The organism is Microbacterium flavescens, assembly GCF_018588945.1.
GTDB classification, from domain to species: Bacteria; Actinomycetota; Actinomycetes; order Actinomycetales; family Microbacteriaceae; genus Microbacterium; species Microbacterium flavescens.
Map to the genome: position 1 here is coordinate 1 of NZ_JAFIWA010000011.1, position 46,963 is coordinate 46,963.

28 protein-coding genes are annotated in these 46,963 nt (G+C 71.3%); 23 read left to right on the plus strand and 5 right to left on the minus strand.

What is annotated here, in order from left to right; genetic code table 11:
* Positions 1–80 precede the first annotated feature (80 nt).
* Positions 81–944, minus strand: a complete 864-nt coding sequence (locus JX005_RS15375) for a spermidine synthase (protein ID WP_214468473.1) — start codon at positions 942–944, stop codon at positions 81–83.
* 43 nt (positions 945–987) lie between these two features.
* Between JX005_RS15375 and JX005_RS15380 the strand changes: the two genes are divergently transcribed.
* Complete coding sequence (locus JX005_RS15380; RefSeq protein ID WP_214468474.1) at positions 988–1,743, plus strand: 5-oxoprolinase subunit PxpA; 756 nt, start codon at positions 988–990, stop codon at positions 1,741–1,743.
* On the plus strand, positions 1,737–3,293 hold the full coding sequence (locus JX005_RS15385; protein WP_214468475.1) for a 5-oxoprolinase subunit B/C family protein: 1,557 nt from the start codon (positions 1,737–1,739) through the stop codon (positions 3,291–3,293). The genes JX005_RS15380 and JX005_RS15385 overlap by 7 nt, the downstream gene beginning before the upstream one ends.
* A gap of 15 nt (positions 3,294–3,308) precedes the next feature.
* Here JX005_RS15385 and JX005_RS15390 read toward each other — a convergent pair whose 3' ends face one another.
* Genes JX005_RS15390 through JX005_RS15400 form a run of 3 tightly spaced genes read right to left on the minus strand, consistent with a single transcriptional unit; the run spans position 3,309 to position 11,226 of the window.
* Positions 3,309–5,948: a DUF4062 domain-containing protein gene (locus tag JX005_RS15390; protein WP_214468476.1), complete on the minus strand. Its 2,640-nt coding sequence runs from the start codon at positions 5,946–5,948 to the stop codon at positions 3,309–3,311.
* Entirely contained in the window at positions 5,942–8,566 is a 2,625-nt protein-coding gene (locus tag JX005_RS15395; protein WP_214468477.1) for a DUF4062 domain-containing protein, read from the minus strand. The genes JX005_RS15390 and JX005_RS15395 overlap by 7 nt, the downstream gene beginning before the upstream one ends.
* Positions 8,563–11,226: an ATP-binding protein gene (locus JX005_RS15400; protein WP_214468478.1), complete on the minus strand. Its 2,664-nt coding sequence runs from the start codon at positions 11,224–11,226 to the stop codon at positions 8,563–8,565. Before JX005_RS15400 ends, JX005_RS15395 begins: the two co-directional genes overlap by 4 nt.
* A gap of 284 nt (positions 11,227–11,510) precedes the next feature.
* Between JX005_RS15400 and rpoB the strand changes: the two genes are divergently transcribed.
* From rpoB to JX005_RS15415, 3 genes are all read left to right on the plus strand, one after another.
* Positions 11,511–15,008, plus strand: a complete 3,498-nt coding sequence (gene rpoB, locus JX005_RS15405; RefSeq protein WP_214468479.1) for a DNA-directed RNA polymerase subunit beta — start codon at positions 11,511–11,513, stop codon at positions 15,006–15,008.
* Between the two features lie 38 nt (positions 15,009–15,046).
* Entirely contained in the window at positions 15,047–18,937 is a 3,891-nt protein-coding gene (locus tag JX005_RS15410; RefSeq protein ID WP_214468480.1) for a DNA-directed RNA polymerase subunit beta', read from the plus strand.
* Positions 18,938–19,053: 116 nt separating this feature from the next.
* Positions 19,054–19,671, plus strand: coding sequence for a hypothetical protein (locus JX005_RS15415; RefSeq protein WP_214468481.1), 618 nt, complete (start codon positions 19,054–19,056; stop codon positions 19,669–19,671).
* A 2-nt stretch (positions 19,672–19,673) separates the two neighbouring features.
* On the opposite strand, the gene JX005_RS15420 is transcribed toward JX005_RS15415, so the two are convergent.
* Positions 19,674–20,267, minus strand: coding sequence for a DUF3558 domain-containing protein (locus tag JX005_RS15420; protein ID WP_246534071.1), 594 nt, complete (start codon positions 20,265–20,267; stop codon positions 19,674–19,676).
* A 152-nt stretch (positions 20,268–20,419) separates the two neighbouring features.
* Between JX005_RS15420 and JX005_RS15425 the strand changes: the two genes are divergently transcribed.
* The 18 genes from JX005_RS15425 to JX005_RS15510 all read left to right on the plus strand — a co-directional run bounded on the left by JX005_RS15425 (position 20,420) and on the right by JX005_RS15510 (position 46,743).
* Positions 20,420–21,379, plus strand: a complete 960-nt coding sequence (locus tag JX005_RS15425; RefSeq protein WP_214468482.1) for an ABC transporter — start codon at positions 20,420–20,422, stop codon at positions 21,377–21,379.
* A complete protein-coding gene (locus tag JX005_RS15430; protein ID WP_214468483.1) occupies positions 21,380–21,865 on the plus strand; it encodes a DUF6121 family protein in 486 nt (161 codons plus the stop codon).
* 84 nt (positions 21,866–21,949) lie between these two features.
* Positions 21,950–22,606 (plus strand): spermidine/putrescine ABC transporter substrate-binding protein, encoded by a 657-nt coding sequence (locus tag JX005_RS15435; protein ID WP_214468484.1) that lies wholly within the window; start codon positions 21,950–21,952, stop codon positions 22,604–22,606.
* A gap of 136 nt (positions 22,607–22,742) precedes the next feature.
* On the plus strand, positions 22,743–23,879 hold the full coding sequence (locus JX005_RS15440; RefSeq protein WP_214468485.1) for a serine/threonine-protein kinase: 1,137 nt from the start codon (positions 22,743–22,745) through the stop codon (positions 23,877–23,879).
* Entirely contained in the window at positions 23,879–29,827 is a 5,949-nt protein-coding gene (locus JX005_RS15445) for an Ig-like domain-containing protein (protein ID WP_214468486.1), read from the plus strand. Before JX005_RS15440 ends, JX005_RS15445 begins: the two co-directional genes overlap by 1 nt.
* Positions 29,828–29,862: 35 nt before the next feature.
* The gene (locus JX005_RS15450; protein WP_214468487.1) at positions 29,863–30,828 is read left to right on the plus strand and encodes an AAA family ATPase; all 966 of its coding nucleotides are present in this window, start codon (positions 29,863–29,865) and stop codon (positions 30,826–30,828) included.
* Complete coding sequence (locus JX005_RS15455) at positions 30,825–32,198, plus strand: DUF58 domain-containing protein (RefSeq protein ID WP_214468488.1); 1,374 nt, start codon at positions 30,825–30,827, stop codon at positions 32,196–32,198. Before JX005_RS15450 ends, JX005_RS15455 begins: the two co-directional genes overlap by 4 nt.
* Positions 32,195–34,711: a transglutaminase TgpA family protein gene (locus JX005_RS15460; RefSeq protein WP_214468489.1), complete on the plus strand. Its 2,517-nt coding sequence runs from the start codon at positions 32,195–32,197 to the stop codon at positions 34,709–34,711. The genes JX005_RS15455 and JX005_RS15460 overlap by 4 nt, the downstream gene beginning before the upstream one ends.
* Positions 34,708–36,198: a DUF5684 domain-containing protein gene (locus tag JX005_RS15465; RefSeq protein WP_214468490.1), complete on the plus strand. Its 1,491-nt coding sequence runs from the start codon at positions 34,708–34,710 to the stop codon at positions 36,196–36,198. Before JX005_RS15460 ends, JX005_RS15465 begins: the two co-directional genes overlap by 4 nt.
* A complete protein-coding gene (locus JX005_RS15470; RefSeq protein ID WP_214468491.1) occupies positions 36,195–36,884 on the plus strand; it encodes a hypothetical protein in 690 nt (229 codons plus the stop codon). The genes JX005_RS15465 and JX005_RS15470 overlap by 4 nt, the downstream gene beginning before the upstream one ends.
* A gap of 26 nt (positions 36,885–36,910) precedes the next feature.
* Complete coding sequence (locus tag JX005_RS15475; protein ID WP_214468492.1) at positions 36,911–38,227, plus strand: RDD family protein; 1,317 nt, start codon at positions 36,911–36,913, stop codon at positions 38,225–38,227.
* Complete coding sequence (locus JX005_RS15480) at positions 38,224–42,711, plus strand: type VII secretion EssC family protein (protein ID WP_214468493.1); 4,488 nt, start codon at positions 38,224–38,226, stop codon at positions 42,709–42,711. Before JX005_RS15475 ends, JX005_RS15480 begins: the two co-directional genes overlap by 4 nt.
* A gap of 106 nt (positions 42,712–42,817) precedes the next feature.
* Positions 42,818–43,105, plus strand: a complete 288-nt coding sequence (locus tag JX005_RS15485) for a WXG100 family type VII secretion target (protein ID WP_191766954.1) — start codon at positions 42,818–42,820, stop codon at positions 43,103–43,105.
* 61 nt (positions 43,106–43,166) lie between these two features.
* Positions 43,167–43,481 carry a hypothetical protein gene (locus tag JX005_RS15490; protein ID WP_214468494.1) on the plus strand — a complete coding sequence of 105 codons (315 nt, stop codon included), beginning with the start codon at positions 43,167–43,169 and terminating at the stop codon, positions 43,479–43,481.
* A gap of 7 nt (positions 43,482–43,488) precedes the next feature.
* A complete protein-coding gene (locus JX005_RS15495) occupies positions 43,489–44,841 on the plus strand; it encodes a hypothetical protein (protein ID WP_214468495.1) in 1,353 nt (450 codons plus the stop codon).
* The gene (locus JX005_RS15500; protein ID WP_214468496.1) at positions 44,838–45,545 is read left to right on the plus strand and encodes a hypothetical protein; all 708 of its coding nucleotides are present in this window, start codon (positions 44,838–44,840) and stop codon (positions 45,543–45,545) included. Before JX005_RS15495 ends, JX005_RS15500 begins: the two co-directional genes overlap by 4 nt.
* Complete coding sequence (locus JX005_RS15505) at positions 45,542–46,132, plus strand: hypothetical protein (protein WP_214468497.1); 591 nt, start codon at positions 45,542–45,544, stop codon at positions 46,130–46,132. The genes JX005_RS15500 and JX005_RS15505 overlap by 4 nt, the downstream gene beginning before the upstream one ends.
* Complete coding sequence (locus tag JX005_RS15510; protein ID WP_214468498.1) at positions 46,129–46,743, plus strand: hypothetical protein; 615 nt, start codon at positions 46,129–46,131, stop codon at positions 46,741–46,743. The genes JX005_RS15505 and JX005_RS15510 overlap by 4 nt, the downstream gene beginning before the upstream one ends.
* Positions 46,744–46,963: the final 220 nt, after the last annotated feature.

The following is a 46,963-nucleotide window of genomic DNA, read 5'->3' on the forward strand; positions in this document are numbered from 1 at the left end:
GCCGGCGCGCGCGGCGCGCGCGGCGCGGGGCCGCAGCGGCGCGCGCAGCGCGGGGCCCAGCGCCGCGCGTGGGCCGCGGGTCAGCGGTCGAAGAGGGAGGACGACGGCTTGGGCGAGGCCGTCGCGTCGGCGTCGGTCGCGACGCGGGCACCGCGGGCGAATTCGGCGAGCTCGGCGCCCTGCGCGACCTTGGCCGGGTGCGGGCCCGCCGCCATGAGACGCGGGAGCCATTCGGTCGGCAGCGGCGCGCGGGATGCGGCGATCACGAGGTTGCCGAAGCGGCGGCCCTTGAGCGTCTGCACCTCCGCCAGCACGATGACGTGCTCCAGCACGGCCGCGACCGTGGCGACCTGGCGGCGGGCGAAGGCGAGTCCGGCGCCGTCGGACACGTTGACGAGCAGAACGCCGTCGGGCGCGAGGAACCGCGCGGCCTTGGTGTAGAACTCGACGGTCGTGAGATGGGCGGGGGTCTGCGCGCCGGAGTACACGTCCGAGACGACGAGGTCGGCAGCACCGACGAGCCCCGCCGGCAGGCGGCCCAGCACCTCGCGGGCGTCGCCGATCCGCACCCGGATCGACGCCCCGCGCGGCAGGGGCAGGTTCTCGCGCACGAGGTCCCACAGCGCCGGCTCGAGTTCGGCGACCTGCTGCCGCGAGCCCGGCCGCGTCGCCTCGACGTACCGCGGGATGGTGAGGGCGCCGGCGCCCAGGTGGATCGCGGTGAGCGGCTGTCCCGGCATCCGCAGCCTGTCGATCACGGCGCCCATGCGAGCGACGTATTCGAAGTGCAGGTGGGTCGGGTCGTCGAGGTCGACGTGGGACTGGGGCGTGCCGTCGACGTCGAGCTCCCATCCGCCGCCGAACGGCGAGCGGATCACGGAGGCGATCGTCCCGTCGAGGAGGCGCGTCGACGGAGCGGGTGCCTCGTCCCCTCCGCGCGCCATGCTTCTCACGTTAGTCCGCGGGCCCGCGCAGTACCGTGGAGACATGGCGGCCATCGACCTCAACGCCGATCTCGGCGAGACCGTCGACGGCGTTCCCACGGCCGACGACGAGGCGATGTTCGCGGTGATCTCGAGCGCGAGCGTCGCCTGCGGCGGGCATGCGGGGGATGCCGCGTCCATGCGCGACGCGGTCGAACGCGCGGCCCGGTTCGGGGTCGCCGTCGGCGCGCATCCGTCCTACCCCGATCGCGCGGACTTCGGCCGCACCGCGATGGCGATGGCGCCCGACGCGCTCGCCGCGGAGGTCGCGATGCAGCTCGGCGCGCTCGTCGCCGCCGGCGCCGACCTGCGCTACGTCAAGCCGCACGGCGCGCTGTACCACGCCGTCACCGCCGACCGGGGGCAGGCCGATGCCGTGGTCCGGGCGGTCGCCGACCAGTCCGAGCTGCTCGGCCGCGCTCTTCCCGTGCTCGGCCTGGGCGGCGAGATCGCGACGGCTGCGGCATCCGCGGGTCTTCCGTTCGTGCGCGAGGCGTTCCTCGACCGCGGCTACCTGCCGGACGGCGGTCTGGTGGCGCGCACGGCGCCCGGCGCGCTGCTCGACGACGCCCGCGCGGTCGCCGATCGCGCCGTGCGCCTCGTGCGCGAGGGCGTCGTCGAGGCCGTGGACGGCTCGCTCGTCGAGGCGGACGCCGCGTCACTGTGCCTGCACGGCGACTCGCCGTCGGCCGTCGCCATGGCCCGCGCGGTGCGCGCGGCGCTCGACGACTCCGGCATCGAGGTGCGCGCGCCGTGGTGAACGTGCGGGTGCTGCCGGTCGGAGAACGCGCCTTCCTGCTCGAGGCCGAGACGCTCGGCGACGTGCTCGCCGTGCACGCGGGGCTCGAGGCGTCCCGCCCCGACGGTGTGATCGATCTCGTACCCGCCGCCCGCACCGTGCTGATCCGAGTCGACCCGCGCGTCTTCGCGGTGTCCGCGGCGCGCACCTGGGCCGAGCGCACCGCCGCAGCCGCCGAGCAGCGTGCGGCGGACGCGGGCCCGACGGTCGAGGTCGACGTCGTCTACGACGGAGCCGACCTCGCCGAGACCGCAATCCTGCTGGGCATCGCGCCGCGCGAGCTCGTCGAGCGCCACACCGGCGCCGCCTGGACCGTCGCCTTCACCGGGTTCGCGCCGGGCTTCGGCTACCTCGTGAGCGACGACTGGACGTTCGACGTCCCGCGGCTCGCGAGCCCGCGCACCCGCGTGCCCGCCGGCGCCGTCGGGCTCGCCGCCGGCTTCACGGGCGCCTACCCGCGCGAGACCCCGGGCGGCTGGCGGCTGATCGGGCGCACGGCGGCGACATTGTTCGACCCGGATGCCGCGTCCCCGGCCCTGCTCGCGCCGGGAATGCGCGTGCGGTTCCGCGCCGTCCGGGAGCTCGTCGCGGCCGAAAACCTCGAGGCATCCGAAGAAACCGAGGCAGCCGAGCCGGCGGCACCCGGGTTCGAGGTGGTCGAGCCGGGCCTCTTCGCCACCCTGCAGGACGCGGGACGCCCGGGCGCCGCGGCGCTGGGCGTCGCCGGCTCCGGCGCGCTGGACCGTGCGGCGCTGCGCACGGCGCACCGGCTGGTCGGCAATCCCGAGGACGCGACGGGGGTCGAGATCACGATGGGCGGCTTCCGCGCCGTCGCGCGGCGAGACCTGTGGTTCGCCGTCACCGGGGCATGGGGGCCGCTGCGACTCGACGGCCGCGAGGTGGATCCGTACGAGGCTCACCCTTGGCCGGCGGGCGCGGAGCTGCACGTGGACTGGTTCGCCCACGGGGCGCGCGCGTACCTCGCCGTTCGCGGCGGGCTCGAGGGGCGCATCGCGCTCGGCTCCCGGTCGACCGACGTGATGGCGGGGCTCGGCCCCGAGCCGCTGCGTGCCGGGGCGGAGGTGGGCGTCGGGGATGAGGCATCCGCTCCCATCCCGGCGAGCGTGCTGGCACCCTGGGGTGCCCCGCACGACGACGAGGTGGAGATCGAGCTCGCGCCCGGGCCGCGCGCGGACTGGTTCGCTCCGGAAGCGATGACGGCGCTGTACGAGTCGGTGTGGACCGTGTCGAACGACGCCGACCGCGTCGGAGCGCGACTCGACGGACCGGAGCTCGTGCGCTCGCGCACCGGTGAGCTGCCGAGCGAAGGCATGGTTCCCGGGGCGCTGCAGGTGCCGCCGAGCGGGCGGCCGACGATCCTCCTCGCCGACGGCCCCGTCACCGGCGGGTACCCGGTCATCGCGGTGGTGACGGATGCCTCGCTCGACCTCGTCGCGCAGGCCCGGCCGGGCACGCGCCTGCGGTTCCGCCACGCGCGCAGGACCGAGTAGCCGGCGAGCGCGCGGTCACCAGTGGCGCAGCGCCTCCGCCACGCCTTCGTGCTCGTCCGGAGGGAGAGCGAGGCGCACCGCCTCGGGCACGCTCAGCTCGCCGCCCGCCGCCTCGCCGGCGTCGACGCTGTCGGGATCGCGGCCGCGCAGGATGTCGAGGTAGGGCGTGTGCACCGTGAAGGCCCCGACATCGAAGATGCCGATCCGCCGCCGGATCACGCCGGCGGCGACCGCGAGCGCCGACGCGCGATAGGCCTCGCCGTGGGCGGCCGAGACGGCGCAGATGCCCTCGAGGCTGTATGCGACGCCCTCCTCGTAGTGCAGGCGCACCGACAGCAGGAGCGTATGGATGAACTCCCGCTCGGCCTCGTCGATGTTGCCCAGCTGGAAGTTCAGGCGGGAACGGAGGTTGCCGGCGACGGAGGTCGTGAAGATGTCGCCGCCCGCGGAGGCGAGCTCGGTCGCGCGATCGAAGTGGGCGAGCGCAGCGTCCGTCTCGCCTCTCACCCAGGCGAGGCGTCCGAGCGACACCTCGGTGATCGCCTCCGCCCAGTCGTTGCCGAACTCCCGGAGCTTCGCGACCGCCTTCCGCAGCTCCTTGTCGGCCTTGGCGATGTTGGGGTCGCGCAGCTGCACGCGCGCCGTCGCCCGCGCCGCGAGCGCCATGGCCGAGGCGCCCTCGTCGCCGCTCTCGGTGAACAGCCGCACGCATTCTCCGAGCCCCGCGACCACCTGTTCGCTCGGTCGCTGCCACATCTCGCCCCACAGTGCGAGGAACCACGCCACCGCGCGCGTGTGCTGAGTGATGGGCCGGTCGTGCTGCTTGTCCAGCAGTTCGAGCATCCACAGCCGCACCTCGGCGAAGAACCCGGAGATCCACCAGTAGATGAGCAGGCTCCACGCGAAGTCGCCCGCGTCGTCGAGGCGGTCGGTGTAGATGAGGTGCCGCACGGCTGCGCGCAGGTTGGGCAGCTCGAGCCCGAGCTGCACGACCGCCTCCGCCTGCGCCTGGCCGCCGAGGCCCGGGGCGACACGGCGCACGAGATCGAAGTAGTAGTCGGCGTGTGCGGCGCGCACCCGGTCCGCTTCGCCGCGGGCTTTCAGACGCCCCAGCGAGTACTCGCGCACGATCGCGAGCAGCGAGAACACCGACCGGCCGCCGATCTCGGTCTGCTTCACCAGCGACGCGTCGACGAGCGCCGCGAGCGCATCGATCTCGAGCCCCTCCCACGACCGGCCGACGCCCAGGGCTTCGACGGCATCGAGCGTGAAGCGCGTCGCGAAGACGCCGAGGTCTTCGAGCAGCTCGCGCTGCTCGTCGGGAAGGAGGCTCACGCTCCAGTCGATGGTCGCCCGCATCGTCCGATGTCGTTCGGGAAGATCGCGCACGGCGGCGGTGAGAAGGGGGAGGCTCTGCCCGAGCCGTTGGGAGATGCCCGCGGGGGTGAGGATCCGCACCTTCGCGGCGGCCAGCTCGATCGCCAGCGGAAGCCCGTCGAGCTGACGGCAGATGTCGGCGAGGTCGGCGGCGTTCTCCTCCGTGACGTCGAACCCCGGCTTCACGGCCTGTGCCCGATCCAGGAAGAGCGCGACTGCGGCGGATCGGGTGGCGCGGTCGACGCTCGCGGGGTTGCTGCCCGGCGGCGTCGAGAGCGGCGGCACCTCGTACACGCGCTCGCCGCGGATGCGGAGCACGACGCGGCTCGTCACCAGGAACGTCGCCGTCGGCGCCACCGTGTACAGCCGGACGAGCACCGGCGCGGCCTCGACGACTTGCTCGAAGTTGTCGAGCACAACGAGGACCTTGCGCTCGGCGAGTGCGTGCGAGATGCGCTCCTCGAGCGCTGCCTCGCCGTTGTCGCGAATGCCGAGGTGGTACGCGATCGTGGGGAGCAGCAGCCCCGGCTCGAGCACGCCCTCCAGCAGAACGAAGTAGGTGCCGTCGGGGAACAGGTCCTCGGTGGAGAGCGCCGTCTCGATCGCCAGGCGACTCTTGCCGATGCCCCCGGGGCCGATGAGGCTCACCACACGGTCGGAGCCGCGCGCGAGCAGGTCGCGCACGGCCGCGATGTCGGCGTCGCGCCCGATGGTCTTCGTGTACGGCACTGGCACGCGCGCGACGAGCGAGGCCGCGGCCGCCGCTGGATCGGGCTCCTCGGCGAGCTGCGACTCGTCGAACCGCTCGGCGAGCAGCATGGCGAGGTCATCGGCCACCTGATCCTCCAGATCCTCCGGCGAGTGGAAGTGGAGGTAGGCGGCGGTGTCGTCGGCTTGGATGCGGGCGATGAGGTCGGTGAGGCGGGGGTCGCGGGTGTCGGAGGCTTTGATGTAGATGAGTTTGGGCATGGTCTTGGGGGCGAGGTTGTACTCGTCCTCGAGGCCGGAGATCTCTTCGTCGGGGGCGACCCAACCGTAGCTGGAGCCGTAGATGCCGACGAACACGTCGCTCTGGGAGAGGTAGGAGCGGTAGAGCTCCCGGGGCGGGTGGGGGCGGGCGCCGAGTTCGAACATGACCGGTGCCAGGCGCATACGCTCGATCGCGGCGCGCACGGCGCGGCGTTCGTCGGCCAGTTCGCGCAGGGTCGAACTGACGAACACCCGGATCCGCTGATCGGGAGTGCGGATGACGGGATGCTGCGACTGGACGTTCACCATCGCAGGAGGGCCTCTCTCGCCGGCGTGTCCACCCGGGGGAGCGCGAGGCGGATCGCGTCCGCGGCGCTCATCTCGGCGCCGTCGCGCTCACCCGCCTCGACGCCGGCCGGGTCGCGCTCGCGCAGGGCCGCCAGGGGAGCGATGTGCACGGCGAACCCCTCCACGTCGAACATCCCCGTCGTCTGGCGGAGCGACCGGGTGACCGCCGAGAAGACGCCGGCGCGCCAGGGATCACCGCGCAGTGCGGCGATCGCGCACATGCCCTCGAGGCCGTAGGCGGCGCCCTCGGCGAATCGCAGGCGGGCCGACAGATCGAGCGTCAGGAAGTACTCCTGCTCGGCGGCCTCGATCTCGCCCAGCATGACGAAGATGCGCGCGCGGTTGTTGCCCGCCACCGCCCGCGTGAAGATGTCCTGCTCGGCGTCGGCGATCTCCGCCGAGCGGTCGAAGTGCGTCCGCGCGTCGGCGACCGAGCCGCGGACGATGCTGAGGAATCCGAGGCCGACTTCGGCCAGCGCTTCGCCCCAGCCGTCGCCCAGTTCGCTGAGTGTGGCGACCGCCTGTGTGAGCTCGGCCTCGGCGGCGACCGGGTCGAGGCCCGGGAAGTTGAGGCGTGTGGTCGCCCGTGCGGCGAGGGCCATGGCCGAGGCATCCCGATCACCGCTCTCGGAGAACAGCCGGACGCACTCGCCCAGTCCGTCGACCACCTGGTCGCTCGGCCGCTGCCACATCTCGCCCCAGAGCGAGAAGAAGGTCGCGATGGCCCGCGTGCGGTCGGCGAGCGCGCGATCGCCGGCGAGCAGCTCGAGCATCCACAGTCGCACCTCGGCCCAGAGGCTCGAGATCCACCAGTACGGCAGCAGGCACCACGCGAAGTCGGCCGCCTCGTCGACGAGCTCGGCGTGCACGAGGTGCCGTGCCGCAGCCCGGAGATTGGGTACCTCGAGGCTCAGCTCCGCGACGGCTTCGGCCTGGCCGGGCCCGCGCAGGTCGGGCGCGATGCGGCGCACCAGGTCGAGGTAGTACGAGCCGTGGGCGATCCGCATCGCGGCGGCCTCCCCGCGTTCGACGAGGCGCTCCACGGCGTACTCCCGCACGATCGACAGCAGCGAGAACGCGGAGCGCCCGGCGGTGTCGACCTGCTTCACCAGGGACGCGTCGATGAGTGCGGCGAGCGTCTCGATCGCGCCCTCTCCCCACGAGCGGCCCGCGCCGAGCGCCTCCACCGCCTCGAGCGAGAACCGCGCGGCGAAGACGCCGAGACCGTCGAGCATGTCGCGCTGCTCGGGGGAGAGCAGGCTCACGCTCCAGTCGATCGTCGCGCGCATCGTGCGATGGCGCTCGGGCAGATCCCGCGAGGACGACGACAGCAGCGGGAGGCTCTGCTCGAGGCGCTGCGCGACGTCGTGCGCCGTCAGGATGCGCAGCTTCGCGGCGGCCAGCTCGATCGCGAGCGGAAGGCCGTCGAGGCGCCGGCAGATGAGGATGATGTCGTGGGCGTTCTCCGCGGTGAGGGCGAAGCCCGGCTTCGCGGCCTGCGCGCGCTCGGCGAACAGGAGGCACGCGGCGGACGAGCGCGCATGGTCGAGCGTGGCCGGGGTGCCCTCCTCCGGCGCCGGGAGCGCATCCACCTCGAAGACCTGCTCGCCGCGGATGCGCAGCACGCTGCGGCTGGTGACGAGGAACGTCGCGCGGGGCGCGAGGGTGTAGAGCCGGACGAGCACCGGCGCCTCGTCGACGAGCTGCTCGAAGTTGTCGAGGACGAGCAGCACCCGCCGCTCGCCGAGGGCGCCCGCGATGCGCTCCTCGAGCGTGCCGCCGCCGGTGTCGCGCACGCCCAGGATGTAGGCGATGGTCGGCAGCAGCAGGTCGGGTTCGAGCACGCCCTCGAGGGGGACGAAGTACACGCCGTCGGGGAAGAGGTCGGAGTTCGCCCGCGCGGCTTCGATCGCGAGCCTGCTCTTGCCGATCCCGCCCGGGCCGATGAGGCTCACGACGCGGTGGTCGCGCGAGCCGAGGAGTGCGCGCAGCTCGGCCAGCTCGCCGTCGCGACCGATGGTCTGCGTATACGGGACGGGCACTCGGGCTCGCAGCGACTGCGATGCCTCGGCCGCCGCACCGCCGGAGGAGCCCTTCGACTGATCGAATCGCTCGGCGAGCAGCATGGCCAGGTCGGCCGCGACCTGCTCCTCGAGACCGGCGGAGTCCTCGAAGTGGAGGTAGGCGGCGGTGTCGTCGGCTTGGATGCGGGCGATGAGGTCGGTGAGGCGGGGGTCGCGGGTGTCGGAGGCTTTGATGTAGATGAGTTTGGGCATGGTCTTGGGGGCGAGGTTGTACTCGTCCTCGAGGCCGGAGATCTCTTCGTCGGGGGCGACCCAGCCGTAGCTGGAGCCGTAGATGCCGACGAACACGTCGCTCTGGGAGAGGTAGGAGCGGTAGAGCTCGCGGGGTGGGTGGGGGCGGGCGCCGAGTTCGAACATGACCGGTGCCAGGCGCATGCGCTCGATCGCGGCGCGCACGGCGCGGCGTTCGTCGGCCAGTTCGCGCAGGGTCGAACTGACGAACACCCGGATCCGCTGATCGGGAGTGCGGATCGCGGGGAACGACTCCCCAGTCATGACGACATCATGGACCCGGAAGCGCCGGTCGCGCCATCCTTCTCTCGCGCGCGACCCGGCGGCACCGCGGGCACGCGGCGCAGCGCGAAGGCCGCCGCCTCCCGGGCCGACCACAGGCGTCCGCGGGCGATCGCGTCCTCGACCTCCGGCCCGTCGCCGCCGGCTGCGGAGAGGTAGCGCCGGTGGAAGACGAACTGAGGGGCGTCGAACATCGTCAGCCGCTCCCGCGTGCTGTCCGCCGCGCCCGCGAGGAGCGCCGCGGTCTCGACGTCTCCGCGCAGCGAAGCGACCGCCGAGAGGCCCTCGATCGCGTACGCGATGCCCTCGTCGTGGTCGAGCTCCATCGACATGCGCATCGCCTCCGTGAAGCCGAAGGCCGCGGCATCCGTCTCCCCCGCCAGCAGTCGCGCCCGGGCCAGGTGATGCGTCGCGACCGAGAGCCCGAAGATGCCCCCGCCGTCGCGGGCCGCCGTCGAGGCCTCGGCGAACCGCCGCGCCGCCTCCGCCGGCTGGTCGAGCGCCCACTCCAGCCGGCCGAGCGCGATGAGCGCGAGCACTTCAGCCCACCGCTGACCGCCCTGGCGGAACCGCTCCGCGCAGCCCTCGAGGTCGGCGGCCATCGCGTGGATGTCGGGGTCGCCCATCGTGATCCGCGCCAGTCCCGCCGTCGCCTCGGCCATCGTCGCCCCGAAGTCGTCGCCGGCCTCCGCGAAGAGCGCGCTCGACTCGAGCAGTCCGCTCACGACGCCGTCGCGCTCGTCGGTGCGCCACATCTCCGACCACAGGAAGTAGAAGCGCGCGATCGCCCGGGCGCGAGGAGAGAGAGCGGATGCCTCGGCCAGCAGCTCCTCCATCCACACCCGCACCTCGTAGAAGTAGCCCCGCAGCCACCAGTAGATGTAGAGCCGCCAGGCGATGTCGGTCGCGGCGTCCGCGTCGCCGACGCCGATGAGGTGCCGCACCGCGGTGCGCAGGTTGCCGCGCTCGAGGTCGAGTCGGCGCGTGGCGCTGCGCTGGTCGGCGCCGCCCAGGGAGGGCGCGATGCGGCCCGTCAGCTCGAGGTAGTAGGAGGCGTGCGCGTCGCGCAGGCGCCGTTCGTCGCCCGCCTCGCGCAGGTGGTCGACGGCGTACTCGCGCACGGTGACGAGCATCGTGAAGACCGCCTGCCCGTCGACCTCGGACTGCGCGACGAGCGAGTTGTCGATGAGCACCTCGAGCGCCTCGATCGCGCGCGGCTCCCACGGGCGCCCCGCCGAGAGGAACTCGACCGCGTCGAGGGTGAAGCCCGCGGAGAAGACGCCGAGATCGCAGAGCATCGCCCGCTCGTCGTCAGCCAGCAGGCCGGCCGACCAGTCGATCGTCGCGCGCAGCGTGCGCTGGCGCGGGGGAAGGTCGCGCGCGGAATCTCCGAGCACCGACGCGCGGCCGTGCAGACGCGCGAGCACGGCGTCGGGGGTGAGCAGCCGCATGCGCGCGGCGGCCAGCTCGATCGCCAGCGGCAGGCCGTCGAGCGCCTGGCACAGCGACACGACGGCGGGCGTGTTCTCGGCGGTGAGGGCGAAGTCCGGCTTCACCGCGCGAGCGCGCTCCACGAACAGCTCGACGGCGGGGGAGCCGGCGGCGCGCGACACCGAGTGCGGCGCGGCCGCGTCGGCGGTCTGCAGGGGCGGCACGTCGTACACCCGCTCGCCGCGCACGCGCAGCACGGCCCGGCTGGTCACCAGGAGCGAGGTGTGCGGGGCGATCGAGTAGAGCCGGACGAGCTCGGCCGCGGCATCCACCAGCTGCTCGAAATTGTCGAGCACGAGGAGCATGCGCTTCGCGGACAGGGCCAGCGCGAGCCGCTCCTCGACCGGGATGTCGCCGCTGTCGCGGATGCCGAGCGCGTAGGCGATCGTCGGCAGCACGAGCCGCTCCTCGAAGACGTTCTCGAGCCCGACGAAGACGGCGCCGTCGGGGAAGTGCGGGCGGGCGGCCTCCGCCACCTCGAGCGACAGGCGGCTCTTGCCGATGCCGCCCGGACCCAGGAGGGTCACGAGGCGGTGCCCGCCCGATGTCAGCAGGTCCACGACCTCGGCGACCTCGCGCTCTCGGCCGATGATGCGGGTGTAGGCGGCCGGCATCGGCGTCGCCGGCGTGGGGGACGGGGCGCGATCGCCCTGCCGGGACGCGTCGAACCGCTCGGCGAGGAGCACGGCGAGATCGGCCTCCACCAGCCGTGCGAGCTCGTCCGGAGAAGAGAATCCCTTGTACGAGACGGTGTCGTCCTCCTGGATGCGGCGGACCAGCGCGTCGAGGCGGTCGTCGCGGCCCGCCGACTCGCGCAGGTAGATCAGCTTCGGCATGCCGCGCGGAGCGAGCCGGTACTCGTCCTCGAGGCCGGAGAGCTCCTCGCCCGGCGCGACCCAGCCGTAGCTGTCGCCGTAGATGCCGACGAACACGTCGCTCTGCGCCAGGTACGACCGGTAGAGGTCCCGAGGCGGGTGCGGTCGCGCGCCCAGCTCGAACATCACCGGCGCGAGATGGAGCGCCTCGACGGACGCGCGCACGGCGCGCCGCTCCGCCTCCAGCTCCTTCAGCGTCGAGCTCACGAACACGCGCAGCCGCTGATCGGGCGTGCGGATCGGCGCGCCCGAGCCCCCCTGGCTCCCCAGCCTCATCCGCTCATTGTGGGGGTGGGATGCCGCGTCCGTCCACTGTTCCGGCGCGGTTATACCGCAGCATCCGAGGCTCGTCAAGGATCCCGCTGGACATGGCGCGTCATTCCACGTATAGTGGGTCCTTGCGCTCTTGGATTCCCCCTGCCCTCATATGGTGGTCGGCTGTGCCTGCGCGCCCTCGCTTCACGGCGAGGCGTGACGCGCGGGCAATCGGGGACGAATGAGCACTCCACACCTGACGACAAGGAAACGAGCCCTACCCGGGCCCACCGGAGGTAATCCCCTTGGCTGCTGCGCGCAACGCATCCACCACCACCACCCCCAAGAACGGCCGCGGAGCATCCCGCCTCTCGTTCGCCAAGATCTCCGACACGCTGACGGTCCCTGACCTGCTGGCGCTTCAGACCGAGTCCTTCGACTGGCTGGTCGGCAACGACGCGTGGAAGACGCGCGTCGCCGACGCCCAGAAGGCCGGTCGCACCGATGTCCCCGAGATCAGCGGTCTCGAGGAGATCTTCGAGGAGATCAGCCCCATCGAAGACCTGAGCGAGACGATGCAGCTCTCGTTCACGAACCCGTACCTCGAGCCCGAGAAGTACTCCATCGAGGAGTGCAAGGAGCGCGGCAAGACGTACGCGGCCCCGCTCTACGTCGAGGCCGAGTTCATGAACCACCAGACCGGTGAGATCAAGACCCAGACGGTCTTCATGGGCGACTTCCCGCTCCAGACCGGCAAGGGCACGTTCATCATCAACGGCACCGAGCGCGTCGTCGTGTCGCAGCTCGTCCGTTCGCCCGGCGTCTACTTCGACCGCACCCCCGACAAGACGTCCGACAAGGACATCGTCTCGGCGCGCGTCATCCCCAGCCGCGGTGCGTGGCTCGAGTTCGAGATCGACAAGCGCGACCAGGTCGGCGTCCGCATCGACCGCAAGCGCAAGCAGTCGGTCACCGTCTTCCTCAAGGCGCTCGGCCTGACCAGCGAGGACATCCTCGCCGAGTTCGCCGGCTTCGAGTCGATCGAGGAGACGCTGTCGAAGGACACGATCCTCTCGAAGGAGGACGCCCTCCGCGACATCTACCGCAAGCTCCGTCCGGGCGAGCAGGTCGCCGCCGAGGCCGCCCGCGCGCTGCTGGACAACTTCTACTTCAACCCGAAGCGCTACGACCTGGCCAAGGTGGGTCGCTACAAGATCAACCAGAAGCTCGGCCTCGACAAGCCGCTGACGGACTCGGTCCTCACCGTCGACGACATCGTCGCGACGATCAAGTACCTGGTGCGCCTCCACCGCGGCGACGTCACGTTCGACGGCATCCGCGGGGGCAAGCCCGCCGAGATCCGCCTCGACATCGACGACATCGACAACTTCGGCAACCGTCGCATCCGTGCGGTCGGCGAGCTCATCCAGAACCAGGTCCGCACCGGTCTGTCGCGCATGGAGCGCGTCGTCCGCGAGCGCATGACCACGCAGGACATCGAGGCGATCACGCCGCAGACCCTGATCAACGTCCGCCCCGTCGTGGCCGCGATCAAGGAGTTCTTCGGAACCTCGCAGCTCTCGCAGTTCATGGACCAGAACAACCCGCTCGCGGGCCTGACCCACAAGCGCCGCCTCTCGGCGCTCGGTCCCGGCGGTCTGTCGCGTGAGCGTGCAGGCGTCGAGGTCCGTGACGTCCACCCCTCGCACTACGGCCGCATGTGCCCGATCGAGACGCCGGAAGGCCCGAACATCGGTCTGATCGGCTCGCTCGCATCGTTCGCGCGCATCAACGCGTTCGGCTTCATCGAGACGCCGTACCGCAAGGTCGTGAACGGCAAGGTCACCGACCAGATCGACTACCTCACCGCGAGCGAGGAGAGCGACTACATCGTCGCGCAGGCCGGCGTCGAGCTGAAGGCCGACGGCCACTTCGCGCAGGACCGCATCCTGGCCCGCCGCGGTCAGGGTGGCGAGGTCGACCTGTTCCACGCCGAGGAGATCGGCTACATGGATGTCTCGCCGCGCCAGATGGTGTCGGTCGCGACGTCGCTCATCCCCTTCCTCGAGCACGACGACGCCAACCGCGCCCTCATGGGTGCGAACATGCAGCGTCAGGCTGTTCCGCTGCTCCGCTCGGAGTCGCCCGTGGTCGGCACCGGCATGGAGGGCTTCGCGGCCATCGACGCCGGTGACGTGGTCACGGCCGACAAGGCCGGCGTGGTCCTCGAGGTCTCGGCCGACGTGGTCACCGTGCAGCTCGACGAGGGCGGCACCCAGGACTACTTCCTGCGCAAGTTCGACCGCTCCAACCAGGGCACGAGCTACAACCAGCGCGTCGTGGTCTCGGCGGGCGACCGCGTCGAGGTCGGCGAGGTCATCGCCGACGGCCCGGCGACGGAGAACGGCGAGCTCGCGCTCGGCAAGAACCTCCTCGTCGCGTTCATGACGTGGGAGGGCCACAACTTCGAGGACGCCATCATCCTCAGCCAGGACCTCGTGAAGGACGACACCCTCTCCTCGATCCACATCGAGGAGTACGAGGTCGACGCCCGTGACACGAAGCTCGGCAAGGAGGAGATCACGCGTGACCTCCCCAACGTGAGCCCCGACCTGCTGAAGGACCTCGACGAGCGCGGCATCATCCGCATCGGCGCCGAGGTGCGTCCCGGCGACATCCTCGTCGGCAAGGTCACGCCCAAGGGCGAGACCGAGCTGTCGGCCGAGGAGCGCCTGCTCCGCGCGATCTTCAACGAGAAGAGCCGCGAGGTGCGCGACACGTCGCTGAAGGTGCCCCACGGTGAGCAGGGCACGATCATCGCGGTCAAGGAGTTCAACGCCGAGGACGGCGACGACGAGCTCGGCTCCGGCGTCAACCGCCGCGTCGTGGTCTACATCGCCCAGAAGCGCAAGATCACCGAGGGTGACAAGCTCGCCGGCCGTCACGGCAACAAGGGCGTCATCGCGAAGATCCTCCCCGTCGAGGACATGCCGTTCCTGGCGGACGGCACGCCGGTCCAGGTCATCCTGAACCCGCTCGGCATCCCGGGTCGAATGAACTTCGGTCAGGTTCTCGAGCTGCATCTCGGCTGGATCGCCCAGCAGGGCTGGAAGGTCGAGGGAACCCCGGAGTGGGCCGCGCGCCTGCCCGAGCAGGCTCTCGAGGCTCCGGCCGGCACGAAGGTCGCGACCCCGGTGTTCGACGGCGCGTTCGAGGAGGAGATCGCAGGTCTTCTCGACTCGACCAATGTCACCCGCGACGGCGAGCGTCTCATCGGCTCCAGCGGAAAGACGCTGCTGTTCGACGGCCGTTCCGGCGAGCCGTTCCCGGCTCCCGTCTCGGTGGGCTACATGTACATCCTGAAGCTGCACCACCTCGTGGACGACAAGATCCACGCGCGGTCGACGGGCCCCTACTCGATGATCACCCAGCAGCCGCTCGGTGGTAAGGCCCAGTTCGGCGGTCAGCGCTTCGGTGAGATGGAGGTGTGGGCCCTCGAGGCCTACGGCGCCGCGTACGCGCTCCAGGAGCTCCTCACGATCAAGTCCGACGACATCCTCGGCCGCGTCAAGGTCTACGAGGCGATCGTCAAGGGCGAGAACATCCAGGAGCCCGGCATCCCCGAGTCGTTCAAGGTGCTCATGAAGGAGATGCAGTCGCTCTGCCTGAACGTCGAGGTCCTCTCGGCCGACGGCACGGCGGTCAACCTCCGCGACACCGACGACGACGCCTTCCGCGCCGCAGAAGAGCTCGGCATCAACATCTCCAGCCGCTTCGAGTCCTCGTCGATCGACGAGATCTGATTCCGGCCCTTTAGAAGAATTCCGACACAGGAGAACCAGTGCTCGAATCAACCACTTTCGATCAGCTTCGCATCGGCCTGGCCACTGCCGACGACATCCGTCGTTGGTCGTTCGGCGAGGTCAAGAAGCCCGAAACCATCAACTACCGCACGCTGAAGCCCGAGAAGGACGGTCTCTTCGGAGAGCAGATCTTCGGGCCGTCGCGTGACTGGGAGTGCGCGTGCGGCAAGTACAAGCGCGTGCGCTTCAAGGGCATCGTCTGCGAGCGCTGCGGCGTCGAGGTCACCAAGTCCTCGGTCCGTCGCGAGCGCATGGGCCACATCGAGCTCGCCGCGCCCGTCACCCACATCTGGTACTTCAAGGGCGTCCCGTCGCGTCTGGGCTACCTGCTCGACATGGCGCCGAAGGACCTCGAGAAGGTCATCTACTTCGCCGCGTACATGGTGATCTCCGTCGACGAGGAGGCGCGTCACCGCGACCTCGCGACGCAGGAGAACAACATCCGTCTCGAGCTGAAGACGATGGCCGACCGCCGCGACTCGCGCATCGCGACCCGCCTCCAGAAGCTGGAGGAGGAGCTCGCCGCGCTCGAGGAGGAAGGCGCCAAGGCCGACCAGAAGAAGAAGGTCAAGGACGCCGCCGAGAAGGAGATGGCCTCGATCCGCAAGAACGCGGACGACCAGATCGCCCGTCTCGAGCGCGTGTGGGAGGACTTCCGCACGCTCGAGGTCGGCGCGCTCAAGGGCGAGGACGAGATCTTCCACGAGCTGCAGGACCGCTTCGGTCAGTACTTCGAGGCCCACATGGGCGCGGAGTCGATCAAGCGCCGTCTCGAGGCGTTCGACCTGCAGGCAGAGGCCGACAGCCTCCACCTGCAGATCTCGGAGGGCAAGGGCCAGCGCAAGATCCGTGCGATCAAGCGCCTGAAGGTCGTCAACTCGTTCCTGTCGACCGGCATGTCGCCGGCCTCGATGGTTCTCGACGTCGTCCCGGTGATCCCGCCGGAGCTGCGCCCGATGGTGCAGCTCGACGGTGGCCGCTTCGCGACCTCCGACCTCAACGACCTCTACCGTCGTGTGATCAACCGCAACAACCGCCTCCGTCGCCTGATCGACCTCGGTGCCCCCGAGATCATCGTCAACAACGAGAAGCGGATGCTGCAGGAGGCCGTCGACGCGCTGTTCGACAACGGCCGCCGCGGTCGTCCCGTCACGGGCACCGGCAACCGCGCCCTCAAGTCCCTGAGCGACATGCTCAAGGGCAAGCAGGGCCGGTTCCGCCAGAACCTGCTCGGCAAGCGCGTGGACTACTCGGGTCGTTCGGTCATCATCGTCGGACCCCAGCTGAAGCTGCACCAGTGCGGTCTGCCCAAGCAGATGGCCCTCGAGCTCTTCAAGCCGTTCGTGATCAAGCGCCTGATCGACCTCGGTCACTCGCAGAACATCAAGGCGGCCAAGCGCGCCGTCGAGCGCACGCGTCCCGAGGTCTGGGACGTGCTCGAGGAGATCATCCGCGAGCGCCCCGTGCTGCTCAACCGCGCGCCCACGCTGCACCGTCTCGGCATCCAGGCCTTCGAGCCTCAGCTGGTCGAGGGCAAGGCCATCCAGCTGCACCCGCTCGTCTGCGCCGCGTTCAACGCGGACTTCGACGGCGACCAGATGGCCGTGCACCTGCCGCTGTCGGTCGAGGCTCAGGCCGAGGCCCGCATCCTGATGCTCGCGTCGAACAACATCCTGAAGCCGTCGGACGGCCGCCCGGTGACCCTGCCCTCGCAGGACATGATCATCGGTCTGCACCACCTGACGACCGTCAAGGAGGGCGCCGCCGGTGAGGGTCGTGTGTTCGGCTCCGTCGGCGAGGCGATCCTGGCGAAGGACGAGGGCACCCTCGACCTGCAGGCCAAGGTGCGCATCCGCATCCCCGGCATGACCTTCCTCGAGTCCGAGGGCGAGACCGCCGAGAGCATCGCCGCGTACGAGCGCAACGGCCTCGTCGAGACCTCGCTGGGTCAGGCGATCTTCAACGACACGCTCCCCAAGGGCTACCCGTTCGTGCGCGAGCAGGCGGACAAGGGCAAGCTGTCGCAGATCGTCAACAAGCTGGCCGAGGAGTACCCGAAGGTGGAGGTCGCGGCTTCGCTCGACCGCATCAAGGACGCCGGCTTCTACTGGGCCACCCGTTCGGGTGTCACGGTGGCGCTGAGCGACATCCTCACCCCGCCGAACAAGGCCGAGATCGTGGCCGGCTTCGAGAAGCAGGCCGCGAAGGTCCAGGCGCAGTTCGAGAAGGGTCTCACCACCGACGCCGAGCGTCGCCAGGAGCTCATCAAGATCTGGACCGAGGCGACCGACGCCGTCCAGAAGGCGATGCGCGACAACTTCCCGGAGGACAACACCATCAACCGCATGGTGTCGTCGGGTGCTCGTGGTAACTGGCTGCAGATCCGCAACATCGCGGGTATGCGAGGCCTGGTGAACAACCCCAAGGGTGAGATCATCCCCCGTCCGATCATCTCCTCGTACCGCGAGGGTCTGTCGGTGGCGGAGTACTTCATCGCGACGCACGGTGCCCGCAAGGGTCTGGCCGACACGGCCCTCCGTACGGCCGACTCGGGTTACCTCACCCGTCGTCTCGTGGACGTCTCGCAGGATGTCATCATCCGCGAGGAGGACTGCGGCACGACGAAGGGCCTCGAGCTGCCGATCGCCGCGCTGGGCTCGGACGGCACGCTGCTGCGCGACGCGAACGTCGAGAACTCGGTGTTCGCCCGCACGCTGTCCTCCGACGTCGTCAGCCCCGCGGGCGAGGTGCTCGCCGAGGCGGGCGACGACGTGGGCGACGTGCTCATCGACCGGCTCGTGGCCGGCGGCGTGGAGTCCATCAAGGTCCGCTCCGTCCTCACGTGCGAGTCGGCCGTCGGCGTCTGCGCGAAGTGCTACGGCCGTTCGCTGGCCACCGGCAAGATCGTCGACATCGGCGAGGCGGTCGGCATCATCGCCGCCCAGTCGATCGGCGAGCCCGGCACCCAGCTGACGATGCGCACCTTCCACACCGGTGGTTCGGCGTCGGCCGACGACATCACGCAGGGTCTTCCCCGCGTGCAGGAGCTGTTCGAGGCGCGCACCCCGAAGGGTGCCTCCCCGATCGCCGAGTCGGACGGCCGCATCACGATCGACGAGACCGACAAGTCGAAGAAGATCATCCTCACGCCTGACAACGGCGACGAGCCGCACGTCTACCCGGTCCTGAAGCGTGCGACGCTTCTGGTCGAGGACGGCCAGCACGTCACCGTCGGTCAGGCCCTGCAGGTCGGCACGCTCGACCCCAAGGAGGTCATGCGTGTCATGGGTGCCCGCGAGGTGCAGAAGTACCTCGTCAACGGCGTCCAGGGCGTGTACCGCTCGCAGGGTGTTCCGATCCACGACAAGCACATCGAGGTCATCGTCCGCCAGATGCTGCGCAAGGTCACCGTGGTCGACCACGGCGAGACCACGCTGCTCCCGGGTGAGCTGGTCGACTTCAAGCGCTACCAGAACATGAACCGCGAGGCCGTGGCCGAGGGCAAGCGCCCCGCGTCGGGTCGTCCGGAGCTCATGGGCATCACGAAGGCGTCGCTCGCGACGGAGTCGTGGCTGTCGGCCGCATCGTTCCAGGAGACGACGCGCGTCCTCACCCAGGCGGCGATGGAGGGCAAGAGCGACCCGCTCGTCGGCCTCAAGGAGAACGTCATCATCGGAAAGCTCATCCCCGCCGGAACCGGACTTGCGAAGTACCGCAACGTCTCGGTCGAGGCGACGGAGGAGGCCAAGAGCGAGCGGTACCCCAACCGCATCTTCGCCTCGGACGGCGCCTACTCGGACGCCGACCTGAGCTACGTCGACTTCGACAGCTTCTCCACCGACGGCGACTTCAGCGGCAACTACAACTGATCGTCTGAGTTCACACGAAGGGCCCCGGTTCGCCGGGGCCCTTCGTCGTGCGCTGCGCGCCGCGCCGCGGCATCCGACTCCGTCGTCTTACCGTGGAGAAGGAGGTGGTGGGGGCCATGGCACGCGTGGGTGGACGCAACTCGTGGATCGCCGTGCCCGTCGGGCTCGGCTGCGCCGCGATCGTCGGCGCCCTGATCTGGCTCTCGCTGCCCATGGTGCCGGTCACGGTCGCTTGGGCGGGCGACATGCTCCGCAACGCGACGGCGCCCCGCGTGGAGCCGCCGGCGGACGAGACGCCGGCTCGCCAGACGCTCGCCGGGAAGGCTCCGGAGTGCCGCGCCCTGTACTCGGACGCCCTGTGGAACGAGATGACGTGGACGGGGCGCACGCTCCTCGATCAGAACCTCGACCCGCCGCCGACGACGGTGACGTCGCTCACGGAGGTCCTCGCGCCGGATGTGCGCGTGACCTGCAGCTGGACGGCTTCCGACGGCGGCGCGGTGTCGTCGACGCTCGCAGCCGTCGACGACGAGGCCCCGGCGCTGGCCGAGGCGGCCCTGCGCGGTCAGGGCTTCTCGTGCGCGACCGGCGAGGAGGGCCTCCGCTGCACCGGGGGAGCAGGTGACGCGATCGAGGCGCACGTCTTCCGTGAGGGGTTGTGGCTCGTGAGCCTGGAGACGACGTGGCACCCCGAGGACTACGCCACCCGGCTGGAGCGCCAGGTGTTCGGCTGAGGTCAGCCGAAGACGCTCGTCACGATCGCGGACGTGTAGCCGGCGGGGGCCAGGTTCGAGAACTGGGTGTCGATGAGGATCCCGTCCCGCCAGAACAGCGTGCGGCCGTCGGTCACCGGGTAGGTCTCGTTCTCCCACGTCTTCTCGCAGCGCGTGCCGCCGTCAGGGGTGTAGCAGGTGAAGTCCTCCTCATCGGCGAGACCGTTCAGCAGGTCGAGGGCAGGCCCGCGCGACACGTAGGTGATCGTCGTGATCAGGCCGCTGGTGTCGGCGGCCGGATCGCGCCAGACGCAGATGAGGCTCCCGTCGTTCTGCAGGCCGGACGGGCCGAACGCCGGGTCGTTCAAGGGCACGTCGTCGAGCTCGGCGAGCACGGGCGCCGTGAGGATCGCGCGGCAGTCGTCGGGGATCTCGACCGGCGCGGTCGGGGTGGGACTGGCCGTGACGGTCGGGATCGGCGCGGACGTCGCCGCTCCGGACGACGAAGGGACCGGGTCGGAGCTCGCACCGGTCTCGGGCGCGCACGCCGAGAGCACGGTCACCGAGAGGAGGAGGGATGCCGCTGCGGCCGCCAGCCGCGACATTCGGTGGGACATGTGCCCCACCCTAGGTCGTCACCCGGACAGGGGATGACCACCACCTCGTGCGAATCAGAGGTGGAATCGCGTCGGCACGCCTTCCCTGCACACGGCGGACGCCGGGCTACTCTCGCTGTGCGGGATGTACCCCCGCGTGAGGAGTGCCTGCGATGAGTGACTCGAAGTCGACCTACGGAGAACCGGTCGAGGAGCCCACGCCCGAGGGTGACGTCGTCGGCCGTGCGCACGAAGGGCTGGCCGAGGCGGAGGCGGCACGCGCCGAGTCCGTCGAGCCGTCCGCGGCCGCACCGGCTGCCACGCCCTCCGACGCGACCGTCGACCCGGCGAGGGACCCCGCGCCCGCCGAACCCGACCCCTGGGAATCCGAGGACGCCGCCTCGCTGCAGTACGACCCGGCTCCCGCGCCGGCGTCCGGCACCGCCGTCTACGACTCCCCCGCAACCGCGGCATACGACTCGAGCGCCGAGACGGTCGCCGCCCCTTCGGTGGTCACGCCGAGCGAACCGGTCGCCGAGACCGTCGTCGCCTCGCCCGTCGCACCGCAGCCGATCTTCGTCCAGGCGCCCGAGGCGCCGCGCCCCCGCGGAAACCGCGCTGCTGCCGGCGCGATCGGCCTCGTCGCCGCCCTGGCGTTCGCGGTGCTCTACCTGGCCGTGTGGCTGGCCGTCGATGCCATCGCGGGCGAGCTGAACGTCGACGACGTGGCCGGGCACGTCCTGGCCGCCCTCTCTTCGTGGGTGCTGTGGGTGCCCGTCGTGGTGTTCTTCCTCTCGTTCTGGCTGCTCGGTGCGATCATCAACCGCGGCCGCTGGGGCTCGTGGGTGATCTTCGGCCTTCTCGTCGGCTTCGCCTCGTGGGGCGGCTACCTGCTCGGTCAGCTGTTCCAGGAGCAGTTCTGGAACATCACCGCGTCGCAGGGCGCCGAGCTGATGGAACAGCACCTCCTCGCACCGCTGGCGATCGCCGCGTTCATCATCGGACGCGAGCTCACGATCTGGTTCGGCGCCTGGGCCGCCTCGCGGGGCAGGCGCGTCACCGAGCTCAACGTCGAGGCGCAGCGCGAGTACGAGCGCACCCTCGAAGCGGGTCCGCAGCTCGTCCGGCAGTAGATGTCCGGCGAGCCGCAGGCGACGGGCGGACCGGTCCGCCCCGTCACCGCGCTCGTCTTCGCGACCGCGGGCTACGTCGCCCTCTTCATCTTCGGGCTCGGGATGACGAGCCTCGCCACAGCCGAGGACGTCATCGCGACGCCGGGGCTGGGGCAGGTGCCGGGCATCGTGGGGAGCGTCCTGTCGACGGCCGCCTTCGCGGGCGCCCTCTGGGTGGCCGTCCGTCGCCGGCCGGCCTCGTACGCGGGGGCGGTCTGGACGGCCCTGGCCTGCTTCGCCGGCTACGTGGGCGGAGTGTGGATCGGCGCCCTCGCGACCGGTGCCGAGCTCGCGGTTGCGTCGCCGGTCGCCGGGCGCATCGCCACGTCCTGGTTTGGCCTCGTCGTCGCCGCCGCGGGATTCGTCGCAGGGTGGGCGGGCATCGCGCTGGTCCGCACACGTGCGCAACGGCCGCGCTGGCCGTGGGAGGACGAGTTCGACGAGTAGCCGTGGTCGCGGCATCCGCTCTCTTCTCCGTTCTGATCCGCGCAATCGCGGCGCGCGCGGCGCCGCGGTACTACCGTTGACACCGTGGAGCGCTCTCTCGAGACGCAGGTCAGCCAGGCGGTGGACGCCTGGCTCGCGTGGCTGCCCCGCTGGGAGCCCGCCACCCATCGCGGCCGGGTGGCTCCTTGCCGCCGCTGCTTCGGCTCTCCGGTGCTGTCGGCGGCCGGACTCGGCGCCGATGTCCCGCACGGCGTGCAGCACGGGCTCTCCACGCGCATCAAGACGATCGTCGACCGCGCGGTGGCGGAGTACACCTCCCTCAACCTGCCCATGCTCCAGGCCGAGCTCGACCAGCAGGCCGCACGCAACCGCGCCCGCAGCTACCGCCCGGCGGAGAACCTCGAGCCGGAGTACGAGGGCCTGCCGCTCGACCCCGATCCGGTTCCGGGCGCTCCGTTCCTGTTCACGATCTCCGGGCTCGCGGAGGAGGCGGATGCCGGTATCCCGGCGCTGCCGCCCCTGAGCGACGAGGCCAAGGCGGCGCTCCGGCAGGAGGTCGGGCTCGCCGACGACTATGCCAACATGGTCGGCCGCGAGGTGTGCACGATCCTGCTGCATCACCGGCTGCGCATCCAGGCCGCGATCACCGAGTACGTCGAGCCTCAGATCGAGGCGATGCTGGACGAGCTCACCCGTTCGCTGGACGCACCGTTCGACCCGCACGATCCTTCGGCGGGCTGACACCCGCCGCGTTCGGCTGAGTCCACAGCATCAGGGCTTGCACAGGCTCATGGATACTGCTTTGTTAGCATGGCCAGGTTTGCTGTGCGATCGGCACGCCGGCTCTTTCGGCGGCAGGAAAACCGAAGGAGGAGACGTGGCCACGAGGCTCCCGTCCGCGCCTCCGATCCTGCCGGGTCTCGCGTACATCCGCCCCCTCGGCTCCGGCGGCTTCGCCGATGTCTTCCTCTACGAGCAGGACATGCCGCGCCGCAACGTCGCCGTGAAGGTCCTGCCCAGCGACGTCCGCGATCCCGACCTGCGGCGCATGTTCAACGCCGAGGCCGACGTCCTCGCGCATCTGTCGGCGCACCCGTCGATCGTGACGGTCTATCAGGCCGGGATCTCGGCCGACGGCCGGCCCTACATCGTGATGGAGTACTGCCCCGGGTCGCTGGCCCAGCGCTATCGCATCGAGCGGATGCCGGTCGAAGAGGTGCTCGCCATCGGGGTGCGCATGGCGGGTGCCCTGGAGTCCGCGCACCGGGCCGGGCTCGTCCACCGCGATGTCAAGCCGAGCAACATCCTCATCACGACATTCGGCACCCCGGTGCTGGCCGACTTCGGCATCTCGTCGTCGCTGATCCAGAAGAGCGCCGACGAGGTGCTCGCCATGTCGATCCCGTGGAGCGCGCCCGAAGTCATCGCCGAGCAGACGGCCGGCTCCATCGCCAGTGAGGTCTGGAGTCTCGGCGCCACGGTGTACTCCCTGCTCGCCGGGCACAGTCCTTTCGAGCGGCGCGAGCGCGGTCAGAACACCAAGGAGCTGCTGCGCCGCCGCATCGCCCGCGCCAGCTACACCGAGATCCCGCGCGCTGACGTACCCGAGTCGCTGCAGACCGTGCTGTCGACGTCGATGAGCCGTGATCCCGCCCGCCGGCACACCTCGGCGCGCGCGTTCGCCGATGCGCTCCGCGAGGTGCAGGCCGAGCTGGGGCTCTCGCCGACGTCGCTCGAGATCCCCGACGAGGAGTGGGCACCGGCATCCGCGGGCGTCGACTTCACCGACTCGGCGCTTCGGGGTCCCGCCCGCTCACACCTGGAGCGTGACTCGACCCGCAAGCGCCGCTCATCGACCGGCGTCTCGGGACTCGCGCGCGACGAGGACACCGAGTTCTCCTCGCCGAGTCCCTCGCGCAGGAGCGCCGTGCCCTGGATCGTCGGCGGTGTGGTCGGACTCGCTGTGGCGGGCGGCGCGGTGCTCGTCGCGATGTTCGCGACAGGAGTGCTGTGATGCGCCGGCGCACCATCGCCGGCCTGGTCGCGACGGCGTCGGCCGCCGCCGTGATCATCGGCGCGAGCGTGGTCTGGCCCGGGCTGGACGCGCAGGAGACACCCGACGTCGATACCGCGGTGTGGGCGCTCCAGACCGACGGGGGCCGGCGCTACGCGCGTGTGAACACCTCTGTCCGCGAGCTCGACACGGTGCGCGGGATCAGCAATCCCGACCGCGTCGTGCAGGGCGGTGAAGCGGCGTACATCTTCAGCGACAGCCTCAGCAAAGTCACCCGCATCGACGAGACCCAGCCCATCCATCTCGACGAAGAGGCGCTGCGCTCGTCGGCCTCCACGCCCGCCGGGACCACCGACGTGGCGACGGCGGGAGACTTCGTCGCCTATCGCACCGATGCCGGGGCGGTGTTCGCGGGTCTGCTGTCGGCAGGGGAGCCCGCCCAGCTCGATCCCTTCCCGTCGGAGGACGAGGACGCCCCGCAGTACACCGCGGAGGCGATCGCGGTCGACGACCGCGGCATCCTGTTCGCCTACTCGCGCGAGGACGGCTCCGTCCTGCGCTACGACATCGAGGCGGGCGAAGTGGAGGGTCGCGATCCGCTCGACGCGGAGGAGGTCGACGCGCCCGCGATCACCGCCGCGGGCGATGAGTGGGCGGTCGTCGATCTCGAAGGGGGCGACGTCTGGCTGCGCGGTGCGGATGCCTCGACCGAGACCCCCACGACGGGAGCCGTCGTCGTGGGCGAGCCCGACCCCGGCGGCACGAGCGTGTACGTCGCCGACGAGTCCGCACTCGTGCGCGTGCCGGTGGACGGCACCGACCTGGAGGTCGAGACCGGCGAGTCCGGAACAGTGCTCGGCGATCCGGCTCAGCCGATCGTCCATGACGGAGTCGTGTATGCCGCATGGCTCGCGCAGGGTGAAGAGGGCGGTGCCCTGTGGAGCTCGGACGGCGGGCGGATACCGCTCGACTACGGCGGCACGGAGATCCCCGATGAGCGGCGGCCGGCATTCGTCGCGAGCGATCGGGCGATCATCCTGAACGACACCAGGTCGGGCTGGGCCTGGACCGTCCCCGATGGCGGCCTCATCGCGTCGAGCCAGGACTGGTCGCTCGACGACCGCACCGAGTCCGATGCCGTGCCGAGCGATGAGCAGCTCACGGTCGTCATCGATCCGAAGCCCCCGATCGCCGAGCCCGATGCGTTCGGGGTGCGTCCGGGAAGTCTCACCGCGCTGCCCGTGCTCATGAACGATCACGATCCGAACGAGGACGTGCTCAGCATCGACCCCACATCGGTGTCGGGTCTGGATCCTGCGTTCGGGTCGGTGTCGATCACCGATGACGGTCAGCGTCTCGCAGTGCGCACTACGCCGGAAGCGCGAGGCACGGCCACGTTCTCCTACGCCGTCACGGACGGCACCGCCACCGCGGGCCTCTTCTCGGACACCACCACCGTGACGCTGACCGCGGCCGCGGCATCCGTCAACACCGCCCCGCAGTGGTGCGGAGTCGAGCGCTGCCTCGTCGAGTGGCCCCAGCCGGAGGTCGCGCGCGGCGGCACCATCACCGTGCCGGTCCTGCCTGGCTGGGTCGACCCCGAAGGCGACCCGCTCCTGCTGCTGTCGGTCGAGAACACCACTGCCGGGGGAAGCGTCGCGGCGACCCCGTCCGGCGATGTCGTCTATCAGCACAGCGACGACGGCAGCGGAGGCGAGCAGCTCGTCGAACTGGTCGTGACGATCGCCGACACCGAGGGCGCGACGACGCAGAAGGCGCTGGTCGTGCGGGTGTCGCCCGAGCCGCTGCTTCACGCGCAGTCGTTCGCCGTCGTCGACACGCTCGACACTGCGCTCACCATCGACGTCGCCCCGCACGTGACGGGCACGGCGGGCATGCTGAGGGTCGACTCGGTCCGGGTGCTCGACGATGCGGCCGCGACGGCCACCCCGATCGACGGCACGACCCAGTTCGACTTCTCGGCGAAGGAAGCCGGGACCTTCCGGGTCGACTTCACCGTCACGGACGGCGCGAGCGAGGTCACCGGCACAGCCCGCATCACCCTGCTCCCCTCCGACGCCCCCGCCGAGTTGGCGACGTCTCCCGTCGTCGCCTTCGTGCATCCTCAGCAGGACGCGACGCTCGACGTGTTCGCAGCCGTGTCGAACCCGACGCGGCGGGTCCTGCTGCTGAGCGACGTCGTCGCCGACGCGGACGCGGGCGCTTCTCTGACCGTCGACACCGTCGGCCAGAGCAATCTGCGCGTCTCGGGCACGACGGACACCGGCAGGCCCGGACGGCTCGGCACGGTGACGTACGTCGTCAGCGACGGAACGGAGGACGACGGATCGCGTGTGGTCGGCGAGGCGACCGTGTACCTGCTCCCCCTCGCGCCCGAGCTCGCGCCGATCGCCGTCGACGACACCGTCGTGGTGCGCGCGGGCGCCCAGATCGACATTCCGGTGCTCGACAACGACATCTCGCCGGCCGGCGGGCGACCCACACTCAACCCGGCTCAGGTGATCTCCTCGACCGACGACGCGCTCGCATTCGCCTCCGGCGACATGCTGCGCTACCTCGCGCCCAGCGAGCCGGGTGAGTACGCCGTCGACTACTCCGTCTTCACAACAGGTGCACCGGCCCTGGCCGACGATGCCCGGGTTCGCATCCGCGTGCTCGCGGACGAGGTGAACCGGGCACCGGTTCCCGACACCCTCGAGGGCCGAGTGCTCAGCGGGGCGTCGGCGCTGATCGAGTTCGACGGCTTCGGCATGGATCCCGACGGCGACGTCGTCACACTCGACCGGATCGTCGAGCAGCCCGAGCGCGGCGCGGCGACCATCTCGGCGGACGGGTCGTCGATCCTGTACTCGAGCGTGCCCGGCGACAGCGGGCAGGTCTCCTTCCGGTACCGCGTCGTCGACGCGTTCGGCGACACCGGGGAAGCCTCGGTGCGCATCGGCGTGCTCGATGCCGAGTCCAATCCCAGCCCGGTGACCTTCACCGACTACGTCCAAGTGCAGGCGGGTGAGGGGAACACCATCAGGGTCAGTCCCCTCGCGAACGATGTGGATCCGACGCTGGGGACGCTCTCGATCACCGACGTCCGCCCCGACCTTCCGGCGACGCTCCTGGACGGCACCGACAACCCCGAGTTCGACCGGCTCGACGAGCGGATCCTCCGCACCGATGGCACGACGGTCGAGATCGAGGCAGGCGTCGAACCGACGACGATGTCCTTCCTCTACGACGTCGAGTCCAGTTCCGGCAACACCGGGCGCGGTCTGGTCGTTGTCAGGGTCGTGCGCGAGAACGTGCCCGACTACCCGGTCGTGGCCGATACGATCCTCACCGCCGAGACGCGCGAGGACTTCCCCGACGGCGTCGACGTCCTCGCCGACAAGGCGGCGTGGTCGGGCGGCGACGTCTCCGACCTCGAGGTGTCGCTGTGGGGCGACCCGGACGGCGTGGATGTGGACGGCTGGGACATCAGTGGCGAGCTGCCCGCGAAGACGCGGCTGATCCCATTCGCCGTGACGGGCGAGGGATCGAACGGCCCCGTGACCACGTACGCGTTCCTCCGCGTTCCGGGTGACGACGACCTCGCCCTCTCGATCCGCTCCGGAGCGCCGGTGCCGGAGGTGACCGAACTCGAGTCGGTGACCTTCGACATGGCGGATCTGGTGGCCAAGCCCCGGGGCAGCCGACTCGAGGTCGGTTCGGACATGCGCGTGTCGGGCGCCCGGACCGAGGCTGCCTGCGTCGCCGAATCGGGCTCCGCGGTGCGGTACGACTCCGGCCCCGGCGCGCCCTGGGCGGACTCCTGCCAGGTTCCCGTGAGGCTCGAGGGCCAGGACGACTGGACCTATCTCTCGGTGCCCATCATCGTGAACGCCCTCGATCCGCAGCCGGTGCTGAGGGCGGGGTCGATGACGGTCGGACCCGGGGAGACGGCGACATTCGACCTGCGTGACATGACAACCTGGCAGCTGCGCCAGGGCTGGGACGCGATCCGCTACGCCCTGGAGTACTCCGGATCGACATTCGACGTGTCGCTCGAGGGATCCACCGTGACGGTGACCGGAAGCGACGCCGCGGTGCCCGGTTCGGAGGAAGCGGCGATGGTATCGGTGACCAGCCACAGCCTGGTGCCGCCGGTCCGCCTCATCCTGCGGGTGGGGTCGGCGCCGTCCACCCTGCCGCAGGGCGGCTCGGCGACGCAGCAGTGCTCCCAGTCGACGGGCTCGTCGTGCACCATCGCCGTGATCGGCGTGGGTGGCGAGGTCAATCCGCTGCCGCGCACTCCCCTCGAAGTCGTCGACGTGCGCCCGACCGGCGCCTGCGTCGGTGTGACGTTCCAGGTCGCGTCCGCCTCGGCCGTCGTCGCGTCCTGGACAGGGGACGCCCCCGGCGCCACCTGCTCCGCCACCTTCTCCGTGCGCGACGCACAGAACCGCACGACGAGCGGTGAGCGCGACGGACGACTGCTGCTCGATCTTCTCGGCTTTCCCAAGGCTCCCGCGAGCGTCGCCCAGACCGCGTACGCGGATCGGACCGTGACGCTGCGCGTCGACCCCGGCGAAGCGCGGCTGGCGTACCCGGCACTCACGGGCTTCGTCATCCGCTCGAACGGCCAGAACGTCAGCGAGTGCTCGGCGGACGGCGTGTGCGACGCCATCACCGCCCCCAACGGCGAAGAGCGCACGTATGAGGCGTTCGCGGTCAACGGCGTGGGGGAGTCGCGCGCCGGCGTGAGCACCGTGGCATGGGCATATGACACTCCGGCGGCCCCGGCGCGTGTCACGTGGGCGCCCGTCGCGACCGCGAGCGGCGAGGGCGGGATCATCTCCCTTCTCATCGAGGGCGTGGACGCCGCGGAGACGGGAACGTTCGAGATCGTGAGCGCCGCCGGTGAGACGCAGCGCGTTGCCGTCGGCCGCACAGAGGTGACCGTGCGGGTGCCCAGCTTCCGCGTGGGCTCCAACGCGGCCAACCCGGTCACGATCACGCCGCTGTCCCGCTTCGCTCTGCCGCCCGGCCTCGGCGGACAGCCTGCCGGCACGACGACCACGATCACGGCGAACGGCGTGGGTGCGCCGCTCAACGTGACCCTCTCCCTGGTCTCCCGGTCGACGGGCGACGGGCTCTCCACGATCGACGCCGTGGCGACCGCCCAGCCGAACGGCACCGGATCGCAGCTGCGCTACGGGATCGTGCCCTACGACCAGCGGAATTCCTGCGCCCCGGTCGCGGGTGGGGATCGCGCGTCGTTCCCCGGCATGGAGGATGGCCGCGACTACCGCTTCTTCGTGTGCGTGGAGTCCTGGTACGACGGATCCTCGTTCGGGTCCGCGTCCGCCGAGGCGACCGTGCGGGCGCAGCAGTCCGGCGTCGCGCCCCAGGGCTACACCTTCACGGTGGCTCCCGACCCGGTGATCGAGGGCCAGGCGGCCCGCTGGCGGATCGTCGACGGTCCCGCACCGGGTCAGGCCCCGCCGCGCTTCAACGTCGTGCAGTTCGAGGGCTGGGGCCCCGGCACCTCGGTGTATGACCGCGACCCCGGCATCCGCGTCTACTTCCGCCACCGGATCTGGGGCACCGAGTCCGACCGCGGTCCCGTGGTGCCCGCCGCGGGAAGCGCCCCGTACCAGGTGCAGGCGCGATGGGAAGTCGGGTCGTGCGTCGCCGGTTCCCTCCTGCCCGTCACGAGCTCGTCGAGCAACGGGGAGGCCGGCATCGCGTGGTCGGACGCCGGCGCGGTCTTCTACGACGCCGCAGGCACCGCGCTGCCCTACACGGCGGGAACCTGGACGGTGCCCGCCGGCGCGACGAGAGTGGAGGGTCTGCAGGTGACGGTCACGTGGAACGCCGCCTGGAACCTCGCACCTGCGACCCAGACCCTCGGGGCGGTCTGCGACCCCGGCACGCCCCCGGAACCCGCGCCGTGACCCTTAGACCCCAGCAAGATGAACGAGGACAGCACATGACGATCACGCAGGAGCAGGCGACCTGGTTCGCCCAGACGTTCGGGCAGCTCGCCGACAACGTGGAGCGAGCCGTTCTCGGCAAGCGCCACATGGTCGAGCTCGTCCTGGTCGCCATGCTCAGCGAAGGCCATGTGCTGCTCGAGGACGTCCCGGGCACCGGCAAGACGTCGCTCGCGCGCGCGATGGCGCAGTCCGTGCAGGGGACGAACACGCGCATCCAGTTCACGCCCGATCTCCTCCCCGGAGACATCACCGGCATCAGCGTGTACGACCAGAAGGAGGGCGTGTTCGAGTTCCACGCCGGTCCGATCTTCGCCAACATCGTGCTGGCCGACGAGATCAACCGCGCGAGCCCCAAGACGCAGTCCGCGCTGCTCGAGGTGATGGAGGAGGGCCGCGTCACGATCGACGGGGTCTCGCGCCAGGTCGGTGTGCCCTTCCTCGTGCTGGCCACGCAGAACCCCGTGGAGCAGGCCGGAACCTACCGCCTCCCCGAAGCGCAGCTCGACCGCTTCATGATGCGCACCTCGCTCGGCTACCCCGACCACGCCGCGACCGTGCGCATCCTCGACGGCGCGGCGGTCGCGACCGCCGACCTCGCCCCGATCATCACGCCGCAGGCGCTCGTCGGAATGGCCGACCTCGCCGCCCAGGTCTACGTCGACGCGCTCGTGCTCGACTACATCGCCCGTCTCGTCGACAGCACCCGCTCGGCCGACGAGGTGCGGCTGGGCGTCAGCATCCGCGGTGCACTCGCGCTCGCACGCGCGAGCCGCACCCGCGCGGTCTCCCAGGGTCGCACCTTTGCGACGCCGGACGATGTGAAGGCGCTCGCCGTGCCCGTGCTCTCGCACCGCCTCATCCTCCACCCCGAGGCCGAGTTCGACGGCGTCACGCAGGAGGCCGTGATCGGCCAGGTGCTGCTCGACGTCGCCCCGCCCAGTCGCCGCGAGGCTGTATGAGCCTCACCGAGTCCCGCCTCACCCGCACCTCCGTCAACACGGGGTCCACGGGCCGCACCACCGTCACCGCCACCTCGGTGGCGTCGGGCGGTCGTTCGCGCGCCTTGGTGCGGGGAGTCGTGTGGGCCGCCGGTGCCTGGGCCGCGCTTCGGCGCGCAACCGCGGCAGCGGCTGGCTGGACCGCTCGCACGGTCCGGCCCGCAGGGGTGCTGGTCGTGCTCGCGGCGACGGTGGGACTCGGGCTGGGCTACGTCTTCGGCTGGGTCGAGTGGATGGTAGCCGGCGCCGCCGCACTCGTGCTGGTCGTGGCATCCATCCCCTTCCTCTTCGGCGCCCGGTCGTACGACGTCGGTCTGTCGCTCACCCACGAGCGGGTCGTGGCCGGCGACGGCGTCACCGGTGAGATCGTGGTCCGCAACGACGGCCACCGCATTGCGCTTCCGGGCCGCCTCGACATCCCGGTCGGCGCGGGTCTCGTCGAGTTCGGGGTGCCGTTTCTGCGCCCCGGGCACAGCGTCTCGCAGCCTCTCGAGATCCCCGGGCTCCGCCGGGGCATCGTCACGGTCGGACCCGTCACGACCGTGCGCAGCGACCCCATCGGCCTCCTGCGACGCGAGCACGCGTTCGAGGACGTCCACGACGTCTACGTGCATCCCCGCACGACGTCGATCCCCTCGACGAGCGCGGGCCTCATCCGCGATCTGGAGGGGAGTCCCACGCGCCGCCTCGTCGACTCGGACATGTCGTTCCACGCGATTCGGGAGTACACGTCGGGAGACTCGCGCCGGCAGATCCACTGGAAGTCGACGGCCAAGACCGGGCGGCTGATGGTGCGTCAGTACGAGGAGTCGCGGCGCTCGCGGATGGCGGTCGTGCTGGGCGTCGCCGAGTACGAGTACGCCGACGCCGACGAGTTCGAACTGGCCGTCTCCTGCGCCGCGTCGCTGGGGCTGCGCGCGGTCCGCGACGCGCGGGATGTCGAGGTCGTCACGGGGTCGGAGATCCCGCGTGTGGTGCGCGGTCGCCTGCGCGCGATCCGGCACATCCCCGCGGCATCCCCCCGCACCATGCTGGACGGCTTCAGCAGCGTGGAGCTGCTCGAGAGCACCATGCTCGTCGCGGACGTCTGCCGTCTGACGGCGGAGTCCGGCGACCGGCTGTCGATCGCCTTCGTCGTCGTCGGATCCCGCGTCACGCTCACGCGCCTGCAGCAGGCGGCGCTCGCCTTCCCCGTGGACACCACCGTCGTCGCCGTCATCTGCGACGAGCGGGCGCACCCGCGGATGCAGCCACTGTCGGCGCTCACGGTCCTCACTGTCGGCACCCTCGACGATCTGTCGGGCCTCCTCCTGCGGGGGGCGACGGCATGAGCGGGCGGAGGGATGCCTCGACCGGCGCCGACCGCACGCCCCGGGTCGTTCCGCGCATCGTCGTCGGGAGCCTGTTCGCCCTCATAGTCGTCCTGGTGGCGGCGGCAGCCGCCTGGCCGATCTACCGCTCGTGGTCGTTCGGGCCCCTCGTGACGGTCGCCGTTTCGATCGCGTCCGCGCTTGCGGCCGTCGCGACGCGCCGTCGGTGGAGCGGCTGGATCGTGGCCGGTGGGCTGCTCGTCGCGTTCTTCGTCATCGGCGTGCCGCTCGCCGTGCCCTCGCGCCTCGGCGGACCGGCCGACCTGCTGCGCGGCTTCGGCGAGCTGGCCTCGGGCGCGGTGCTCGGCTGGAAGGACCTCATCACGGTGGAGCTGCCGGTCGGCTCCTACCGCAATCTCCTCGTCCCCGCCCTCATCGTGTTCCTCGTCGGAACGTGCGTGCTGCTCCTGCTCGCCTGGCGCGCCGACCGCATCGCCTACGCGGCCGTCCCCGTCGCACTGGCGATGGTGTCGTTCGGGCTCTTCTTCGGCAGGACGACGGTGAGCGCGCCGATCACGCTCGGGCCGCTGTCCCTCTACGCCCCTGTCGAGACGGCGCTCGGTGCGCTCAGCCTGCTGTCGTGTCTGCTGTGGCTCGCGTGGCGCACCCACGACGAGCGCCTGCGCGCGCTGCAGCGGGCGGCCGCGTCCAGCGGGGTGCGCGTCTCGCGGCGGCCGTCGCGGGCGGACCGGCGGCGGACGGCGCTCGGCGCGGGAATGGTGGCGGCAGCCCTCGTCCTGGCGGTCGGCGTGGTCCCCTTCGCCGCGCGCGGCGCGGAGCGCGACGTGCTGCGGTCGGCCGTTGGACCGGAGATCGATCTCTCGGCCGCGGTCAGCCCGCTCGCCGAGTACCGCGCGCTGTTCACGGAGGAGCGGGCGCAGGACGTCCTCTTCACGGTCACGTCCGACTCGTCCCTGCCGGAGCGCGTGCGGCTCGCCACTCTCGACGCGTACGACGGCGAAGTGTTCCGCAGCGGTGGCGAAGGGTCGGTCGACGCGGGCCGTTTCGTGCGCGTGCCCTCATCGCTCGACGCCGGCGACGGCACGCCGATCGAGGCGACCATCGAGATCGAAGCACTCGACGGCATCTGGATGCCGACGGTCGGGCGCCTGTCGGGCGTCGAATTCGAGGGCGGTCGTGCCGCGGCCCTCGCGGATCGGTTCTACTACAACGCCGCCGCTTCGGCCGGGGTGCAGACAGCCGGCGGAGGACTCGCACCCGGCGACCGGTACGTCGCCTCGGGCGTCGAACCGGAGACGCCCGTTCTCAGCGAGATCGAGGCGCCGGGCGGCGCAGGCAGCGGTATCGCGGCGCCGGACAGTCTGAGGGCCTGGGTTGAAGCGCACCTCTCAGGCAGCGGAGGGGCGGCGCTTGCCGAGCTCGTCGGGCTGCTGCGCGAGCGCGGCTACCTCAGCCACGGACTCGACGACGGCGGTGACGAGGGGCCTGCCTGGGCGGACGCGCTGGCGGACTACCGCTTCCAGCCCAGCGCATCAGGGCATTCGCTCGCACGCGTCGACGCGATGTTCGGTCGGCTGCTGGAGCGGGAGGACGATCCGCGCGCGAAGGCATCCGGCAACTACGTCGCGGCGGTGGGCGACGACGAGCAGTTCGCCGTCGCGGTCGCCTTGATCGCGCGCGAGCTCGGATTCCCGTCGAGGGTGGTGCTCGGCGCGCGCCTCGGTGAGACGCAGCCCGGTCTCACCTCGTGCGACGAGGGCGTGTGCCAGGCGCAGGACCTCTCGGCGTGGACCGAGGTGCAGTCCGCCGACGGGGACTGGGTCTCCGTCGACGTGACACCGCAATGGGACGAGTCGCCCAGCCTCGACGTCACCGAGCAGCGCGACCCGGAGATCGTCACCGAGGTGCGCCCCGACACGGTCGAAGAGGTGCTCCCGCCCGATCCGCTCCAGGAGGACTCCGCCACGAGCGACCCCGCGGTCGAGGAGACGGGTCTCGACCTCGCCTGGCTGTGGCCGATCCTGCGCACCACCGGTGTCGCCCTGCTGATCCTCGGGCTCGCGCTCGGGCCCTTCCTCGTGGTCATCGGGGCCAAGGCCGCCCGGCGTCGCGGCCGTCGGCGGGCGCTTTCGCCGGCGACGCGCATCGCCGGAGGGTGGGAGGAGTACGTGGATGCCGCGATCGACGCCGGTCGCGAAGCGCCGCGCACGCACACCCGCCGCGAGCTCGCACTCGGCTTCGGCTCGGGCGCCGGGCTCCGACTCGCTGACACCGCCGACCGCGCCGTATTCTCGTCCGGAGACGCGACGGAGACCGACGCCGCGGAGTACTGGCGGTGGGTCGACGACGAGCGTCGCCTCCTCGCAACGGAGCGAGGGTTCTGGAGAAGGCTTGCCGTGACCGTATCGTTGAGATCGTTCGTCCGACACCTGGCACCTCCCACGGGTGCCCGCACGCGTTTCGCCGAGAGGGGGAGGCGCCGGGCAGTCCAGCCCGTGCGACCGATGCCATGAATGCCGATGCATCCGCCACCGTCGCCGGGATCCTGATCTCGCTGCTCGCGGTCGCCGCCGTCTACGTCTGGACGGCGCTCGCGCTCTCCGCCGTGTTCCGCAAGTCGGGCGAGGAGTCGTGGAAGGCGTGGGTTCCGGTCCTCAACGTCATCGTGCTGCTGCAGCTCGGGGGTCTGTCGCCCTGGCTCGTACTGCTGGCGCTCGTTCCCGTGCTCGGCGGGGTCGCGCTGTGGGTGTTCATCGTGATCGCCTGCTATCGGGTCAACGTCGCCTTCGGATTCGGCGTCGGCATGACCGTGCTCGCCGCGCTGCTGTTCCCGGTGTGGGCGACGGTGCTCGGCTTCGGCTCCGCCCGCTGGGTGGGTGCCGACCACGCCGCGGGCGTGCGCCGCTCCACCGCCGAGTCCGAAGCCCGTGTCCCGGGCTTCACGCCCGCCGACGCCGGACCGCCCCCGCCGCTGCCCGGCACCGGGAGCGCGGCCGCGCCCCACGCCTGGGCTCCCGCGCCGACGGCTGCGATGCCCCCGGCGCCCCCCGTGCCGCCGGCTCCTGCTTCCGGCGCGCCTCGTGCCGCCGGTGCCCCGGCCGCTCTGGCCGCTGCCGACGAGCCGATCTCCTTCGTGCCGGTGACCGGTGCGTCGCGGCCCGTGCCCCCCGCGGCGTTCGACTACACCGAGCCCTCGCACCCGAACATCCCCCCGCGGCCGGCCGATCCGTCCCCGGTGCTCGGCGAGGAGTCCGCACCCGCGCCCGCCACGTCGGCACGCGCCAATCAGAACTGGGGCGGCTTCGATCTCGGCGCCGTCGTCGAGCTGACCGGTGAGGTCACTGCAGCCGTCAGCGGCGCACCGCATCCGATCGCCGCCGTCCCCGGGGTCGCCGCCGACCAGCCGGACGAGGACTCCGATCCCCGGCCCGCCGTCACCCGCGTGCCCGCCGCACGTCCTGCGCCGACCGTCGAGCCCTGGGCTCCGGCGCGCTCGCCGCTTCCTGAGGGCGACGCCTTCCCGGAGGCGTCCGGCGAGGTGTCGGCGGTCGCCGGAGCACCGGATGCCGGAACCCCGCGCTCCGCGCGGACCTCGGTCTCCGCGCAGCACGTCCTGCCCGAGATCCCCGACGACGTCGACGAGACGGTGATCGCGAACCGCCGCAAGGGGAAGTGGTCCCTCCAGTTGCCGACCGGCAGTTCGGTCGACCTCGATGCGGATGTCGTGCTCGTCGGACGCCGGCCGGCGCGGAGCACCGCGTTCCCCGACGCGCAGCTCGTCGTGGTCGACGACGGCACCGTCTCCAAGACGCACCTGCGCCTCGAGCGCAACGGCGACGAGTGGTCGGTGACCGACCTGCACTCCACCAACGGCACGATCCTCATCGCCTCCGACGGCGCCGAACGCGAGATCCCGCCCGGTGCCGCGCATCGCGCCCCCGCTCGGCTGCTCCTGGGCGATGCCGAGCTGCGGCTGCTGGCGGACGATACGAGCCGATGACGCCGGTCGACCCCGTGAACGCGTCCGATCCGGGCGCGGACGCCACAGCGCCTCCCGACGAGGCTGTCGACGACGCCACCGTGGTCTCGGTGCGGCGGCGCGGAGCGCCCGACCCGGTGGACCGTGACACGGCGGTGTCGTCCCGCCGGCGCCGGGAGCCCGGTGCCGTCGATGATGCGACGGTGCTATCGGCCCGCCGTCGCGGTGCGCCGGATCCCGTCGACGACGAGACGGTGGTGTCTGTGCGACGCCGCAGCGCGCCTGACGTGGCAGATGCGGCAGACGCGGCAGACGACACCGTGCTGTCGCGCCGGGCGGTGTCCGCCGCCGAAACCGCCCGGGAGGTGGAGGCCACGCTGCTGCGGCCGCCGCCCCCACGGTCCGACGACGCCGATCGCCGCCCGGCCGCGGCGACCCGCGCAGAGGGCGGCCGCGATGCGCGCATCCCCGACGCGCAGGTTCTCCGCACGCCTGTCCCCCCGCGTCCGGTGCCGCCGGTGAGCGCGGTGCGCGCCCCGTCGCCCGCACGCCCGCCGAGCCCTGATCGACCGGCGCCGGCCGGTGACCATGAGAGTCTGGAGCGTGCAGCACGGACCCGCGACCGCCGGCGGACGCTGATCGTGGTGCTCGCCGCCGCGGCGGTGGCCCTCGGATCGGCGGGTGCGCTCGTGTTCCTGCTGATGTGACGGCGACCGGTGACCTGAGGATGACGATGACCGACCCTGCCGCTTCCGCCCGCCTCGTGCGGGAGGAGCCCTTCGACGAGAGCCCCGTGACGCCCGAGGCGGCGGCGCGGCTCGGGATCGTGCCCGCCGGGCTCGGATTCCGCTCGCTCGCGTTCGCGATCGATGTCGCCGTCTGGCTGGTGCTGGCCGCGCCGCTGATCGCCGGAGTGATCATGTTCGTCCTGGGCGACACCTCGCTGCTGCCCGTGATCCTCATCGCGGCCGGCTGGGCGCTGACCGCGATCTTCGTCCTGATCCAGCTGATCCTCCACGGGCGTCGCGGCGTCACGACCGGCAAGGCCGCACTTCGCCTGCGCTCGATCTCCGCGGCCGACCTCGGGCGTCCCGGGTTCTGGCGGGTGGTCCTGCGCGCCGTCGTCCTGGCGGTGAGCACGGTCGTCCTGGTGGTCGTCGGCCCGGCGGTGCTGTTCGCCTCGAGCCTCGCCGATCCGCAGCGGCGCGGGCGCAGCATCCTGGACCGCATCGGCCGATGCTGGGTCATCGACGCGCGTGCGGGGCTCGACCCGTTCGACGCCAAGGCGCTCCGCCACGCGCGGCGCGCGCTGCGCGATCGCCCCGACGACACCGAGGAGCTGCCCTCCATGGCGAGCGGCGCGCCGGCGGAGTCGGCCCTGCGCATCCCCGACGCGCGTTCGCGCGCCGGGGTGGTCGGACCCGGAGGCACCGGGGCGCAGTGGGCGCTCGCGCGCTCGGGCGACGAAGGCGTCATCGACGGAGTGCCGGGAGTGGATGCCACGCCGCCGGTCCCCGTCGCGCAGAGCTTCGCGCCCGCGGCCGAGAGCTTCGCGGCGCCGGCTGCGACCGCTGCCTCCTTCCCGGCACCCGCGGCCGCCGCCCCCACCCCTGCACCCGTCGCGCCGACTCCGGCCCCCGCTCCGGCCCCCGCGCCCGCCGAGGTCGTTCAGGTCGTCGGTGCCGCCCCGGCCGCCGGGCTGCGTCGTGCGCAGGCCATGGTCCGCTTCGACGACGGCTCCGTCGTGCGCGTGCCCGTGCTCGGCCTCATCGGCCGCGACCCCGAGCCCGCCGCGGGCGAGACCGCCGACGCCGTCGTGCGGCTGGACGATCCGCAGCGGCTCATGTCGAAGACACACGCCGCCTTCGGGCAGGATGCCGAGGGCGTGTGGGTCGGCGACCGCGGTTCGCGCAACGGCACGCAGCTCCTCTCGCCCGGCGGCGATGTCGTCGACGTGCCGGCGGGGGAGCGGATGCGGGTGCCCGTGGGCTGGACCGTGCAGATCGGCGGCAGGACGTTCGAGCTCGTTCCGAGAGGTGCTGATTCGTGAAGCTGAAGCTGGGTCTGCGTCGAGGCGTCGGATCCACCGTCGACGTGCTCGTGACCGCTGATTCGACGGCGACCGTGCAGGACGTCGCGCGTGCCCTCGCGGAGGGTGACGCGCTGGCCGCCCCGGGCGGGGTGAACGCGAGCGACGTGCCCACGCTGCTCGTCGCCTCGCCGGCGGGTCGACCCGTGCACCTCGACCCGTCGGCGTCCATCGCGGATGCGCCGATCGGCTCGGGATTCGACGCCTCCATCGTGCCTGCCGTGCACGGCGCCGGAGCGGATGGCGCGGTGACCGCGGCGGTCATGCGCATCCACAGCGGGCCCGACGCCGGCCGCACGATCGCGCTGCCGGCGGGGACGACGGTGATCGGCCGGGTCTCTCCCGCCCAGGTGCTGCTGGATGACCCCCTGGTCTCGAAGCGTCACGCCCGCGTCGAGGTCGACCAGTCCATCGAGCTCGTCGACCTCAACTCCGCGAACGGCCTCATCGTCGACGGCGGGCTCGTGCAGCGCGTCCGCGTGATTCCCGGGCAGAAGATCACGATCGGCGCGACGGAGGTCTCGTTCTCCCTCGTCCCGCGCGTGGAGACCGACGCGTCCCTCGTGCTCGAGCGCGGCGGCGCGCTGATGTTCAACCGCTCGCCGCGCGTGGAGGACCGCTACGCGGGGCAGGAGTTCCGGCATCCGATCATCCCGAACGAGGCCGACCCGCGGATCTTCCCGTGGCCCATGATCATGGCCCCGGTGCTGCTGGGCCTCGCGATGTTCGCCGTCACGCAGCGCCCCACGTCGCTGCTCATCGTCGCGATGGCGCCCCTCATGATGCTGGGCAACTTCATCGGCCAGCGCACCCAGCAGGGCAAGAAGCTCCAGCTGGAGATCGAGACGTTCGAGACCCAGCTCGACGAGCTCGAGGAGCAGCTCGAGATGGAGGAGATCGTCGAGCGCGAGCGGCGGCGCGCCGAGGCCCCGGCGACGGCGACCGTGTACGAGAACGCGATGGCGCTCGGGCCGATGCTGTGGACCCGGCGGCCGGAGCACTGGAACTTCCTGGGGCTGCGCCTCGGGGTCGGTGCGGGGCACAGCCGCAACACGGTGCAGGAGGCGAACGACCAACGCGGCATCGCGCAGTACTCGCAGCAGGTGCGGAAGCTCCGGGACCGGTTCGCGCACATCGACGACGTGCCCGTGATCGAGCTGCTGCCGTCCGCCGGCGCGATCGGCATCGCGGGCCCCCGCGAGCTCGCCGCCGATGTGGTGCGTGGACTCGGCGTGCAGCTGTTCGGCCTGCACGCCCCCAACGAGGTCGTCACCGCCGCCATCGTCGACCCCGGCTGGACCGGCGACATGGAGTGGATGAAGTGGCTGCCGCACACCACCAGTCCGCGCTCGCCGTTCGCGGAGATGGCCCTCGCCGACAGCCAGTCGGCCGGCACGGCCCTGCTCAACGGACTCGAGGAGGCCATCCTCGAGCGCCTGTCGGGATCGGCCACGCACCGCGGCCCGCTGGCCGCGAGCGAGGTCTCGATGGCGCTGGGCAAGCACGTCGGCGAGCAGCGGGGCGGCGGCGGCTCGGCCGCCGGAGACGTATCGCTCGTCCTCTTCGTCACGCACGACGCGCCGGTTGATCGGCCGCGACTCACCCAGGTCATCGAGCGAGGGCCGGATGCCGGTGTCTACACCGTCTTCGTCGCGCCGACCGTCGAGTCGCTCCCGGCATCGTGCCGCACGTACATCGACGTCAGCAACGGGCTCGACGAGGCGACCGTCGGGTGGGTGCGCGCGGGCGACCGGGCCCAGAGCGTCGCGATCGAGGGCGTCTCGCGCGAATACGCCGAGATTTTCGCCAAGCGGCTCGCGCCCGTCGTCGACTCGAGCTCGGTCGCGGCCGACTCGTCCGACCTTCCGGCCAGCGTCTCGCTCCTGCGCCTCATCGGCACCGACATGGCGGCCGAGCCGCAGGCGGCCGTCGAGCGCTGGCGGCAGAACAACTCGATCATCGACCGCACGCGCGGCCCCCGGCCGCGACTGCGGCGCGCCGGGACGCTCAAGGCGTACGTCGGCCAGGGGAGTCCCGATGCGATGTCGCTCGACCTTCGCACGCAGGGCCCGCACGCGCTCGTCGGCGGGACCACCGGGTCGGGCAAGTCCGAGTTCCTCCAGGCGTGGGTGCTCGGCATGGCGGCGGAGTACAGCCCCGATCGCGTGACCTTCCTGTTCGTCGACTACAAGGGCGGGTCGGCGTTCGCCGACTGCGTCGAGCTGCCGCACACGGTCGGCCTCGTGACCGACCTGAGCCCGCATCTCGTCCGTCGCGCCCTCACCAGCCTGCGCGCCGAGCTCCACCATCGGGAGCACCTGTTCAACCGGAAGAAGGCCAAGGACCTCCTCGAGCTCGAGAAGCGCCAGGATCCCGAGACCCCGCCGGCACTGGTGCTCGTCATCGACGAGTTCGCGGCCCTCGCCACGGAGGTGCCCGAGTTCGTCGACGGCGTCGTCGACATCGCCCAGCGCGGCCGATCGCTGGGCATCCATCTGATCATGGCGACGCAGCGCCCGGCGGGCGTCATCAAGGACAACCTCCGCGCCAACACGAACCTCCGCGTCGCGCTGCGGATGGCGGATGCCGCGGACTCCAACGACGTCGTCGGCGACGCGGTGGCGTCGACGTTCGACCCGTCGATCCCGGGTCGCGGCATCGCCAAGACCGGTCCCGGCCGCCTCGTGCCGTTCCAGTCCGGCTACGCCGGCGGGTGGACGGCGGAAGAGCCCGACCGCGCCCAGGTGCGCGTGGCCGAGCTGCGCTTCGGCTCGGTCACGCTGTGGGAGGCGGACGGCGACAGCGAGTCCGACACGCACGACGAGGACCTCGGGCCGAACGACCAGAAGCGGCTGGTGGCGAACCTCGTGGCCGCCGCCGGCGAGGCGCGGATCCCCGCCCCCCGGCGACCCTGGCTCGACGATCTCGCGGGCACGATCGACCTGCGCGACCTGCCCCTCGAGGGCGACCAGCGCATCCCGATCGGGCTTGCCGACATCCCGCAGCGGCAGCTTCAGGAGGCGGTGTACTTCCAGCCCGACACCGACGGCCATATGCTCGTCTACGGCACGAGCGGCGCGGGTAAGAGCGCAGCTCTCCGCACGATCGGCATCGCCGCGGGCGCACGGCCCGACCTCGGGCGGGTCGCCGTGTACGGAATCGATTTCGGAACCGGTGCCCTCCGCTCGATGGAGATCATGCCGCACGTCGGGTCGGTCGTCTCGGGCGACGACGTCGAGCGCGTGCAGCGGCTGCTGCGCACTCTGCGCGGAGTCCTCGACGACCGCGCGAAGCGGTACTCCGACGTGAACGCCGCCACCCTCACCGAGTACCGGCAGATCACCGGCGACACGGCCGAGCCGCGCATCATCCTGCTGCTCGACGGGTTCGGCGTCTTCAAGCAGGACTGGGAGACGTCGTCGACGCGCTCTGCCTTCTACGGCATCTTCATGCGTCTCCTGGGCGAAGGCCGGCCGCTCGGTGTGCACGTCGTCGCAACGGCGGACCGCTACGGAGCGGTGCCCACGGCGGTCAGCGCCAACGTCACCAAGCGCATCGTGCTGCGGATGTCGGACGAGGGCGCCTACTCGATCCTCGGCGTCGCCAAGGACGTCCTCAATGAGCGCAGCGTCCCGGGCCGGGCGATCGTCGACGGCCTCGAGACCCAGGTCGCGGTCATCGGGGGCACCACCAACGTCGCCGAGCAGAATGCCGCGGCCGAGGCATTCGCCGCCGCGCTGCGCGCCTCCGGTGCCGTCGAGGCCAAGAACATCGGGTCGCTGCCGGTCGAGCTCGACGCCGCCGAGCTGCCGGCGCGCGTGGGGGAGTTCCCCGCACTCGGCATCGGCGACGACACGCTCGGGCCCAAGGGCTTCGAGCCGGTCGGCACGTTCGTCGTCGCGGGACCGCCGCAGAGCGGCAAGACCACCGCGCTGCGCGGCATCGTGGCGTCGCTCGAACGATTCGACCCCGACGTCGAGCTGTTCCACGTCGGCGGGCGCCGTGCCGCGCTGCGCGACTACCGTCCGTGGAAGCAGGCGGTGTCGGCCATCGAGGACGTCCGGGCGTTCGCGAAGGAGCTCAAGGACGTGGTGGCGGACGAGTCGACCACGCGGCGCATCGCCATCGTGGTGGAGAACATCACCGAGTACGGCGACACCGACGCCGAGCGCCCGCTCAAGGAGCTCTTCCAGGCGATCAACCGCAGCGATCACTTCCTCGTCGCAGACGGCGACGTGGCGCAGCTGAGCAGCGGCTACGGCCTGATCGGCGAGCTGAAGGGCGGCCGCCACGGCATCGCGCTGCGGCCGGAGACCTACGACGGCGACTCGCTGTTCAAGGTGCCCTTCCCGAAGGTGCAGCGTCACGAGTTCCCCGCCGGGCGCGGGCTCTTCGTCGAGAACGGGCAGGTCGTCACCGTGCAGCTGCCGCTGGTCGCGGAGTAGACGAGGCGAAAGCCCCCCATGGGGAATCCTCCCCATGGGAGGCTTTCGCCCGCTCGGTTAGCCTGGCGGGGGGCCAGAGCGGTCCGAGGTTTCGAAGGGAATGACGATGGCGGATTTCAAGGCTTCTTACGGTGAGATGGAAGCGATGTCGGGCAAGCTCGACAGCGGTCGCGAGGAGATCGGCGACATTCTGCGTCGCCTGAAGAGCGATGTGGACCGTCTGCTCGGCGACGACTTCAAGACGCAGCACGCGTCGGGGAAGTTCGGCGAGGGCTACACCGAGCTGACCACGGGTCTGGAGAAGGCCATCGAGGGCATCGCCGACATGGGCGAGTCGCTGCGCAAGATGCAGCAGGCGATCAAGGACACCGACCAGGCACTCGCCGGCAACTGACCATCCCGCGGCGGCGGCGGCCTGAGGCCGCCGCCCCGCCGCGCCATGCGGGGGCGAAGAAGTGCCTGACATCTACCTCAACATGCAGGAGCTCGACGAGGTGCTCGCCGGACTGAATGCGTCGATCGACGAGTTCGACACGGCGACCGGCGTCGCCGACGGCATCGCCGAGGCGATCGGCCGGCCCGACGGCCGGGGGTCGCTCCACGGCAAGGCCAACGATTTCGAGGACGACTGGAACAACACGCGCGGCGAGTTGAAGGACAACCTCGATCAGATCCGCACCCATCTCCAGGACGTCATCGACGGCTGGCGGAACTGGGACGCCGAGGCCGCCGCGGCGATGCAGTCGTCTGCTCCCGACAACGCGGTGTGAGGACACGATGACTCTTCGCTCCCCTGAGAACCACCTCCTGCGTCGGCTGGAGGGAACGCCCGGCGATGTGCGCCGGTACGGCCAGGACCTCGTCGATGCGGGCGCGGTCATGCGCCGCACCGCGACGCAGCTCAAGCGCATCAGCGAGGGCACGCGCCAGATCGCCGAGTCGGTCGACGCCGTCCGCGAGGTCGCGGGCGAGACGTATCCCGACCTCGAGAAGGCGGCGACGCGGTACGAGCGCACCGGCGGGGTCCTGAAGACCTACGCCGCCGCCCTCGACACGGCGCAGGTCGCGATCCACCCGCTGATCCCGCAGATCGAGGAGGCCCATGAGGCCGTCCGGACGGCGAGGTCCGATGAAGCCGACGCCGATCGCCTCGTGCGCGACCACCGGCACCAGATGCCGTGGGAGGACGACGTCTCGGACACCCAGAAGCAGGAGGCTCTGGACGCGCAGAGCACCGCCGAGACGAGGCGGGAGAACGCCGAGTCCGATCTGACCGCGCTCTGGGGCACCTTCGACCGCAAGTTCTCCACGTGGTCCGACGCCTACGACGATGCCGTCGACGGCATCGAGGAGGCCTTCGACGCGGCCGACAACAACGACGCGTGGGGAGAGGACCTGCTGCCGGTGCTCGGGTGGATCGCGGTCGGCCTGGCCGTCGTCGCGATCTTCGTGACCGGCCCGATCGCGCTGGCGATCGCCGCGATCGGCGCGGTCGTCGCGCTGGTGATGGTCGCGATCAACGTCTTGAAGTACGCCAAGGGCCGGGGGAACTGGCTCGATCTGACCCTGTCGATCGTGGGCGTCATCCCGTTCGCGCGGCCGCTCATCACCGGCGCCCGGGGCGGCATCGCCGCGCTGCGCGGTGTCTCGGCCACGTTCTCCGCAGGGCGCGGCATCATGCGCGCGTCGGTGCGGTCGACGTTCCCCCGCTTCGGGTACACCCCGATGTCGGGCGGGCCGTTCTCGCGGCTCGCGACCCTCGGCGGCAACGCATGGGCCGGCACGCGCAACGCTTACTACGCCGTGCGGTCGGGGATGCGCTCGTCCGCGCTGCTCGGACGCTTCTCGATGCGTGACCTGTTCGTGGATCGTCCCGTGCTGAACCTCTGGCGCGGCGGGCACAACTCGGTGACCAGCTTCTCGAACTTTTTGATGCGCAACGGTTCGCGCGTGGGGGACGACGCGGTGGTCTGGGCGAACTCCGCCGAGGTGGCCTCCTTCGCCCCCTCACGGTTCGCCGAGGTCGCCTCCCGCTTCGAGTCGGTTGCGACGTGGGGCATAAACTTCGACTTCATGGGCACGCAGTTCTCCGGAGGCTACAGCGAGGCGAGAGCGGGTCTGGCGTCGTGACGTCACCGCACTCGTCCTTCGTCTACGCCATCGGCGACGAGGCCGACGCGGCGCGCGAGCGCAGCATCGGGCCGCGCTGGATGCCGATGAGCATCGGCCTCATCGCCTCGGCGGTGTTCATCATCGTCACGATCGTCAACATCTTCGCGTCCGGCATCCCGAACCCGGTGGACGGCACGTCCGCCTGGGACTCCGAGGTGCCCTTCCCGCTCATCCCGCTGCCCAGCTGGCTGACGGTGCCCTTCGGGCTCGCCCCGCTGCTCACGGCCGTGCTGCTGTGGAAGGTCGTCGACGCGCGCCACAAGGGCCTGCTGACGAACACCATCGTGTACTCGCTCACGGTGTTCCTGCTCCTGCCGATCATGCTGTCGTGGGCCTACCCCGAGCCGGGCGGCATCGCCGACGGCGATCGCAGCCTCGGCTGGCACTGGCTCGGAGCTCCGCTCGCGCTGGTCGGCGCCGTCGTCCTGATCGTCCGCCGCACGACGCTGCCCGCCTCGCCGGTGCCACCGGTGGAGCACGACGCGTTCTTCCTCGAGGAGGTGGAGCTCCGCCGCAAGGCGCGCTACGACAAGAAGGCGCGGGCGCGGCTGGATGACGATCTCGCCGACCTGCACGCTCGCCAGGCCGCGGCGCGCGCGGCCGGCCGGCCCGCGGCCGAGCAGCCCGGCACCGCCGGCGAGCAGCCCGGACGAGACGGATGACGGGGCCGGCCGCAGCACAGCCCGCACTCGGCTTCTCGATGCTCTTCCCGCCCGGGTGGCGCGAGTTCCGCACCGATGTCGACAGCGAGCGCCGGCTCACCGAGCTCGCCACGCGCGGCGCCCGCGACGCGGGGCGCGCCGACGTCGCCCTCGCGATCCGCCAGCACATCCACCGCCTGTTCGAGGGTCTGCGGCGGCGCCGCGCTCTGGGCGTGCACCTGCCCGTCGTCACCACCGACGACTCGGTGCTGCCGGCGTCGCTCACCGTGGTGCCGGTGCGGTTCGCGCCCGGCGGCCTCGCTCGCGCCGTCGCGGATCGAGCGGACGACTCCGCGGTCGAAGAGGTCGACGCGACCGGCGCTCGGTGGTACCGCTGGTACGAGCGGGCGAACGATCTCGAGGGGCAGGATGCCGCGGCATCGGTCACCCTCAACTACATGATCCCGCGCCCCGACGACGCGGGCGCCCTGCACCTCCTCTACGCCTACACCGTCCTTGCCGAGGACCGCGGCGAACAGCCCGACCGCTCGCTCGAGACGCTCGGCCACGGGATCATCGGCACGTTCGAATGGGGCCGGCCGGCATGACCGACTACGTCATCGACCTCGACGACCGCGACTGGCTCGCAGTGCCGCCGGTCTTCCCCTATCTCGACTGGCCGGATGCCGATGCCTGGGCGGCGGCGATCGCGAGCGCAGCCCTCCCCGACGACCCCGAGCGCCGGGCGGCGTTCGAGCGCGCGGCGCGCAACGTCGCCTCGGAGCGACCGGAGGATGTCGACCACGTGCTGTGGTTCGCTCCCGAGGACGGCCGCGCGATGGGGGTCGCCTTCCTCAGCGTGTACGCTGACGCGCCGGCGGATGTCGACCTCGAGGAGGTCGCGATGCTCGGCATCGACTCGCCCACGGCGCCCCAGGTGGTCGCGCACGCGTCCGAGCGCTTCGGCACGGTCGTGCAGGCGGCGGCGACGGTGCGGCTGGCCGACGTCGCCGCCGATCCCGAGACGGCGCACGGCGTGGCCGGCAGCATCCGGACGGTGGCCGCGGCATCCGATCTGCTGTTCGTCCTCAACGCGGTAGACGAGGACTTCGTCGCGCTGGCGGTCATGCAGCAGCCGATGATCGACCTGTTCGAGCGCATCGAGCTGCTGGCAGACGATGACGCCGTGGCCGATGCGGTCCGGCGTCTGGCGCCGTAGCGGCGCGATGGGGCGAGCATGGGGAATGGTCCCCATGTGCACCTGAGCGCGCTCGGGTTAGCGTTGAGGCACCGGGTCGGACCCGGTCCACGACGAAGGGAATGACGATGGCGGATTTCAAGGCTTCTTACGGTGAGATGGAAGCGATGTCGGGCAAGCTCGACAGCGGTCGCGAGGAGATCGGCGACATTCTGCGTCGCCTGAAGAGCGATGTGGACCG

What these genes read in the sequence shown, in the direction of transcription:
- JX005_RS15375 (WP_214468473.1), bottom strand. Translation starts at nt 944, where the DNA reads ATGGCGCGCGGAGGGGACGAGGCACCCGCTCCGTCGACGCGCCTCCTC.
- JX005_RS15380 (WP_214468474.1), top strand. Translation starts at nt 988, where the DNA reads ATGGCGGCCATCGACCTCAACGCCGATCTCGGCGAGACCGTCGACGGC.
- JX005_RS15390 (WP_214468476.1), bottom strand. Translation starts at nt 5,948, where the DNA reads ATGGTGAACGTCCAGTCGCAGCATCCCGTCATCCGCACTCCCGATCAG.
- JX005_RS15395 (WP_214468477.1), bottom strand. Translation starts at nt 8,566, where the DNA reads ATGACTGGGGAGTCGTTCCCCGCGATCCGCACTCCCGATCAGCGGATC.
- JX005_RS15400 (WP_214468478.1), bottom strand. Translation starts at nt 11,226, where the DNA reads ATGAGGCTGGGGAGCCAGGGGGGCTCGGGCGCGCCGATCCGCACGCCC.
- JX005_RS15415 (WP_214468481.1), top strand. Translation starts at nt 19,054, where the DNA reads ATGGCACGCGTGGGTGGACGCAACTCGTGGATCGCCGTGCCCGTCGGG.
- JX005_RS15420 (WP_246534071.1), bottom strand. Translation starts at nt 20,267, where the DNA reads ATGTCCCACCGAATGTCGCGGCTGGCGGCCGCAGCGGCATCCCTCCTC.
- JX005_RS15425 (WP_214468482.1), top strand. Translation starts at nt 20,420, where the DNA reads ATGAGTGACTCGAAGTCGACCTACGGAGAACCGGTCGAGGAGCCCACG.
- JX005_RS15430 (WP_214468483.1), top strand. Translation starts at nt 21,380, where the DNA reads ATGTCCGGCGAGCCGCAGGCGACGGGCGGACCGGTCCGCCCCGTCACC.
- JX005_RS15445 (WP_214468486.1), top strand. Translation starts at nt 23,879, where the DNA reads ATGCGCCGGCGCACCATCGCCGGCCTGGTCGCGACGGCGTCGGCCGCC.
- JX005_RS15450 (WP_214468487.1), top strand. Translation starts at nt 29,863, where the DNA reads ATGACGATCACGCAGGAGCAGGCGACCTGGTTCGCCCAGACGTTCGGG.
- JX005_RS15455 (WP_214468488.1), top strand. Translation starts at nt 30,825, where the DNA reads ATGAGCCTCACCGAGTCCCGCCTCACCCGCACCTCCGTCAACACGGGG.
- JX005_RS15460 (WP_214468489.1), top strand. Translation starts at nt 32,195, where the DNA reads ATGAGCGGGCGGAGGGATGCCTCGACCGGCGCCGACCGCACGCCCCGG.
- JX005_RS15465 (WP_214468490.1), top strand. Translation starts at nt 34,708, where the DNA reads ATGAATGCCGATGCATCCGCCACCGTCGCCGGGATCCTGATCTCGCTG.
- JX005_RS15470 (WP_214468491.1), top strand. Translation starts at nt 36,195, where the DNA reads ATGACGCCGGTCGACCCCGTGAACGCGTCCGATCCGGGCGCGGACGCC.
- JX005_RS15475 (WP_214468492.1), top strand. Translation starts at nt 36,911, where the DNA reads ATGACCGACCCTGCCGCTTCCGCCCGCCTCGTGCGGGAGGAGCCCTTC.
- JX005_RS15485 (WP_191766954.1), top strand. Translation starts at nt 42,818, where the DNA reads ATGGCGGATTTCAAGGCTTCTTACGGTGAGATGGAAGCGATGTCGGGC.
- JX005_RS15495 (WP_214468495.1), top strand. Translation starts at nt 43,489, where the DNA reads ATGACTCTTCGCTCCCCTGAGAACCACCTCCTGCGTCGGCTGGAGGGA.
- JX005_RS15505 (WP_214468497.1), top strand. Translation starts at nt 45,542, where the DNA reads ATGACGGGGCCGGCCGCAGCACAGCCCGCACTCGGCTTCTCGATGCTC.
- JX005_RS15510 (WP_214468498.1), top strand. Translation starts at nt 46,129, where the DNA reads ATGACCGACTACGTCATCGACCTCGACGACCGCGACTGGCTCGCAGTG.